The sequence below is a fragment of the Mesorhizobium sp. NFR06 genome, from assembly GCF_900115245.1.
Lineage (GTDB): Bacteria > Pseudomonadota > Alphaproteobacteria > Rhizobiales > Rhizobiaceae > Mesorhizobium.
Genome location: NZ_FOVT01000026.1, coordinates 1 through 47,025 on the forward strand (window position 1 = coordinate 1; position 47,025 = coordinate 47,025).

Sequence of the window (47,025 nt, forward strand, 5' to 3'; positions counted from 1 at the left end):
ATGTCGACAGCCAGAGCTACCAGGTCGGCGTCAGCGGCACCAGCGGCGGCAACTTCGAGGCGCTCGACACCACCGACAAGGCGACGGTGACGGTGCACGACACCATCGACACCACGGCGATCACGCTGGACGACGTCAGCGTCAACGAAGGCGCCGGCACGGCGACGATCACCGCCCATGTCGCCAATGCCGTCACCGGCACGCCTCTGGTGATCAACCTCGACAACGGCGCCAGCGTCACCATCGCGGTCGGCGCCACCAGCGGCGTCTCGACCGCCTTCGCGGTCGCCGACAACAATGTCTATGGCGACAGCACCAACTATCAGGTCGGCATCACCGGCACGAGCGGCGGCAATTACGAGACACTCAACACCGGCGACACCGCAAAGGTGACGGTCAACGACAACGACTCGCCGCCGAGCTTCTCCATCAACGACGTCACGGTCAGCGAGACGGCCGGCACCATCACCTTCACGGTCACCAAGGCGGGCGCGACGGTGCTGCCGGCCACGGTGAACTACCAGGTGGCGGCTGGTACGGCGTCGGCCGGAAGCGACTACACCGCCGGACCCGACCCGTTGAACGGCATGCTCAGCTTCGCGGCCGGCGAAACGAGCAAGACCATCACCCTGACGATCGTCGACAACGCGGTGTTCGAGCAGACGGAGCAGTTCACCGTCAACCTCAGCAGCCCGACCAACGCGACGATTTCCGACAACCAGGGGGTGGGCACGATCACCGACAACGACCTCAGCGATCTCGGCGGGCCGACAGGCATCGATTTCGTGCCGACGCAGACCGGCAACAATGCGCTTCTGGGCCATTTCATCGAGCTGGGCGATCCGGATGCCACGGACAGCTTCACGTTCAGCTACTCAGCGACTTCCAACAACGCTCTTCCGGCGTCGAACGTCTCGGTCGACTCAACCGGCAATCTGACGGCGTCTCAATCGAATACCAGCATCGGCGACTATACTTTGCATGTCACCGTGACTGATCAGGCGAACAACTCGACCAGCGCTGATTTCCATCTGCTCGTCGGACAAAATGGAAGCAGCGCCGACACGTTGAACGGTGGAACAGGCAGCGACATTGCCGCCGGTTTCAACGGCGGCGACACGCTGACCGGCGGCGCCGGACGCGACTATCTGCTCGGGGGTCAACAAGACGACATTATGAGAGGTGACGGCGGCAACGACGCGCTGCTGGGCGGCGGCGGAAATGATCAATTCCGGATGATCGCTCCGAGCCTGAACGGCACCGACACCATTCTGGACTTCGCTGTCGCGGGCCACACGATTGGCCTGCAGCAGGGGGCGAGCAGCTGGAACGCGGCCAACACCACCGCCACTGCCGCGGGCGCTGCGCTCAGCGCCTCCGACTATCAGGACCGCAACGCCATCACCAACATCGCGCTTGGCGACAACAACAAGGTGGTGGAAATCCAGACGGCCCAGACCAACACCCAAATCGTCAACGGCACCGCGGGCGCGGCCAATGCCTATGTCGCCGTTTTCAACAGCGATACCGGTAAGGGCGAACTCTGGTACGACGCCAATTGGAGCGATACGGCAGGCCGCGTCCATGTGGCCACGCTGGACGACGTGACGAACCTGACGCAGTTGCTTGGGCTGGACAACACCAAGTTCGTCGAGTGGACCTGAACGGAAACGCGCGGAGCCAGCGATGGACAACGCCCTGCGTCTTGCCCTCTCTCGCTGCCGCGGCGGCTTCGCCGCGGTGGTCGGGTTCAGCTTCGTCATCAACCTGCTCGTGCTCTCGACCTCGGTCTACATGCTGCAGGTCTATGATCGCGTGCTGCCCGGCCGCAGCGTCGAGACGCTCGTCTATTTGACGCTGATTGCGGCGGCGGCGCTCGCCGCGATGGGCGCGCTCGAATTCTTCCGCTCGCGGTTGCTGGTACAACTCGGCACCTGGATCGACCGCGTGCTGTCGACGCAGGTGCTGGGCCGCGGGCTCGAAAACGCGTTGCGCGGCTCCTCTTACCGCACCGAGGCGTTGCGCGACCTCGCCACACTGCGCGGCTATCTCGGCGGCGGCGGCATCATGGCGCTTTTCGACGCGCCGTGGATGCCGCTCTACCTCGCCTTCATCTTCCTGCTGCATCCCCTGCTCGGGCTTCTGGCGCTAGGAGGCGCCGCCGTGCTGTTCGGCCTCGCCCTTGCCAACAACGCGCTGACGGCGGGCACGCTCAAGCAGGCCAATGCGGCTTCCGCGCGCGCCTACCAGGCGGCGGATGCCGGCTTCCGCAATGCCGAAGTCATCGACGGGATGGGCATGGGCGGCGTGCTCGCGCGGCGCTGGGACGCGGCCAACGCCTCCGTGCTCGAGCTGCAGACGACTGCCAGCGACCGGGCCGGCCTGATCAACGCCTTCACCAAGCCGTTCCGCATGTTCCTGCAGGTCGCCGTGCTGGGGCTCGGCGCCTGGCTGTCGCTGCGCCACGAGGTCTCGCCCGGCGCCATGATCGCGTCCTCGATCATCATGTCGCGCGCGCTCGCCCCGGTCGAGCAGGCCATCGCCACCTGGAAGCAGACCACCGGCGCGCGCGAGGCCTGGGGGCGGCTGAACCGGCTGTTCGAGACGCCATCGCTGCGCCCGCCGGGCATGGAATTACCGCAGCCGCAGGGACGGCTCGCGGTCGAGGCAGTCACCTTCACGCCGGCCAATGCCAAGGAGCCGGTGCTGAGGAACCTTTCCTTTGCCGTGTCGCCTGGCCAGGCGCTTGCGGTGATCGGGCCGTCGGCGGCCGGCAAGTCGACGCTTGCGCGCCTGATCGTCGGCATGGCTTCGCCGCAGCAGGGCCAGGTGCGCCTCGACGACGTCGACGTATTTGCCTGGAACCGTGACGATTTCGGTGCCCATGTGGGCTACCTGCCCCAGGACGTCGAGCTTTTTCCAGGCAGCGTGCGTGAAAACATTGCCCGCATGGAAGATGGCGACCCGGCGGAGGTCGTGGCCGCCGCCCGGATGGCCGGCGTGCACGAGATGATTCTGAGGCTGCCGGACGGCTATGACACCGAGATCGGCGAACAGGGTTCGGTGCTCTCCGGTGGGCAGCGCCAGCGCATCGGCCTTGCCAGGGCGCTCTATCGCCGTCCGGCGCTGGTGGTGCTGGACGAGCCGAACTCGAACCTCGATGCCGTCGGCGAGGAAGCGCTGAACCAGGCGATTGCCGCGATGAAGAAGGCGGGCTCGACGGTGGTGATCGTCGCCCACCGGCCGTCGCTGATGGTGAACGTCGATTGCGTCCTGGTGCTCGCCGAGGGCCAGGCGCAGAAATTCGGCCCGCGCGACGCCGTGCTGGCGCAACTTCGCCGTCCCGAGCCGTCGTCCTCCGTGCCGCCGGTCCGGGTCGTGAGTGCCGAAAGGGTGGCGTCATGATGGAAGCTGCCCTGCAATTGCGCATGCCGGCGCCGCCGCCCGCCGCGCCAGCGATCAGCGGCCATATCCTCGGCGGTCTGACGGTCATCGCCCTGCTGTTCGGATGTTTTGGCTTCTGGGCGGCGACGGCGCCGCTGACAAGCGCCGCGCTCGCGCCGGGCGTGGTGAAGGTCGACAGCAACCGCAAGACCGTGCAGCACCTGGAGGGCGGCATCATCCGTGAAATCCTGGTTCGCGAGGGCGACGTGGTCAAGCAGGGCCAGACACTGGTCCGCCTCGACGGCGTCGACGCCGAGTCCGACCGCGATGCCGTGCGCGGCGAGCTCGACTCCGCGCTCGCCAGCGAAGCTCGCCTGACGGCGCAGCGCGATGGCCTGAGCACAATTCCCTTCCCGGCGGACTTATCGTCCAGGCGAAGCGAGCCGGCCGTCGCCGAGGCCATGGCCGGACAGGAGCGCATCTTCCGCGACCAGGCCAAGGTGCAGGCCTCGGATGTCGAGGTCTGGCAGCAGCGGATCGCCCAATTCCAGGCCCAGATGTCGGCCCTCGCCGCGAGAGTTGCGGCCTTCGAGATCCAGTTGCCGTCTCTGCGGGAAGAGCTGGCGGACGCCAGCACACTTCTCAAGAAGGGCTATGGCGTGAAGTCCCGCGTGCTCCAGCTCGAGCGGCAGATCATCGCCACCCAGGGCGAGGCCGACTCGAACCGAGCGAGTATAGAAAGCTTGCGACAGCAGGTCGCCGAGGCCAATGCGCAGATCGACAATGGCCGGCTTTCCTACATCAAGAAGGCGGCCGAGGACCTTCGTGACGTTCAGACCAAACGCTCCGAGCTCGAAAAGGCGCTTCAGAAGACCGACGCGCGCGCGGCTCGCCGGGATGTCGTCGCGCCCGAGGATGGGGTGGTGATGAACCTTCGCTACTTCACGCCGGGCGGAGTTGTGCCCCCGGGAGGCGTCATCCTCGATCTCGTTCCCGACCAGGACAAGATGGTGCTGGACGTCAAGTTTCAACCGCTGGATATCGATGTCGTTCGCCCCGGTCTGCCGGCCACGGTGCGGCTCGTCGCCTATAAGCAGAGAACCACGCCCACGGTGGAGGGCGCCCTGACGCGGGTTTCGGCCGACGCCGAGATCGACGAGCGCAGCGGCGCGACGTTCTTTCGGGGGACGGTCGAGGTGGGTGCCGACGAACTCAAGAAGCTTCCGCAAGTGAAGCTATATCCGGGAATGCCTGTGGACGTCTCCGTTGTCACGGGCAAGCGAACCCTGCTCGAGTATCTCTTCCAGCCGGTCGCCGACAGTTTTGCTCACGCCTTCAGAGAGGATTGAGAAGGCCGCCAGCCGTCGCAGTCCGCGCCCTGAGCGGTCGGAAATCGTCCCTGTGGATTACCGCATTGCACAAATCCGGTTCGCCTGCACAATAGGCGCATGTCCGCCGGTTCGTTGACCATCCTTGTTATCGATGAGAACCGCATCCGTGCCTCGATCATCGAGGCCGGATTGCGGGATGCCGGCCATCGGCATGTCACGGTGGTCCATGACGTGGCAGGCATTGCCCGGCGCATCGCCGAGATCGAGCCGGATGTCATCGTCATCGATCTCGAAAATCCGAACCGCGACATGCTGGAGAACATGTTCCAGCTCTCGCGCGCGGTGAAGCGGCCGATCGCCATGTTCGTCGACCGATCCGACCAGGCTTCGATCGAAGCGGCCGTCGATGCCGGCGTTTCCGCCTATGTGGTGGACGGGCTGAAGAAGGAGCGCATCAAGCCGATCCTCGACATGGCGATCAGCCGCTTCAACGCCTTCTCGCGCATGGCGCGCGAGTTGGAAGAGGCGCGAAGCGAGCTCGAGAACCGCAAGGTCATCGACCGGGCCAAGGGCATATTGATGAAGTCGCGCGGCTTGAGCGAGGAGGCCGCCTACGCGCTCCTGCGCAAGACCGCCATGAACCAGAACCGCAAGATCGCCGAGATCGCCCAGAGCCTGGTGACGGCGGCGGGACTGCTGGGGCCGCTGGAGGGCGAATGAGCATGACGGTCGCGCACGAGATCACCGCCGGCTTCATGCCGCTTTTCGACAGCGCCGTTCTGGTGGTGGCCGGCGAGATGGGCTTTGCCGCCCGCGAGGGCATCGAGCTCAAGCTGCATCGCGAAACCTCCTGGGCCAACATCCGCGACCGCATCGCCATCGGCCATTTCGATGTCGCCCATATGCTGGGGCCGATGCCGATCGCCTGCAGCCTTGGGCTGACGCCGCTTGCCTCCGAAACCATCGTGCCTTTTTCGCTCGGGCTTGGCGGCAATTGCGTCACGGTCTCCAACGCGGTGTGGCAAGGCATGGCGGCGGATGGCGCCGTGCCCGACCTCGATCCGGCGCGTGCCGGGAAGGCGCTCGGCTTGCTGGTGAGGGAACGGGCGGCCGCTGGCCGCGAGCCGTTGCGCTTCGCCGTGGTGCACCCGCATTCGGGGCACAATTACGAGTTGCGCTACTGGCTTGCCGCCTGCGGCATCGATCCCGACCGCGACATCGAGATCGTCATCGTGCCGCCGCCCTTCATGGCCGATGCGCTCTCCGTCGGCCGCATCGACGGCTATTGCGTCGGTGAGCCCTGGAACAGCGCCGCGGTCGCCGCCGGCACCGGCCATATCGTTACCGTCAAGGCACTGCTGTGGCGCAACAGCCCGGAAAAGGTGCTCGGCGTGCGCAAGGTATGGGCGGAAGAGCACCCGGACGCGCTGGCGGCGCTGTTGAGGGCGCTGCATCATTCCGCCCGCTGGTGCCAGGATCCGGCACATCGCGGCGAATTGGCCGCGCTGATGGCGAGGCCCGCTTTCCTCGGCGAGCCGGAAGCGATCCAGACGCCGATCCTGACCGGACTGCTTCAACTTGGCGGCGCCGCGGAACGGCGCGTCGAGGATTTCTTCCTGCCCTTCGACAAGGCGGCGAATTTTCCCTGGAAGAGCCATGCGCTCTGGTTCTACACGCAGATGGTGCGCTGGGGGCAGTTGCCGCACACGCCGCAAAACCTCGCTGTCGCTCGCGACTGCTACCGCCCCGACCTCTACCGGTCGGCGCTGAAACCGCTCGGCGTGGCGTTGCCCGGCGCCAATGCCAAGGTCGAGGGGGCACTGAAGGTCGCGACCCCGGTCGGTTCGGCGGGGGCGAGTCTCGTGCTTGGTCCCGATGGATTCTTCGACGGGCAGATCTTCGATCCGGACCGGATCGACGCCTACATTGCGGGCCAGGGGCGCGCCTGATCATTTGCACGCCATTCTTGTGCATTGCACAAAATTTATGCGCCTTGCCCGTGTCGCTGATCAATGTTTGATCGCGCCGCCAATCGGCCCGACCAACGCTCAATGTAACTATCGCATTGATTTTCCTTGAAATTCTCTTTCGCTGCAAAACTGGCACGCTTCGTGCTTTGAAATAATCGAGCCCCTCGCGGGCAATAGAATAGGCGTCCAATGGCGGGCGCCCCAAGGCAAAGCTGCCGCTCAGGTCAATGCGCGATCCCGGATGTACGGACGCGCGAGCCCTGGACGGCAGCTTTTTTGTTTTTTGGACCGGAGACGACGATGACGAAACGGATCGGACCTTCGCTCAAGGATTTCACCCGCCGCGACTTCCTGGCGAGCAGCGCTCTGACGGCGGCGCTGTTCATCGCCGCGCTACTCTTGTTTCCCGCCAGCCACGAAACAGAGGGCAAGGGTCCGCAAGTGACCGCGCAAGTCCCGACGCGCTGACCGATGCCGCGCCCCTGATCAACACAACACGCGGCGCCTCCCACGCCGCAAACCCGGAGCCGACCATGACCGCAAACCTCCCAGCCGCGCCCAGCCAGGACAGTGCTCCCCGGCAGGCGCTCGTGATGTCCACCATCGCCTTCACCGTCTGCTTCGCGGTGTGGACAATCTTTTCCATCATCGGCGTGCGCATCAAGCAGGAGCTCGGCCTGAACGAAACCGAGTTCGGCCTGCTTGTCGGCACGCCGATCCTGACGGGCTCGCTTGTGCGCATGGTGCTCGGCGTCTGGACCGACCGCTATGGCGGCCGCCTGGTCTACACCATGACCATGCTCGCGGCCGCGGTCGCGACGTTCCTGCTCGCCTTCGCGCATACCTATGGGCAGATGCTGGTTGCCGCGCTCGGCGTCGGGCTTGCGGGCGGCTCCTTCGCCGTCGGCGTCGCCTATGTCTCGCGCTTCTTCCCGGCTGGAAAACAAGGCACCGCGCTCGGCATCTTCGGCGTCGGCAATGTCGGCGCCGCGGTCACCAAGTTCCTGGCGCCGTTCGTGCTGCTTTCCTGGGGCTGGCAGTCGGTCGCGCTGATCTGGGCGGGGGCGCTGGTCGTCATGGCCATCGTGTTCTGGTTCACCACCGGCGACGATCCGGTCATCCGCGAGCGCCGCACCGGCATGGCGGTGCCGGTGAGAAGCTTCTGGCAGGAATTCGCGCCGCTGAAGAACCTGCAGGTCTGGCGCTTCGCCTTCTACTACTTCTTCTCCTTCGGCGCGTTCGTGGCGCTGTCGCTCTGGCTGCCGCGCTACCTGATCGGCGTCTACGGCTTCGGCATCGCCACCGCCGGCATGATCGGCGCGGCCTATTCAATTCCCGCCAGCATCTTCCGCGCCTATGGCGGCGTGCTTTCCGACCGCGTCGGCGCCCGCACCGTGCTCTATTGGACCTTTACCGTCTGTGCCGTCGCGACTCTCGTTCTGTCCCTCCCCTCGGCAGACTATGTCGTGCGCGGCATCAGCGGGCCGATCCCCTTCCACTTCGAGATCGGCCCGCTCGCCTTCATCGGCGTTGCCTGCGTGCTCGGCTTCTTCATGAGTCTCGGCAAGGCCGCCGTCTACAAGCACATCCCGGTCTATTATCCGCAAAGCGTCGGCGCCGTCGGCGGCGTCGTCGGCATGATCGGCGGCCTCGGCGGCTTCATCCTGCCGATCGCCTTCGGCGCGCTGAACGACCTCACCGGCGTCTGGTCGAGCTGTTTCATGCTGCTGTTCGTGCTCGTCGTCTCCTGCCTGGTCTGGATGCACCTCACCGTCCGCCGGATGGAGCGGGCGGCGACCTTGAAAACTGCGCCTCTTTCCTACGCCGCCGAATAGATCGGAGACCGACATGAGCGAGAAACTCGTCATCATCGGTAACGGCATGGCGCCAGGCAGGATGCTCGAGCATTTGCTGGAAGCCGCGCCTGACCGCTACAGCGTCACCATCTTCAACGCCGAGCCGCGCGTGAACTACGACCGCATCATGCTCTCGCCGGTGCTTTCGGGCGAGAAGGCGTTCGAAGAAATCGTCATCCATGGCGACGGCTGGTACATCAAGCACGGCATCACCCTCTACAAGGGTCATCGGATCGTCACCATCGACAGGGAGGCGAAGACCGTCACCTCCGACCAAGGCGTGACCGAGAGCTACGACCGTCTCGTCATCGCCACCGGCTCGGTGCCTTTCATCATTCCGGTGCCCGGCAGGGATCTGCCTGGCGTGCTCAGCTATCGCGACCTCGACGACGTCAACGCCATGCTGCTTGCCGCTCAGTCTCGCGCCAAGGCCGTCGTCATCGGCGGCGGCCTGCTCGGCCTCGAAGCCGCTGCCGGACTGAAGGAGCGCGGCATGGACGTCACGGTCCTGCACGTCATGCCGACGCTGATGGAGCGCCAGCTGGATCCGGCTGCCGGCTACCTGTTGCAGAAGGCCGTCGAGACGCGTGGCATCAAGGTGATGACCAAGGCCAACACCAAGGCGATTGTCGGCAACGGCAAGGTCGAGGGCGTCGAGCTCATGGACGGCACGATCATCCCGGCAACGCTCGTGGTGATGGCGGTCGGCATCCGACCGAGCACCGCCCTGGCCAAGGAAGCCGGGCTGGAGGTCAATCGCGGCATCGTCGTCGACGACCGCATGCGGACCTCCGATCCTGCGATCATCGCGCTCGGCGAATGCGCCGAGGTCGGCGGCCATGTCTATGGGCTTGTCGCCCCTCTTTACGAGATGGCAAGGGTTGCGGCAGCCGGTCTCGCGGACGGAGAGGACAAGTGCTTCGTCCACTCCGACACGCCGACCAAACTCAAAGTCACCGGCATCGATCTCTATTCGCTGGGCGACTTCGCCGACGGCGACGATCGCGAGGAGATCATCCTGCGCGACGCATCCGCGGGCATCTACAAGCGCGTCGTGCTGCAGGACAACCGCATCATCGGCACCGTGCTTTTCGGCGAGACGGCCGACGGCGCCTGGTTCAACGACCTCAAGAAGAAGGCAACCGACATCTCGGAGATGCGCGATACGCTGATCTTCGGCCAGGCGTTCCAGGGGGGCGCTTCCTCGGACCCTTTGGCGGCCGTTGCGGCACTGGCGGATGATGCGGAAATCTGCGGCTGCAACGGCGTCTGCAAGGGCAAGATCACCGGCGCGATCACGGGCAAAGGGCTGACCGGGCTCGATGACGTGCGCGCCCACACCAAGGCCTCGGCCTCCTGCGGTTCGTGCACGGGCCTCGTCGAGCAACTGCTGAAACTCACGCTCGGCGAGGCCTATAATCCGGCGGCGGTGCAACCGATGTGCGGCTGCACGAGCCTCGGCCATGACGACGTTCGGCGCCTGATCAAGGCGAAAGGGCTGAAGACGATCCCCGCCGTCATGCAGGAGCTCGAATGGAAGACGTCCTGCGGCTGCGCCAAGTGCCGGCCGGCGCTCAACTACTATCTCGTCTGCGACTGGCCGGACCAGTATGCCGACGACTATCAGTCGCGTTTCATCAACGAGCGCGTGCACGCCAACATCCAGAAGGACGGCACCTATTCGGTAGTACCGCGCATGTGGGGCGGGGTCACCAGCGCCGGCGAATTGCGCGCCATCGCCGACGTCGTCGACAAGTTCGAGATCCCGATGGTCAAGGTGACCGGCGGCCAGCGCATCGACATGCTGGGCATTCGCAAGGAGGATCTGCCGGCGGTGTGGGCCGATCTCGGCAAGGCCGGCTTCGTCTCCGGCCATGCCTATGCCAAGGGTCTGCGCACGGTGAAGACCTGCGTCGGGTCGGACTGGTGCCGTTTCGGTACCCAGGATTCGACCGGGCTCGGCATCCGTATCGAGAAGTTCATGTGGGGCTCCTGGACGCCGGCCAAAGTGAAGATGGCGGTGTCGGGATGTCCGCGCAACTGCGCGGAAGCGACCTGCAAGGATGTCGGCGTGGTCTGCGTCGACTCAGGCTACGAGATCCATTTCGCCGGCGCCGCCGGCCTCGACATCAAGGGCACCGAAGTGCTCGGCATGGTGAAGACCGAGGATGAGGCGCTGGAGGTGATCGTGGCGCTCGTCCAGATGTATCGCGAGCAGGCCCGCTACCTGGAGCGCATCTACAAATGGGCCAAGCGCGTCGGCACCGCCGAGATCAAAAAGCAGATCCTGGACGATGCCGAGCGCCGCGGAACCCTCTTCGACCGGTTCGTCTTCTCGCAGAAATTCGCGCAGGTCGATCCGTGGTCGGAACGCGTCTCCGGCAAGGACAAGCACGAGTTCCGGCCGATGGCGTCGGTGGGGTTCGCCGAGGCGGCGGAATGAGCCGACAGGAAAGAGACAAAATGAACTGGATTGCCGTCGGCTCCATCAACGATATTCCGCTGCGTGGCGCGCGCTGCGTCGACACACCGCAAGGCAAGATAGCGGTCTTCCGCACCGCGCAGGACCAGGTGTTCGCCATTGACGACCACTGCCCGCACAAGGGCGGGCCGCTCAGCCAGGGTATCGTCCATGGCGCGGCGGTGACCTGTCCGCTGCACAATTGGGTCATCTCGCTGGAGACCGGCAAGGCGCTCGGCGCGGATGAAGGCTCGGTGAGGACGGTTCCCGTCAAGGTCGAGGGTGAACGGCTCTTCATCGCGCTCGAAGCGCTGGCCTCGAAAGCGGCCTGAGGCATGAAGGAAGCACGCGAGGTGAGGACCACCTGCCCCTATTGCGGGGTGGGATGCGGCGTGCTGGCCGAGATCGCCGCGGACGGCAAGACAACCGTCCGCGGCGATCCCGAGCATCCGGCCAATTTCGGTCGGCTTTGCTCGAAAGGTGCCGCCCTCGGCGAGACGCTCGGTCTCGAAGGCCGTCTGCTTCGCCCGGAAATCAATGGCAGGCAGGCGGATTGGGACGAAGCGCTCGACCTCGTGGCCGCGAAATTTTCGCGGGCGATTGCCGAACATGGGCCGGACTCGGTCGCCTTCTACGTCTCCGGGCAGTTGCTCACCGAGGATTATTACGTCGCCAACAAGCTGATGAAGGGCTTCATCGGCTCGGCCAACATCGACACCAATTCGCGGCTCTGCATGGCCTCCTCTGTCGCCGGACACCGCCGCGCCTTCGGCGAGGACATCGTTCCCGGCGTCTATGAGGATTTCGAGCGCGCCGATCTCATCGTGCTCACCGGCTCCAACACCGCATGGTGCCATCCGGTGCTCTACCAGCGCATGCTCTCGGCGCGCAGGGAACGCGGGACCAGGATCGTCGTCATCGACCCTCGCCGCACCGCCACGGCCGACGAGTGCGACCTGCATCTGGCGCTCGATCCCGGCACGGACGTGCTGCTGTTCAACGGGCTGCTCGCGCATCTCGTCCAGGCCGGGAAGATCGATACCGGCTTCATCCGCGACCAGACGTCGGGCTTCGACGCCGCGGCCTCGCTCGCCGGCGCCGATGCGCCGTCGATCGCGCGCGTCGCGAAGGGGTGCGGGCTGACGGTCGCAGATGTCCAGTCCTTCTACGATCTCTTCGCCGGCACGGAGCGGACAGTCACCGTCTATAGCCAGGGTGTGAACCAGTCGGCGCATGGAACAGACAAGGTCAACGCCATCATCAATTGCCACCTCGCCACCGGCCGCATCGGCAAGCCCGGCACGGGACCGTTCTCGGTCACCGGGCAGCCGAACGCCATGGGCGGCCGCGAGGTCGGCGGTCTCGCCAACCAGCTTGCCGCGCATATGGACTTCGCGGATCCATCCGGCATCAACCGCGTCTCCCGCTTCTGGAAGGCGCCCAACATCGCGCGGCGGGGCGGCCTGAAGGCCGTGGACATGTTCCAGGCGGTCGCTGACGGCCGCATCAAGGCGCTGTGGGTCATGGGCACCAATCCCGCGGTCTCGATGCCGGATGCGTCGCGCGTGCGCGCCGCTTTGTCCAAATGCGATTTCGTCGCTGTCTCGGATGTGACCCGTACCGACACCACGCGCCATGCCGACGTGCTGCTGCCGGCCGCCGCCTGGGGCGAAAAGGACGGCACGGTCACCAATTCAGAACGGCGTGTCTCGCGCCAAAGGCCCTTCCTGCCGCCGCCGGGCGAAGCGAGAGCCGACTGGCGCATCATCTGCGAGGTGGCAGCCCGCATGGGCTTCGGCGATGCTTTCGCCTACCGGACGCCGGCGGAGATTTTCCGCGAACATGCCGCGCTTTCCACCTTCGAGAACCATGGCGAGCGCCTGTTCGATCTCGGCGGCTTGGCTGACCTCAGCGACGCTGGCTACGCCGCCTTCGCGCCGCGCCATTGGCCTGCGACAGAGGAGAACGAGCAGCAGGCAAGGCTGTTTGCCGACCGCCGTTTTCCGACACCCGACGGCCGCGCGCGCTTCGTCCCGGTACGGCAAGAGGCGACGGCCTTCGCGGTCGATGCCGACTATCCGCTCGCCTTGAACACCGGCCGGCTGCGCGACCAGTGGCACACCATGACCCGCACCGGAAACGTGCCGCGCCTGATGGCCAACGCGCCTGAACCCGTGGTCGACCTCAATCCGGCGGATGCGGCTTCGCATTATCTCGAGGATGGCGACCTCGCCCATCTTTCGACATGCTTCGGTTTCGTCCGGGCCAAGGTGCGCGTGTCGGACGCGCAGCGGCGCGGCCAGGCCTTCATGGCCATGCATTGGAGCGGCCATTTCGCAGCCAAGGCCGCCGCAGGTGTGCTGTCCTCGCCGGTCACCGATCCGCATTCCGGCCAGCCGGAGCTCAAACATGTCCCGGCGAGAATCGTGCGCGAGAATCTCGGCTGGGCCGGCGTGCTCATCACCCGGCGCGATCTGCGGCCGACGGGCTTCGTCCACTGGAGCCGGCATGCGGTCGAGGGCGGCTGGGTCTACGAGCTCACCGGAACCGAGCCGCCGGACCAGGGCATTCTCCTGGCGCGCAAACTGCTGGGCGTACAGCGACAGGATCAGCTGTTGGAATACACCGACCGCCGCGGCCTTGCTTATCGGGCGGCAGCCATCGACGAGGCCGGCTCCATGGCCGAAGCCTTGCTGGTCGCCGCTCCCGATCAGTTGCCGGTGCGGGACTGGCTGGTGTCGCTGCTGGCCACGCGCCAGCCGCTGTCGACGGCCGATCGCCATGCGCTTCTGTCCGGCCGCTCACCCGTGCCCATGCCCGCCATCGGTCGCGTCGTGTGCGCGTGCTTCCATGTCGGCGCCAACCAGCTTGCTTCGGCCGTCGCCGCCGGATGCGACAGTCTCGAGGCGATCGGCGCGACGCTGCGAGCCGGCACCAATTGCGGGTCGTGCCGTTCGGAGATCAGGGCGATCATCGAGGCCCGCCACGTGCAGGCGGCGGAGTGAGCCGCGCCTGTCGCTGCCGCGTTTCGCCTGGTTCTACCGGTCCTCGATAATCCGCAAATATGCCGCCGTGACGAACAGGACGATGAAGCCAAACAAGATGCGGCGGCCACCTTCGGGCATCTGCAGGATCGTGAGCAGCGTCGTCAGCACGGTGAGGATGAGCGCGCCGATGATGGTGCCCATGTAGCCGCCGCGGCCGCCGAAGATCGAGGTGCCGCCGATCACCGCGGCAGCCACCGAAGGCAGCACCAGCGGCTCGGCGAGCGACAGCGACGGCGCCTTGATCAGACCGATGTAAAGCAGGCCGGTGATGCCGGCGAGCAGGCTGGAGAGAATGTAGAGCGCGGTGATCACCTGCCAGTAGCGCACGCCGGAGAGCCTTGCGGCGCGCTCGTTGTCGCCGACGGCGTAGAGCAGGCGTCCGAAGCCGGTGCGGTTCAGCATGAAGACGATCAGCACCGCCACCGGCATGAACAGCAACAGCGCGTTGGGAAAACCATAGGTGACGCCAGTGCCCAGCCAGTTGAGGAAATCCGGAATCCTGGCACCGGACGCGATCACCGTGCGCTGGTAGACCTGCAGGAAGCCGGTGCCGATCAGGCTGGTGCCGAGCGTCATGATCAGCGGATGCACCCGGAACACGCCAACCCCGATGCCGTTGACGAGGCCGATCAGCACCGCGGGCAGCATGGCCAGCAGGAAGGCCACCGCCGGATCCTGGTTGACGATCTGGGTCGCCATAATGAAGGCGCTCATCGTCGCCACGGTACCGACCGAAAGGTCGATGCCGCCGGTCAGCATGGTCATGGTCTGGCAGCCGGCAAGGATTGCCAGCGGGATGGCGAACTTCGCGGTGTTGGCGATCCAGCGCTCGTTGACGATGCCCGGGCGCAGCATCTGCAGGATCACCACCAGGATGACGAGCAGGATGATCAGCGGGATGAGCGGCCGGTCCGCCATGAAGCGCTTCAGGCGACGGCCGATCGACACAGGCTGGGGCATGGTCGCGCTGTCCGTCATGGCATTGCTCCTGCAGGGCGACCGCGGATGGTTATGAAAGCGCCGAACATCACGACCGCGACCATGATCGCGCCCTCGATGATGGCGGTGACGTTCGGATCGATGGCGAGCAGCGTCAGATCGGTGCGCACTAGCCTCAGTACGAAGACGGCGATGATCGGCCCGAGCAGCCCGCCCTTGCCGCCGCCGAGCGCGACGCCGCCAAGCACCACGGCAGCGACGCTGGCAAGCAAATAAGGCCCGGGGATCGGTGCGCCGATGCCGGTGCTGATGGTAAGCGACAATCCGCCCATCGCGCCGAACAGGCCGGAGAGCGCGTAAGCGATGATCCTGGTGCGCGCCACCGGCACGCCGCTGCGAAAGGCGGCGAGCTCATTGCTGCCGATGGCGTAGATGGAGAGGCCGAGGCGTGAACGCCTGAGCGGAATCCAGATGATGCAGAGGCAGACGACGAGCAGCAGCAGTGCCTTCGGAACCCAGGCGTCGGCCCAATCCGGCAGGCCGGAGATCGGCACGGTGCCGATGACGCTTGCCTTCAGCCATTCGGCGGCGGCGCCGCCGGGAGCGCCAAGCACAAGCAGCGCCGCTCCCTGCAGCACGAACAGCGTCGCAAGCGTGACCACGATATCCGGCACGCGGGTGACGACGATGAGGACGCCGTTGAGCGCGCCGAGCACGAGGCCCATGGCGAGCACGAAGGGGACGACGAACAGCGCGTATTCCTCGCTGGCGCCGTTCATCATCGAGGCGGCCGTCACGCTGGTCAGCGCCATCATGGCGGCGACCGAAAGGTCGATGCCGCCGGCGATGACCACGATGGTCTGGGCGGCGACGGCAAAGGCGTAAGGCAAAACCGCCCGCGCCAGCGAGCCGAAGTCGCCGCTGCCGTAGCCCGGCTGGATCAGCTTGGTGATGATGAAGAGAAAGACCAGCAGGGCGAACAGGCCGGCGACCCAACCCTGATTGCGCAAGAAGCGGCTCATGACGCGGCCTCCGCATTGGAACCGGGCTTCACCTCGGCAAGGATGCCGACATCCGCCCTGGCGCCGCGCGGCAGACCGTAGGCGGCTCGCATCAGTGAGGCCTCGTCGGCCTGCTCGACCGGGAACGTATCGACGACGCGGCCGCCGAAGATGACGATGACGCGATCGCAGACACGCTGCACCTCTTCAATTTCGGATGTGTAGAACAGCACCGATTTGTCCTGGCCGGCGAGCTCGCGCAGCAGCTTGTAGATCTCTTGCTTGGTGCCGACGTCGATGCCGCGGGTCGGATCGAAGCAAAGGATGGTGCGGGCGTTGGCCGCGATCCAGCGGGCAATGGTCACCTTCTGCTGGTTGCCGCCGGAAAGGCGCTGCACTTCGCCCTGCGCGCGGGTGTCGATCTGCAATCTGGCGACGGCGCTGGAAACCACCACCTGCTCCCGCCGCATCCGGATCGGCCCCCATTTGCGAAGCGCTGCGCTGAAAGGCAGCGCGATGTTCTCGCGCACCGAGCGCTGCATGGCCAAAGCCTCGGTACGGTCGCCCGGCACATAGGCGATGCCGGCCTGGATAGCGTCGCTCGGATGCGAGAATTTCACCGGCGCGCCATCGACGCCGATGCTGCCGCCCGTCGGGCGGATCGAGCCGGCGAGGGCGGCGAAGAGCTCGTCCTGGCCCTGTCCCTCGAGCGCAAAGACGCCGGCGACCTCGCCATTGGCGAGCTCGAAGGAGACGTCGTTTAGCTTGGTGCCGAGCTGGAGGTTGCGCACCGACAGCCGCGGGCGGCTGCCGGCGGCAGTCGTCACATCGTTTGCCGCGCGCGCGCTGACGCGGGTCTTTTCGATGCGGGTGCCGAGCATCATCTCGACGATCCTTTCCTCGATGCCCGGCTCGATGTCGACGACGCCGACCGTGGAGCCGTCGCGCAGAACTGTGGCGCGGTCGCAGAGCGCGGAGATCTCGACGAAACGGTGCGAGATGAAGATCACGGAGCGGCCGGCGTCGCCCTGGCGGCGCACGACCTCGAGCACTTTCTCGGCGAGGTTTGCCGGCAACGCCGCGGTCATCTCGTCGAGCACAAGCACATCGGGTTCGACGGCAAGCGCGCGCGCCAGGTCGAGCACGCGCAGGATGGCCAAAGGGATATGGCGCGCCGTCTCGCGGATATCGAGGTCGGGGATGCCAAGCTCGCGCACCCAGGCGCGGAAGGGCTCGACCGGCGTGCCGGTCAGCCGCAGATTGGACAGGACGTCGAGATCGGGGATCAGCGCCGGTTCCTGGTAGACCGGCAGCAGGCCGGCGCGGCGGGCGGCGGCTGGCGAACGGATATCGAGTTGCTCGCCGCGAATCAGGATGCGGCCGGCATCGGCGCGGATGGCTCCGGTGAGGATTTTCACCAGTGTCGACTTGCCCGCGCCGTTGGCGCCCATCAGCGCGTGCACTTCGCCCGGCAGAACGGACAGCGAGGCGTTGCGCAGCGCGGCAACCGCGCCATAGTTCTTCGCCACGCCGGTGGCGTCGAGGAGAGGGCTGGTGGTCAAGGCGTTCTCGATCTAGAGCGTTTCTCCGTTTCATGGAAACGGTGAAACGCTCTATCCTTTTGTTTTTGCGCAATTCCGGACGGAAAACCGCTCACACTTTTCCTGGAATTGCTCGAAGGCTCAAATTATGCGTGCCAAATCAAATGGCAAGGACGCCAGACCTTGGTCCAGCGTCCTCGCGCTTGCGTTCAGATCAGGCGCTTATTCGCCCGGGCCCTTGCAGGCGACGATCTGCTCCTTGCTATAGGTCGTCCAATCGGGGATCGAGATCGACACCGGCCATTCCGGGCTGAGCGAGGAATCGACGACGCTCTTCAGCTTGGCCTTGCCTTCGTCGGTGGCGTTTTCCCAGAGCTGCGGCTCGACCAGCACGGTCTGCTGCGCCGGCTTCTTGCCGTCGAGGATCTGCAGGGCCAGCGTGACGCCGGCGCCGCCGATCGAGCCGGGATTGGTGACGGCCGCGCCGACCAGGTCCTTGACCGAGCTGAGCTGGCCGACGAAGCCGGCATTGTCAGCGCCGACAACAGGCACCATGGGGGCCTGCTGCTCGACCAGCGCGTCGACGATGACGTTGTCGATGCCCGAGGTCCAGATGCCGTTGATCGGCGTTCCGGTGGCGAGGAAGGACAGTATCTGCTGCTTGGCCTGATCCTGCTGCCAGCCGGTGAACACTTCCTGCGCGACCTTCACGTCGGGGAATTCGGCCAGCGCCTTCTTGAAGCCCTTGTCGCGGTCAGAGTCGGCCGAAGCGCCGGCGGCGCCGCGCATGTAGAAGACCTCGCCCTTGCCGCCCATCTTCTGGAACAGCCACTTGGCGCCGAGATAGGCATATTGTTCCTGGTTGTTGGAGATGATGTAGGCGGACGGCTCGGTCACCGCCTGGTCGACGGCGACGACGACGATGCCGGCCTTCGTGGCTTCCTCGAGGCCGGCCTTGATGCCGGCCGGATCGGCTGGATTGACGACGATGGCGTCGACCTTGGCGCTGATCAGGTTGCGGATGTCCTCGAGCTGGCCGGCGGCGTCGGTGTTGCGGTGGGCGATGTTGAGCTTCGCCACTTCGCCGGAAGCGAGCGCCTGCGCCTTCATGGCGCAGATCATTTCCTCGCGCCAACCATTGCCCTGCACGGTGTTGGAAATGCCGATCGTGTACTTGCCGGCGGCCACCGAAACGGCCACCGAGGCGAGCAGAGCCGCACCGGCAAGCAGTGGAATAATCGGCAGCGCGGCCGCGGTCAGATGTCTTTTCATTTCAGTACTCCTCCACATTGATCTTTTCAGTCCAGTTCCAGGGCGCCGATGCGATCGGAGCCAAGCTCTCCGTCATTTGATGAAGGGGCGCAGCACGTCGCGGGCCAGCAGGAAGCCGCGCTTCACCTTTTCATCCGTCCCCTCGAAGCGCCGGTCCTCATGCTCGATGATGACCGGCCCGTCATATCCGGCCCGGTAAAGGCCCGAAAAAATCCTGCTCCAATCGATGTCCCCGAGCCCCGGCATGCGGGGCACCTGCCAGCCTATGCCAGCCGAAAGGATTCCGCGCTCGTACAGACCATCATGATCAATCATCAGGTCCTTGGCATGCACATGCAGCATGTTGTTGCCGAACTCGCGGATGAAGCGCTCCTTGTCGATCATCTGCCAGACGAGATGCGAAGGGTCGAAGTTCATGCCGACATCGCCGCCCCAGGCTTCCAGGATGCGGCGCCAGACATAGGGCGAGTAGGCGATGTTGTGCCCGCCCGGCCATTCGTCATAGCTGAAGATCATCGGGCAGTTCTCGAAAGCGAGCTTCACGCCATGCTCGCGCGCGTGCGCGATGATCGCCGGCCATACTTTCTGCGCCTCTTCCCAATTGGCGTCGACGGTCTTCGAGGCATCGCCGCCGCAGAAGGTGTTGACGAGCGGCACACCCATGCGGCTTGCAAGCACGATCACCTTCTTCAGATGATCGATTACCGCTTCGCGGTGCGCCTGGTCGGGATGCAGCGGATTGGGGTAGAAGCCGAGGCCGGAGATGGTCAGGCCCTTGCCGGCGAGTTCGTCGGCGATGTCCTTGGCCTGCGCGGCCGAGGTGCCCGCGGCATCGATATGGCTGGTGCCGGCATAGCGACGACTTGCTCCGGAGGCCTTCGGCCAGCAGGCGATTTCCAGCGCCTCGAAACCGGCCGAGCGCGCCCAGTCGGCGACTTCGTCGAGCGGCGCATCCGGAAACGGCGCGGTGAGCAGTCCAAGCTTCATAGTCCCTCCCAATTGCTAACTATGCAGATCGCGCCGGTTGCTTCAACCGCGCATCCGTTGGCTCAGCGCAGACTTGTGCGACGAAGCCCATCGGATCGCCCGAAAGCAGACCCTCGAGTCCGGCGACGACATGCGCGCGCAGTGTCGCGTTGGCGGCAAGTTGCGGATCGAAGATGGCGTCGATGGCGAGGATGGCATCGGCGAGTGCCTTGCTGTCAGCCCCTACGCGGTCGGCGATCGCTGCGATCCTGGCGGCAAAGGGGTCCGATGCGGGCCAGGCGCGGCCGAAGCGCGCGGAAGCCTTGATCAGATAGGCCATCCAGCCGGCGACCGGCACCGACAGCAGCGCGATGCTTTCGCCCTTCGCCAGGCGTTCGCGGATCGGGTTGAGCAGCCGCTGCACGATCTTCTGCGAGCCGTCGGTGGCAATCTGGTGGTTGCGGTGGCGGATCGCGGTGTTGGTAAGGCGCGACAGGCTCTGCTCGACATAGGCCGTCGGCGAGATACCGGGCACCGCATGAAGCGTCGGCAGCGTTTCTTCCGTCAGCATGCGGCGAACGAAGGCTGCCAGCAGCGGATCGGCGATGGCGTCCGACGTGTGCTCGAAGCCGCCGAGTACGCCGAGATAGCTGAGTGTGGTCTGGGCGCCGTTCAGCACCCGTATCTTGAGATGCTCGAAAGGCGTGACGTCGTCGACAAAACTCGCGCCGACGCGATCCCAGCGCGGCACACGCCCGGCGAAACAGTTCTCGATCACCCATTGGCGGAAGCACTCGCCGACCGCGACCGCGCCGTCGCGGTAACCGAAGCGCTTTTCGACGGTGTCGATATCGGCCGCGGTCGTCGCCGGCGCGATGCGATCGACCATGGCGGAGGGGAAGGCGACATTGGCGGCAATCCAGTCCGGCAGCTTCCCGCCGCGCTGTTCGGCGAAGGTCCGCACGACGTTGCCGAGGATGATGCCGTTGCTCGCAATGTTGTCGCAGGACAGCAGCGTCACCGGCCGGCCATGCGAGCCCATGCGCAATTCCAGCGCCCTTGCCAGGATGCCGGGCACGCTGCGCGGCGTCTCGGGATTGGCGAGATCGTGCGCGATGTCGGGATGGTCGAGGTCGAGCGCCCCGCTTGACGGAATGTGGCAATAACCTTTCTCGGTCACCGTCATGGTGACCATTTCGATGTCGGACGAGGCGAGCACGTCCAGCGCCGGCGCGGCGCTGTCCTGGCTATCGACGACGCGGACGATGCTGCCGATGATGCGCGCCTCGACTTCGTCGTTCTGGCGGATGAGCCGCGTGTAGAGACCGTCCTGCCGGCCGAGCGACTGGCTAAGCAAAGGCGGCCTGATGTTGATGCCGATCAGGCCCCAGCGATCGAAACGGCTCGCCAGGAGATCGTCCGTATATTCGGCCTGATGGCAGCGATGGAAGGCGCCGACGCCGATATGGGCGATTCCCGGCTTCAGCGCAGCGCGATCGTAAGCCGGCTTGCCGACCTCGGGCGGCAAGCGGCCGAGCAGGGCAGGGCCGAGGCTGTCCGGCTCGCTCACCGGTTGGCTCCGATCACCCATTGCTCCTGGTCGATCAGCGCGCCGGTCATCGGGCCGGCCGCGTCGGAAAGCAGGAAAACGGCAAGGTTGGCGATGTCGGTGACGGAGAACAGCCGGCCGAAGGGTTGTGTCGCATTGGCCGCCTCGAGCCAGCCCGGACCGTGGCCGAGCGTCTCGGCCTGCATGACGCGTTCTGCAGGCGTGTCGGTCCAGCCGACATTGATGCCATTGACGCGGATGCGGTCGAAGCGATGGGCGTTGGCGGCGTTCCTGGTCAGCGTCGCCAGCGCGCCCTTGGTGGCGGAGTAGACGGCAAGCTCCGGCGAGCCGCAATGCGCGTTGATCGACAGGATGTTGACGATCGAGCCGCCCTGTCCGCGTTTCCTCATGTCGGTGATGGCCGCCTGCATCAGGAAGAAGGGCGCGCGGGCATTGACGGCGAACAACGATGTCCAATCGTCGAGACTGGCATCGACGAAGGAGGCGCGATCCGTCAGGCCGGCGGCGTTAACCAGGCCGTCGATCCGGCCGAAGTGGGAAATACAAAATTCCACCAGCCGCGCCGGTGCGGCGGGGTCGGCGAGATCGGCCGGAACAATGACTGTCGGGGTGCCCATCCGCGAAATAGCCGCCGCAGCCTCTGCGCCGCGAAGCTTGTCACGACCGGTAATGAGGAGACCTTCCGCGCCGGAGCGCGCGGCGATCTCGGCGATCGCGCGGCCGATGCCTTGTGTCGCACCGGTGACCAGCACCACTTTGCCGTCGAGACGAACCTCCATTCCTCCTCCCGGAACAAAGTTTCCATTTTTCCAAATATGGAACGATGGTTCTCTTTAGTCAATCGCTCCGGTCAGCCTGTCCGCTGCGCAACGACGCCGTGGACCAAGGCCATGCCCACGGCAAGCGAGGCGGCAAGCGATCGGAAGCCACCGAAGTCCTGCTCGACCACTTCCAGCCAGGTGTCGGAAAGCTTCACCAGCGGCGAGAAGGTGCTGTCGGTGATGGTGACGATGCGCGCCCCGCGCTCATGCGCGACGGCGACGAGGTCCGGCGTGATCGAATTGTAGGGGCTGAAGGAGACGGCGAGCACCGCGTCGCGCTGGCCTATACAGCCGACCTGGTCGAGCGCGGTCGAGCCGACATTGTCGACCAGCACGTTGCGCACGCCCTGCTGCGAAAGCGTGAGCGACAGATAGGTGGTGACGGGAAAGGCGCGCTTGCTGCCGATGACATAAATCAGATCCGCCGCCGCCAGATGGTCGATCATCGTCTCGAAGCCGCCAAGGTCGAAGGAATTGCCGATGCGGCCGAGCGAGGCTTGGCAGGCACCGACCATGCCGTTGAGGAAATGCAGGTTCGCATTCGGCTCCGAGGCTTTTTCCTGGCTGCCTTGCGTATCCGGCCAGGAGCCTTTCATGCGGTCCTTGAACAAGGCCTGGAAGTCGGAAAAGCCGGAATAGCCGAAGATCTGAGCGAAGCGCACCAGGGTCGAGGGCTGCACGCCCGCCTGGTCCGCCACCTGGGCGATCGTGCCAAGCGCCACTTCGCTCGGATGCTGCCAGAGGAAAATCGCGACCTGGCGAAGCCGCTTCGGGAAATGCACGGTGCCCGACGAAAGCACCGCCCGCAATTCCTCATAGGTTTGCGGCTTGGTGTAACCAAGTGCCGCCAGCGAACGGCTTCGCTTTCTTGCCGCCGTCTCCAGCCTGTGTGCAGACGGCTCGTCGACCGTTCCGCGACGGCCGCTCATAGCATATGCCTCATCGTGCCCCCAACCATCGGATGCATCATCCGATACCTGCCCTCCGGATGCGGCCCATCCCTGGGCCTGGGTGAAAGCTAACGCGGCACAATCGTTTTACAAAACAAAAAATAGAAATATCATTCGAAAACAATGACAGCCGGTTATGTCGAACAACAGCACCGGCCGGCACATCGAACCTTGGGAGAATAATCGCAATCATGGTCTATGCAACCGCTGATGGTGCGTCGCGTCAACGTCTCCGGGTCGGCATGGTCGGAGGCGGCCGCAATGCCTTCATCGGCGCCGTGCACCGGCTGGCCATGCGGCTCGACGACCAGATCGCGCTGCTCGCGGGAGCATTGTCCTCGGATCCGGACAACGCAGCGGCTTCCGCCGCCGAGATCGGCATCGCGCCGGAACGCAGCTATGCCGACTACCGCGCCATGGCGAAAGCAGAAGCGGCACGGGCGGACGGCATCGAGGCGGTGGTCATCGTCACGCCCAACCATCTGCACGCGCCGATCGCGACCGCCTTTCTCGAGGCGGGCATCGACGTGATCTGCGACAAGCCGCTGTCGACGACGCTTGCCGAGGCCGAAGCGCTGGTGGCGCTGACGAAAGCGAAGAAACGACGTTTCGTCGTCACGCTCAACAACACCGGCTACGCCATGGTCCGCCAGGCGCGCGAGATGGTGGCGGCGGGCGAGCTCGGCCGCATCGTGTCGGTGCACGGCGCCTATATCCAGGACTGGCTGACCAAGCCGATCGACGCCGAGGGCCAGAAGCAGGCGGAATGGCGCACCGATCCGGCGCGCGCGGGGCAGTCGGCGGTGCTCGCCGACATCGGCGTGCATGCCTTCAACCTGGCGAGCTTCGTCTCCGGCTTCGAGGCCGAAGCGGTTTCCGCCGATCTCTTCACGGCCGTGCCGGGGCGGCGGCTCGACGACAACGCGCATGTGCTGCTGCGCTGGACGGGCGGGGCGCGTGGCACGATCCTCGCCAGCCAGACCTCGCCCGGCCACTACAACGACCTCTCGGTGCGCATCTATGGCGAGAAGGCCGGCCTCGAATGGTCGGGCTTACGGCCGGAGGAACTGCGCTTCTCGCCCTATGGCGAGGAAACGCGCACGCTGGTGCGCGGCGGCCATGGCTCGACAGCGGAAGCCCGGCGCGTCTCGCGCATGCCGGCCGCCCACCCGGAAGGCTACATCGAGGCCTTCGCCAATTTCTACCGCGACGCCGCCGACATTATCCGCGCGCATCGCTCGGGCGGAACTGTCGATGCGGAGCGCGTGGCGCAGGTGCCCGATGTCGTCGACGGCGCGCGCGGCGTGAAGTTCGTGGCGGCGGCGGTGGACTCGAACGCGGCGGGTGGTGCCTGGATGCCGGCGCGGTTTCGCTGAGGCGCGCGCCAGGCCTTCTGCGATAGAGCGCATGCCGGGATTTCGAACAAAGGCTAGCTTGCGATGCGCAACCGACGAGATCGAACAAAGCTTCTCAGCCGGTCGGCATCCATTGCGTGCCCGAATGCGTAGCCTTGCAATATGTCGCAGCCAAGCCCTTTGAGCACACGTGCGTGCTTCATCGTCTCAACGCCTTCGGCAATGATCTCGATACCTAGGGATTTGCCAATTTCGATGATCGACGAGACGACCTGCCGTCGCTGGGGGGAGCTCACGATAGGATCTATCAACTGGCGATCGATCTTCAGGCGGCGAGGCTGCAATTTGAGCAGGCTGACAATGGAGGCATAGCCGGTGCCGAAATCGTCGATTTCGATGTCGATGCCGAGTTGCTTGATCTGCTCGACGTTCCAACTTACCAGATCATCGTTGTTGTCGAGGAAGATCGACTCGACAAGTTCAAATGAAAAAGTGCCCTTCTTGATGTTGAGCTCCCGCAAACTCTTCAGAAGTTCCTCGTCTCGAAGGCGCCGCGCCGAAACGTTGACTGATACACGCGGAATGCCGATCTTTTCGGCGGACCACGCTTCAAAATCCAAAAGCGATTGCTGGAGGATTTTGTGGTCTATCACCGACACGACGTTCAGCTCTTCAGCGGTCTTCAGGAAAACGTCAGGCGCCAGTATCCCTTTCTCTGGATGTCTCCACCGCGCCAGAGCTTCAACTCCCACAATCTCGAGGGTCTTTGCATTAAATTGAGGCTGATAGAATACGATGAATTCGTCTCGCTCGAGACCGGCTAGAATCTCGTCGGCAATTCTCTTCGTGTTGACGATTTCGCTTTGCAGCTCTGCACTGAAGAATTCATAGCGGTTGCGGCCCCGCCTCTTTGCCCGGTAGAGGGCAATATCGGCGTTCACCAGCAACTGCTTGCTATCGACGTCTCTGCCATTGTCGATCGCAATTCCGATGCTGACGCCAAACCGACATTGATGGCCGTGGTAATAAACAGGTCTGCGCATCTGCTCGACAATGTTATCGGCGAGCGCCGCTGGCTGGCTGACATCGTCATACACCGTGCAGAGTATGACGAATTCGTCGCCTCCAATCCGAGCGACGAAACCGCGGTCACCGACATTGGACTTGAGAACAGATGACGCATGCACCAGCATTGCGTCACCCGCCGCGTGGCCGAGCGTATCGTTGATGTGCTTGAAACGGTCCAGATCGACGTGAAGCAGCGCCGCGTAGCCGCCGCCGAGCTTGGCCTGTGCCGCATAATCCTCCAGCACTTGGTCCAGGTAGCGCCGGTTGGGCAAATCCGTCAGCGAATCGTGTAAGGCGATGTGTTCTATGCGCGCCTTGGCAGACTCGAGTTCCGTGTTTTTCGACTCGGTCAGCTGTTTAGCGCGAACCAGATCGGTGTTCAGCAAAACATCCGCCGTCACATCCCACTCCGCGCCGACCATTCGAGGCGCATTGTTCGCGGTCTGGTAGAAGATCGCCCTTGACCGGACGTGACGAATTTCGCCGTCCGGACGAACCACCCGGTATTCCGATGAATATGTGCCCCGCCCGGCAACGGCTTTGTCGAAGTCGGCAAGCGCGCCAGGCAGATCGGCGGGATGAATGGCCCCGGCCCAGTCCGAATATCCGGGCGGCCCGCTGTCGGCATCTCTCCCGTATATTTCGTTGACGCGATCGTCCCACGCAAGATGGTTGGTTTCGAGGTCGTGCTCCCACACTCCGATGGCCGACGCCTCCAAAGCAAGCTCCAGCCGTCGCGACAGCCGGTGCAACTCCCAGTAGTTTCGCTGCCTTTCGCCAATCAGGCGACTCGCCGTCAGGAAGGGGAGTAAGATCAGCGCCGCCGCCACCACCATGATCGCCCGGAGCAGCCAGGCGTTGGCGGGAGTGGTGGGCCAACCACCCCTGGGAATCGCAGCGATCCGCCAGGAGCCGGAGGGGACCAGAACGTCGGCCGTCACCGGATTGCTTTCGACAACCTGTTCGTCACCGAAAAACTGGGCTCCGTTCGCGCCGAGTGCGTCCTTGCCGATGAGGGCGACGTCAATCCCGAGATCCTTGTCGAGAAGACCGCTCGCCTGGTAAAGGCGCTGCACGTCGACGACCGCGGAAACGATGCCCCAGAACCGGTCGGTGTTGCCTGCGCTTTTCACGAACACTGGAAATCGGCCAACGAAGGCCCGTCCGCCTTGCTGCAGATCGACCGGGCCGGCGAGAATTGGCTTGCGCTCGTCGCGCGCGCGCAACGCAGCCGCACGCTGCTGGTCGCTCTTGCGGTAATCGAGGCCGATGGCCTTCTCGTTGCCGGCCATCGGGTACATCAAGGAAATGACCAGGTCGGGTGCGCCGGCAATATTGCGAAGTTGAGACTCTTCGTTGAACAGGCGGCTGGCAAGCTCCGAAAAACGTTGCTCTCCCATGTAGGGCTCGGTCGTGACTGCCGCGACCAGACCTCGCGCCAGTTGAAGGTTGCCGTTGATGTTCCCTTCGAGCTTGGCGCGAATGACGTTGACCTTGGCCAGGACATCCGCGCGGGCGGCCTGATCCGAGACGACCTTGTTCTGATGGTCTGCGAATACTGCGCAAACGGCGACAACCACCACCGCGATCGCAGCCGGAATCCTCGCTGGTGAGAAGACCGCCGCCTTCAGGCGGGCGAATCTGTTGGCGAAAAAATCCAATAGGGCGAGTCCCCTTGTGCTTCTCAGTTGTCCGGACGAGCGTGCGCAAGGGAATATTAGTCCGCTATGGCTTAATTTTAGCCTTCACGATCTTTAAAAGTTTTGCAGTTTCCGGACGGTTCGGGCGCCGTTGCGTGGGATAATCGCGCCATAACTCCAAAATTACGAAGTTAGTGGCTATCGACCTTTTTCGGGATGATCCGGTACGTCCCGACACCTCGCTTGGTCGCCCCAATCGAATAGGCCATCGGAATTTTGGGGGCGTTTTCGGGCAGGCCGTACATATCCCTGCCGGCCCTGACCGCGAATGAAAAGTGCTTCCAGGAAACCGTGTCGTGCTCGTTGAGAAAATCGAGCGACAACCCCGCTCCGATCAGCGCGTTCACCACGTCGCTGATCGGATGGATCCACTCGTAATAACGAGGATGCTTCAAGGTTCGCTCATCGCCGGTATAAGTCAGTGCCTCGCTCCAGACGAGCGGCCGCGCTATCGGTGTTCGCCAGTCATGCTTCAACTCGAGCGCTGCGGCCTTGCGATTGCACTGGAACATCAAGGGATGGCCCTCGGCCATATAGAGGCGGCCGCCGGGCCGCAGAAGATCAGCGACCACCCGCGCCCAACGGAAGACATCATCAAGCCAGTTCACCGAGCCCCAGGTGACGTAGACGATGTCATAGGTCCGGTCGAGCGCTTCGACAGCTTCATACAGCGGCGCTTCCACGAAGCGAACGTCGCTGCTTGCCTTGGAGGCGAAATCCCGCGCCGCGGCGATTGCCCTCGGTGAAAAGTCCAGGCCGGTCACGCTGCCCGCGCCCAGATTTCTCAGGCTGATTGTGTCCAGCCCGATGTGGCATTGCAGATGGACGATGTCTTTGCCGAAAATGTCGCCGACTTCGCGCGTTTCCAACTCATAGAGGTTGGACCCGCCAGCCAGTACATTTTCGATGCGGTAGCTGCCCGTTCTGTCGGTCGCGTGCAGTTCGGCCCGATCATCCCAATTCAGGAGGTTCGTGTCCAAAAACGGTTCCAAACTGCCCCCGATCTTGGCCGTCGCAAGGTTAACGGCTGGTTAACAGACATTGCAGTGGAAGGGCACGCGCGTCAATCCCGGACGTCGGAAGCGGCGCGGTGCGCATGCTTGCTTGACGGGGAATTGCGGGCACTAGAATGCCGGGAAAACTACCCCTTGATCGCCGAACCGACGATCGAGTCGACGAAGAAGTGATAATCGACTGACCGAGAGCCGCGTTGGCGCCTCTCGGCGCCGATAAGGTCACAACGTGCTGTTCACAGCCGAATGCTTGGGCGGCGCGTCATTCTCATCGGGATTGGGGACCGGCTCCTCATCGGGCAGACGATCCGGATCCGGCTCGCGCACGGGCTTAGGTTCCGGAATGGGTGGCGGCGTGGGCTCCGGCGTGGGAACCGGATCCGGATTGGGGAGAATTGCCATCGTGTTCCTTCCGCTCGATATCTTGGCAAGCTCTGCTCGATCCCAACAAGCGGGATGTCCTGCCCGACCTGAAATGATGGAAGTGATCGCCGCATTCAGACGCTTCGTCGGGAGTGATTGCCGGCGCAAGCTGGCAGAACGGTCGCGCCCGCGGATGGTTCCAACGCGATTGCGGGGGCGCGATGGCGACAAGGAGCGATCAAATGATTCTGCGCGCCTGTTTCGGCTCTTGCCGGCGTTGGTCGGCGCGTTAGTTCCCATTGCGGGCGAGTGGTCATCTGCCGAAATAGGAGGCGGCCGTGAAGCATCAAACCGTTGATCAACTCAATGCCGTTGCCGACGTTCATGCCGAAGCAGCGGTTCTCTTTGCCAACCGGGGCCAACGCCTCGAACGCTGGGCGCAGCTTCTCGAACAAAATCCGAGCCGCCGCCTCATGGCGCTCGCGGGCACCGAATACGCCTCACCCGACATGCGTGAAAGAATGCGCTCCGACGGATCCGCGATCACCGTCGCTTTCGAGGACCCGATCTTTCGCGCGCAAGGCTTGCAGAACGACTCATATGGCGAAGCCAAGCGCTTCTTTGAGATGAGCGACTGGCAGCTGCATGAGGTCGTCTGCCATTGCCATGTCGGCGCCAACATGCCGGCACGCTGGGCGGCGTCGCGCGTGCGCGCGGCGATCTCTCCGGGTGCAGGCATTCTCGCCTGGCTGAGGGCGGTGTTCATGCATTGACGCGATCCCGTTCGCGGGATCGCGCCGGGGCAACGTTTTCATAGAAGAGGTGGAGAGGCGCCGGACTCTCCTCGCTCTTCAGCGATCGATCTCGCCGAAGACGATGTCGAGCGAGCCGATGATCGCTGCGACATCCGCCACCATGTGCCCGCGCGACAGAAAATCCATCGCCTGGAGATGGGCGAAGGACGGCGCGCGTATCTTGCAGCGATAGGGAACGTTGCTGCCGTCCGAAACCAGATAGACGCCGAACTCGCCTTTCGGCGCCTCCACCGCCGCATAGACCTCGCCACGGGGCACGCGGTGGCCTTCCGAGTAAAGCTTGAAATGCTGGATGGTCGCTTCCATCGAGCGCTTCATGGTGGCGCGCGGCGGCGGCGTGATCTTCCGGTTCGGCACGGCGACCGGACCCCGGCCATCGGGCGAGCGCAGCTTTTCAAGGCACTGCCGCATGATGCGCACGGACTGGCGCATCTCTTCCATGCGCACCAGATAGCGATCGTAGCAGTCGCCGTGCTTGCCGACCGGAATGTCGAAATCCATTTCGGAATAGCATTCATAGGGTTGCGCCTTGCGCAGGTCCCAGGCGGCGCCTGAGCCGCGCAGCATGGGGCCGGAGAAGCCCCAGCCCCAGGCATCATCGAGCGAGATCGTGCCGACGTCGACATTGCGCTGCTTGAAGATGCGGTTGTAGGTGAGCAGGCCGTCGAGATTGTCGCAGACCTTCAGGAACGGATCGCAGAAATCCCAGATGTCGTCCAAGAGCTGCTCCGGCAGGTCCTGGTGCACACCGCCGACGCGGAAATAGTTCGCGTGCATGCGGGCGCCGGATGCGCGCTCATAGAACACCATCAGCTTCTCGCGCTCGGCGAAACCCCAGAGCGGCGGCGTCAGCGCGCCGATATCCATGGCCTGCGTGGTGACGTTGAGAAGATGCGACAAGAGCCGGCCGATCTCGCAAAACAGCACCCGGATCAGTTGGCCGCGCCGGGGGACGGACAGTTGGAGAAGCTTTTCGGCGGCAAGGCAGAAGGCATGCTCCTGGTTCATCGGCGCGACATAGTCGAGGCGGTCGAAATAGGGCAGGGCCTGCAGGTAATTCTTGTATTCGATCAGCTTCTCGGTGCCGCGATGCAGCAAGCCGATATGCGGATCGGCGCGGTCGACGATCTCGCCGTCCAATTCCAGCACCAGCCGGAGCACGCCATGCGCGGACGGGTGCTGCGGCCCGAAATTCAGGGTGAAGTTGCGGACTGCGGCCTCGGTCATGGCGACCTCCGCAAAAGTGAGTATTCGAAGGCGAACCGCAGCCGCTCGGCCGCGCGCCGGCCGGTCATGCGGTCGTCTGGATGATCAGCGTCAGCGTGCCGTCGCCGTCGATATTGGCGGCAACGACCTGTGTCGAGTTGAGGCCGTTGGCGCGCAGAACCGACGTTGCTGCGGGTGAGGCATCGACCGAGCTCTGCAGCTTGGCCAACTCCTTGGCGGTCGTCCTGGTGACTATGGCTTCGGCCTGCGCCTTCACCTCCGAAGGCAGGTCCTCAATGGCCACCACGACAATATTGGTGACGTTCTGGCCGGCATTGTCCTGATTGGGCAGCGCCTGGTCGGGGGCGGGCTCCTGGGCCGATGGCGGGGCTTGCGGCTGCGGATCGGCGAGTTGAGCAGGAGCGGGCTGCGTCAGTGCCATTGCCGATAGCGTCAGCACCATCGTCAATATGCGCATGGTTTTTCCTTTCCATCTCGATCTGACGAAGAAAACCCCGCGGCCGGGCGATGGTTCCCGGACATGCGCCGGTACGGCAACCTACAGGGCGCGCATTGTCCGGAAGGTCACGGAGTAGCGGTGTCGTTCGACGGGCGGAATGCTGTGCTCCCATTCGTTTCGCGCCGGGCCCGACATGAGATAAACGGATCCGGGCTCGACCTCGATCGTTTCACGCTCCCAGGCAGCGCCGTTCTTGCGGCGAAGCCGGAAGCTGCAGGGCGCCAGCAGGGAAACGCCGGCGACAAGCTCGAAATGCGGCTTATCCCGGTGCCAGCCTATGCCGGTGCCCGGGCGATACTCGTTGATCAGCACTTGGGCGAACCCGGCGGCGGCGACATTGGCGAAATCGGCGACCTTGGCGCGAAGCGGCAACAGGAAGTCCGGTATGGGCGGCGCCTCCACGACCTGGCGGCGTTCGTAATCGTAGCGCAAGCCGAAGCCGACAATCTGCCTGTTGGCAAGATGGCCGTGAAAATCGAACGGTTCGAAAGGCAGGCGCTGGATGTGACGGATCAGTTCGTGCGCTTCGTCGCGCGCAATCAGGTCCGGCTGGTAGGAGAAGCCTTCCGGCAGGGTTGCAGGCGTATCGAAAAGATCGCCCTGGAGGGCAACGGCGGTTCGGGTTTTGGCTGGTGACATGCGGCTCACATAGGCAATGAGAGCGCTTCCGCAAGGCCGACCTCCGGCATAGGGAACCTCGCTGTGCGCGAAGGATTAGGGGTTGGAAAGCAGGATGCCGTACATGCCTTCCACCGCGATCAGGAACATGCGCTACGATCCGTCGAGGCGCGTCCTTTCGGTATGGTTCGTTCCAAGCGGCGACCGTTATGATTACGAGGATGTGGGACCCGAGACCTACGCAGCTTTCAAGGCAGCTTCCTCGAAAGGTCAATTCTTCAACGAATTCGTGCGCGATCGTTTCAGGTATCGGCTGGTTGAGCATGGACGTGCGCATTGAACGCCGAGGCCGGCGTAAAGCACGGACTGACCTCTTCAATGACACGCTTTGATGGCAGTCCCCGTCATGAGGCTTTTGAGGTTCAACAGCTAGCTCCCCAATATGACGCGTGCCAGTTGCGATGGATTTTCAACCGACGAGAAATGTCCGGTATCCTTGAGGGTAAACGTGCGCGCGTCAGGGAGCAGTGCCCGGCTCCGCTCGCGCTCGTTGCTGGCGTGCGCGGCGGAACGTTCCAGCCGCAGCTATCGCGACTGGCTGGTGGTGAAGCCGAGCAGGACCCCACCATCGCTCCCTATTGAAAAGCAGCGGGCCGTTCAGCGGAGTAGCGGTGAGCAGGACGGGCGAAAGCCGCCCAAACGATAACATCGCACACCGTCGGAAGGGAGATCGCGCGGCCGGATCGGCATAGTGTGAGGTGGCGACCGACATCAATTCTATCCCAGAATTCTTTTCATGGTGGCTCGCTGCATCGAACGCGGCGTCAGGCGATTTGAAAATGCAACGATGTTGTTCATGAACCCGGCAACCACCGACGCTTTCCCTTGTGACAGCGCTCGGAGACCGATTTCGGCGACAGGACGGGGCTTCATCGTCAGAAGGCGCAGCATGGGCGAGACGGGAGCGCCGGCTGCCGCATCGAAGCCCGTTTCGGTGTGTCCAGGGCAAAGACTGGTGACGACCACCCCTTGCGGACGAAGTTCGTCGTGCAGAGCTTCTCCAAAAGCCAGCACATAAGACTTCGTCGCTGCGTAAGCAGCAAAGGTGGGAACAGGCTGGAGCGCCAAGAGACTCGCAATGAGAAGGATCTGCCCGGATCCCCGGGCTGCCATGTCCCGCCCGAAAACATAGCTCAGTTCGGTGAGCGCCGTGATGTTGAGCTGAATCATATCGGTGGTGCGCTCAAGTGGCGTTTCTAGAAATTCGCCATGCAACCCGTATCCGGCATTGTTCACCAGAATGTCGATCTGTAATGCCCTCTCATCCAGGCTTTTCTTCAAACCGGCCGCGGCGCCAGGCGCGGCAAGATCGATTGGCTCCACAAGGATATCGACGCCGTATTTTCGGCGAAGGTCGACGGCGAGGTTTTCCATTGGCTCCTTTCGCCGGGCTGCGAGCACGAGATTGACCTTCTGCGCTGCCAGCAGTTCGGCAAACTCGAGCCCAAAGCCACTTGATGCACCTGTGATCAGGGCTCGTTTCCCCGGGGGGACATCCAATTCAACAAGGGAGATTTGTGTCCTCGCATCCGCTGTGTGTCGCATCTGTTTCCTTTCAATTAACCGGGTCGTATCCGCGCACCTGCCATCAACCTTTCTGCGCGATATGCTCGGGCGAGATCGCCTCGTGGGTCGAGCTTGGAAAGGGAACAAGCAGAAAAGGTCGGAACAGAGTGTCAGCCATGAGCGGCTCCATCCCACCGCCGAAACAGCGCGCTGGCATTCACTCCGCCGAAGCCGAACCCGTTGCAGATCGCGTAGTCCATCGCCATTGGCCGGGCTTGGTTTGCGACGAAATCGATGCCGTCACCGGCTGGATCGGGAGCGCTCAAATTGAGCGTAGGCGGGGCCACCTGGTCTCTGAGCGCCAGGATGGTGAAGATCGCGCCAAGCCCACCCGCGGCTCCGAGCAGGTGTCCGGTCGCTGACTTCGTGCCGCTGACGGCGATAGTGAAATCCGCGCCGAAGACGCTTTTGATCGCCGCCATCTCTCCGATATCGCCCACCGGCGTGGAAGTCGCATGCGCATTGAGATGACGAACCTCACGCGGCGAAATACCTGCCTGGGCGATTGCGATCTCCATGGCACGGCGCGCGCCATCGCCGTCCTCGGGGCCGGAAGTGACGTGATGTGCGTCCGCCGACGTGCCGTAGCCGACGAGCTCGGCGAGCGGCTCGGCGCCGCGCGCGAGCGCATGATCCAATTCCTCGATGACCAGGATACCGGCGCCTTCGCCCATGACGAAACCGTCGCGCGCCATGTCGAATGGGCGAGAGGCTTGGTCGGGACGGTGATTGAAGGAGGTGGAAAGAGAACGCGCCGCTGCAAAGCCGCCGAGGCTGACGACGTTCATGCATGCTTCGGTGCCGCCGCACACGGCGATATCGGCCTCATCGGCGCGGATAAGACGAGCCGCATCGCCGATCGCCTGGATGCCAGCCGCGCATGCCGTGACCGGCGCGCCGAGCGGACCTTTGAAGCCGTAACGGATGGAGACGTGGCCCGCCGCGAGGTTCACCAGGAATGAAGGCACCGTGAAGGGTGACAGACGCCGCGCGCCGCGCTGATCGACCGTTCGCACCGCCTCTGTTATGGCCGGGAACCCGCCCACGCCTGAAGCAATGACAGTCGCGGTGCGAACCCGATCATTTTGCAAGGCCGGCTTCCATTTCGCCTGAGCTATCGCCTCGTCCGCCGCCGCCAGCGCGAAGAGAATGAAGCGGTCCACTTTGCGCTGGTCCTTCGGAACCAGGAACGCATTCGGATCGAAGCCGGCTTGCGGGTCTTCTTCCAGGGAGGGAACCGTTCCACCAATCTTGGCGGGCAGGCTTTCCACCACCTCGTCTGGAAGCCGGCGGATGCCCGAGCGACCGGCCAGCAGGCGCGACCACGATGTTTCGACATCCGCGGCCAGGGGCGTGACCGCGCCCATGCCCGTAACAACAATCCGTCGCATCTATGCTCCTATCGCTTGGCCGTGTCGGTCAGGCTGCGCAGGCCGTTCAAGCCGCGACTGCTTCGCGTACTTGATCGGTCGCCGCATCCAGAAAGGCCTGCGCGAGGTCGGGGTCGTTGACGGCTCGCGAGAGGAGCACCGCGCCGACCATGGTCGAGAGAATGGCCTTGGCCTTGCCGCTGGGTTCCTCGTCGTCGGCCTCGCCAACCCAAGGGCCGAGCATCTCGAGGTATTCCCGGATTCCGGCTTCGAACGACGCCTTCACCTCGGCGCTCTGTCTGGCCGCGTCAGAGCCGAGCGCCACGACCGGGCAGCCGTCCATCTTTTCTTCGCGATGTCCCTCGCTGAGATAGAAGTCGAGCACCGCGCCGAGCGGATCCTCAGGTGTCGCCGCGACCGCGGCCGACCACCGGCCCGCGGCGCTTTCCAAGGCCCGCCTGGACGCCTTTGCCGCCAAGTCCTCCTTCGAGGCGAACTGTTTATAAAAGGCGCCTTGGGTGAGCCCGGCGCCCTTCATCAGATCCTTGAGGCCGATGCCGTCGAAGCCGTGCTCCCGAAAAAGCCGGCTGGCCACATCGATCACGGTTTGCCGGTTCTGCTCAGCCTGAATGCGACTTACACGCATCGTCGATCTCCATATTTAGATTGCGTACCAAATCTATATCTCAGTTAGAGACCGAACGCAATCTATCAAGAGAGATGCGGGACAGAGGCTTCGCCACGTGAAGCGGTGTGGCGGTCCGCCGCGGATAGAGCTTGTCATATTTTAGATTGCATACGAAATCTAAATGGTATAGAGTTCGATCACAATCTAAAATGGGGTTACGAGGATGGTCCGCAGAATCTCGGGCGACGCAGGACACAGCATAGAGAATGAACGCAATCTGTTTCGACGTGAGGCGATGGGCATGAAAAAGAGACCGGTTATTATGCTGGGTGCGATCCTGATCGCGGGGTCAGGAGCGATCGCGGTGTCAGGGGCGACGGCATTCGCCACATTTGCCAATTCCGCGCCGGAAGCTTCCGCCGCGAGCGACCCGAGGCAGGAGCCGCCCGTCGTCAGGCTGGCGATGGCAGCGCAGGTGAGCGGTTCCGAACGCAGCTTCACGGGCATCATAGGGGCGAGGGTGGAGAGCAATCTCGGCTTCCGCGTTCCCGGCAAGATTATCGAACGGCTCGTGAATGTCGGCCAGCAGGTAAAAGCCGGTCAGCCGTTGATGCGGATCGACGACACTGACCTTCGCCTCGCGCTCAGGGCAAAGCACAATGCCGTTGTCGCCGCGCGTGCGATCGTCGCTCAGACCGAGCCGGATGAACGGCGATACGCCAATCTGCTGAACGATGGATGGGTCCCCCGGCAGCGGTACGAGCAGGCGAAGGCCGCAATGGATACCGCCGCGGCCCAGCTCGCCGCCGCCGAAGCGGAAGCGAAGGTCGCGGAGAATGAGGCGACCTATGCGGTCCTGGCGGCGGATGCCGATGGAACTGTGGTCGACACGCTTGGCGAGCCGGGCCAGGTCGTCTCCGCCGGCCAGACAGTGGTTCGGGTCGCCCAGGCCGGCCCCCGCGAAGCGGTGGTGGCGCTTCCCGAAACGATCCGGCCGGCGATCGGCTCCGTTGCCGAGGCCAGCGTCTACGGGGGTGATGAGCAACGCCATGCGGCACGCTTGCGACAATTGTCCAACTCCGCCGATGCCCAGACCCGCACCTATGAGGCCCGCTATGTGCTTGACGGTGAGGCCGCGGCCGCGCCGCTTGGCGCGACGGTAACCATTCGCCTTGCAACCCAGGCAAGTCGGCCGGAAGTCCAAGTGCCGCTTGGGGCGGTACTCGACGACGGCAAGGAGACCGGCGTTTGGGTCTTGGACAACGCCACGTCGACCGTACACTTTCAACAGGTCAAGCTTGTTCGTGTGACCGGCGAATCCGCCGTGATCTCCGGATTGAGTTCCAGCGATCAGATTGTCTCGCTCGGCGCTCATCTCCTGCAGGAGGGCGCTCGCGTCAGGACTGTGTCCGAAAGCGGGAGTAACTGACGGTGAACCTCAATCTTTCAGCGATCGCCGTTCGCGAACGCGCCGTCACCCTGTTCTTCATCCTCCTGCTGGTGGCGGCCGGCGCTTACGCGTTCCTTATGCTCGGGCGGGCGGAGGATCCCAACTTCACCATTAAGACCCTGACGGTCACGACGGCATGGCCGGGCGCGACGGCCCGCGAGATGCAGGACCTTGTCGCCGAGCCGTTGGAGAAGCGGCTTCAGGAACTCACCTGGTACGATCGGGTCGAAACGACCACGCGGCCGGGATACGCCTATATGACGGTCACGCTCAAGGACAGCACGCCACCATCCGCCGTGCAGGAAGAATTTTACCAGGCCCGCAAGAAGCTGGGGGATGAAGCCCGCAACCTGCCGCCCGGCGTCTACGGCCCCTTCGTCAACGACGAATATTCGGATGTGAGCTTCGCCCTTTATGCGCTGAAGGCCAAAGGCATGCCGATGCGTGAGCTGGCCAGGCAGGCCGAGGCAATTCGACAGGACCTCCTGCACGTGCCCGGCGTCAAGAAAATCAACATCCTCGGCGAGCGTCCGGAACAGATATTCGTCGAGTTCTCCTATGCCAAGCTGGCAACGCTGGGCGTGTCGGCACAGGATATCATCGTCGCATTGCAGCGGCAGAACACCGTCACACCGGCGGGCTCGATAGATACTCAGGGGCCGCAGGTCTTCATCAGGCTCAACGGCGCTTATGACAGCGTCCAGGCTATCGCCGACACGCCGATCGTTGCCGGGGGGCGGACGCTGAAGCTTTCCGACGTTGCCGAGGTCCGCCGCGGCTACGAGGACCCTCCCACCTATCTCATCCGACGCCAGGGCGAGTCCACCATCATGCTCGCGGCCGTCATGCAGGAGGGTTGGGATGGTCGCGCGCTCGGCAAGGCGCTGGAGGACCGGACCGCGGCCATCGCACGGACATTGCCGCTCGGGATAACGCTCGACAAGGTGTCCGACCAGGCCGTCAACATCACCTCGGCGGTCGATGAGTTCATGTTGAAGTTCGCGATGGCGCTCGGTGTCGTGCTGCTGATCAGCCTGCTCAGCATGGGCTGGCGCGTCGGCATCGTCGTGGCGGCTGCCGTCCCCCTGACGCTCGCCGCCGTGTTCCTCATCATGCTGGAGACCGGCCGGTTCTTCGATCGCATCACGCTCGGCGCCCTCATCCTGGCGCTCGGTCTTCTCGTGGACGACGCCATCATCGCCATCGAGGTGATGGTGGTGAAGATGGAAGAGGGCATGGACCGCATCAAGGCGGCGGCCTATGCCTGGAGCCACACTGCGGCGCCGATGCTGTCGGGAACGCTTGTGACGATCGCCGGGTTCCTGCCCGTGGGCTTCGCACGCTCGACGGCCGGCGAATACGCCGGCAACATCTTCTGGGTCGTGGGGTTCGCCCTCATCGTCTCCTGGATCGTCGCCGTGGTCTTCACGCCCTACCTTGGCGTCAAGATGCTGCCCGCGATCAAACCGATCGAGGGCGGCCACCACGCGATCTACAACACACCGAACTATCGGCGCCTTCGCCGGCTCATCACCTTTGCGGTGCGCCACAAGTTCGTAACCTCCGGTATCGTCGGCATTGCCTTCGCGCTTTCCGTTGTCGGCATGGGTGCCGTCAAGCAGCAGTTCTTTCCGACATCCGACCGCCCTGAGGTGCTGGTGGAGGTTCGCCTGCCGGAAGGCACCAGTATCGAGACGACGACCGCCACAGTTGAGAAGCTTGAGCACTGGCTTGCCGACCAGCCCGAGGCCAAGATCGTAACGAGCTATGTCGGTCAGGGCGCTCCGCGCTTTTTCTTCGCGATGGCGCCGGAACTGCCTGATCCCGCCTTCGCCAAGATCGTCGTGCTGACACCTGACGCCGAGGCGCGCGAGGTGTTGAAGCACCGGCTCCGGGAGGCGGTATCAAATGGACTTGCGCCCGAGGCCAATGTGCGTGTGACCCAGCTCGTGTTTGGCCCCTACACGCCGTTCCCGGTCGAGTTCCGGGTGATGGGGCCTGATCCCGCGCAACTATATGCCATCTCGGAAAAGGCCCTCGACGTCATGCGAGGCATCCCGGACGTGCGGCAGGCCAATCGCGACTGGGGCAATCGCACGCCCGTGCTGCGCTTCATTCCGGATCAGGATCGACTGAACCTCATCGGGCTCTCGCCGGCGGAGGTGGGGCAGCAGCTCCAGTTCCTCCTCACCGGCATCCCCGTCACGCAGGTCCGAGAGGACATCCGCAATGTCCCCATCGTGGCCCGCAGCGCCGGCGGCGAACGGCTGGATCCGTCGCGTCTGGCCGATTTCTCGTTGATGAGCCGGGACGGCCGGCAGATTCCGCTCGACCAAATCGGCCATTCGGAGATCCGTCTTGAAGAGCCGATCCTGAAGCGTCGCGACCGGACGCCCGTCGTCACGATCCGCTCCGACATCAACGAAGCGACTCAGCCTCCGGAGGTCTCAAAGCAGATCATGAAAGCCCTTCAGCCGCTGATCGCGTCCCTTCCGGCCGGCTATAGCATCGAAATGGGCGGATCGATCGAGGAGGCTGAGAAGGCCAACACAGCTTTGGGCAAGATCTTTCCGGCCATGATCGCCGCCATGCTGATCGTCATCATGCTGCAGGTACGATCCTTCTCGACGATGGCCATGGTCATGCTGACGGCGCCGCTTGGGCTCGTCGGCGTCGTGCCGATGTTGCTCACCTTCAACCAGCCCTTCGGGTTCAACGCCATTCTGGGCCTGATAGGGCTGGCCGGCATCCTGATGCGCAACACCCTGATCCTGACCGAACAAATCAAGGAGAACCGTGCTGCCGGGCTTGACGACTATCACGCCGTCATCGAGGCCACGGTGCAACGCACGAGGCCGGTGATCCTGACCGCGCTTGCCGCCGTGCTGGCGTTCATCCCCCTTACGCACTCCGTGTTCTGGGGATCGATGGCCTATACGCTGATCGGCGGCACGGCGGCCGGCACGGTGCTGATCCTGCTCTTCCTTCCTGCTCTCTATGCCGCGTGGTTCCGGATCAAGCCGACCGAAGATGTGGCCCATGAGGCTTCGACCGAAGAACCCGAATTGCAAGCAGCGATGGCTGCCGAATAGGCACTGTGTCGGGGTGTCCACGAATCGTCTGGTCGGAACGCGAACCGACCGGACGAGAAGCGCAGGCGCATTTTGGAGTGGCGGAGGAGCGCATTCGCAGCGCTGGCGGGCCGCTAGACTGTTCACCGTTTCACGGAGACGGCGGAGAGCTCTATCTCTTTGTTTTGGCGCAATTCCTGGCGGAAAGCCGTGTCACGCTTTTCCAAGAAATGCTCTCAGGATCGTGCAGGCCCTTCATCAGTTGTTATGTGTCATTGACGCTAACGTAGGAAACGCGTCTCAAAAGGTTGCAGCAGAACTCAAGAACGCTGACTTCGCTGACGCACTGGAAGCGTCGGACTACCTAGTGACCCACTGCGGATGAACCTGTAGCGACAGCCCCAGCTTGCCTCCGCGACTTGTTGCTGGCGCGGGATGCCAGCAATCCGAAAAGGGCGCCCTCTATGCGTATTGAATTGACCGCCGTCTCTTGCCTATCTTTATTTGAATTTGGGGGTTCCGCTGTGGCCGAGAAAAGTGATGAAGGCAGGCTAGATATCTCATTCGAGTTGACTGACAGAGGTGTCACCGGCTCCACCAACCTTCGAACGGTTTCGGTTTTTGATCGCTTAATCGGAGCCCTTTTCGGTCGCTGGACACCTGGCCTCGAACGAAAGCCTGTGCTTACCGAAGCGGTGACAGAAGGTCAGCGCCGGCTGATCGAAGCGGCGGTTAACGCTGGTGTTAAAGACATTGAAGAGAGGGGCATGTCCGCGAGCGACGCGGCTCGCGTTTTGGCGCAACTCGATCCGAAGGCGCGGAATATTGCGCACGTTGCACTTGAGGCTTTCGAGGAACTGACCTCGCGACCTTCTGCCACCGAGGATTATGGGGGTTCAACTATTGAACATAACGCCAACGTAGATGACGATTGGCTGAACTTTTTCGAGGGCTACGCCGAGAAGGCCAGCAGCGAGAATATGCGCAAGCTTTGGGGGCGCATTCTTGCGGGGGAAATTAGAAAGCCTGGGGCGTTCTCGCTACGAACTCTACAGATAGCTTCGGAACTCGATCGTGAAACTGCCTCTCTGTTCCAAGAGTTCGCCGTACGCCGATTGGGGAAGACGATATTGAGCACCGAAGTCGCGGAAGATAAGAATATTTTGAAACTGGTCAAACCGATGCCTAGAATTGATGAACTAGACGCTGCAGGACTAGTCGACGCGGCGAGCGGGATGGGTGTTTCCAGGAAGCTTGAGCGGCCCGACGACAATACGCCCTCAGGTATGGCAGTCGGAACAAAATTGGTAGGATTCCATATCAAGCCAGGTCGCGATATTCAGCTAAGTGGATACAACCTGACCAGGGCTGGGATTGAGCTTGCGTCATTTCTACCCGTAGACGAGCAGGCCACTATCAACAACTTGGTTAAACAAGGGAAAAATGATTGCGACCTCATCACCTTGCATGAAATTGTGACCTTGAATGACGGCAGTCAAAGCGTTTCCGAAACATGTATTGCCACGCTTTATGACGCTTCAAAGACGGAAGACTAGCTTACGCTTTCCCTAGAGTGGAACTTTCCTCGTCTAACGAGTACGGCACTGGCAGATACGCGGCACGGCGAAGTAGCACTTGCAAATCCGCCCGCGATGCCTCGGCGATATGGTCTGCGGCGCTTTCCAGTTCCTGCACGAATTGATGGCGGGACATCGCAGTCACTGAAACTTGGAAGCCGCGCTCTCAAGGGCGGGCCGTAGGTTCTCGAACGCCCTTTTGAATGCGGAGTTGACGTCATCGTGGGTGTCTCCCCAGGCCCACAAGTAAAGGCAAAGGGTGCTTCCAAGCACATCGTCACTAGTGCGGCCTTTGGCCTCCATCGGGTCTTGGACAACGCCACGTCGACCGTACACTTTCAACAGGTCAAGCTTGTTCGTGTGACCGGCGAATCCGCCGTGATCTCCGGATTGGGTTCCAGCGATCAGATTGTCTCGCTCGGCGCTCATCTCCTGCAGGAGGGCGCTCGCGTCAGGAGCTTGCTACATTGCCCAACGCAGAACGCTTGTCTGCCGTCGGTCGACCGCATTTTGTCAAAGGTGAAGCTAGCCTAGACTAGGCGAATGTCATGTCCATCTGACATCAGGCCGGAAACACCGAGCTGGCAAACACCGGCCGGCAAGATTGTGCGTCCCACAAAGGCGTCGTCGATGCGAACAGCCGAAGCAGCAGCCGGATTAGCAGTAAGAGCGCTGCATTGACCGGGCGAGGCCCCCAAACGGATGGATTTATCGAAACCGCGCGCGCATAGTACGAGACTAAGGTGCGCTGTGATTGAAAATGCCCGCGCCGCGCTATGTTACTTGCAGGCTGCGCTGGCTATTTTCTCGATCGTTGCGGCGCCGGCAACTCGGCTGGGAAAGGTTGCAAGAAGGGGCCGACCAAAAGCGGTGTCCCTTGTGTCATTGGTCTAGGTGCTTTTTGAGACCGGCGGCGGCTCACTGTTATCCGCTGCCGAGCAGGGAGGAAAGACAATGGACGGAGGATCGCATTCCCAATCAAGGCGAGGCTTTCTGAAGACGGGCGGACTTGTCGCCGGGCTGACTGCGACGGCGCTTACCGCTCCCTGGGTTCGAAAAGCTGGAGCCGCTGACACGGTTACTTGGAAGATCCAGACCTCCTGGCCGGCGGGTGTCGGGCTCGAAACTTTCCAGAAGTGGTGCGGCACGATCAAGGAGAAAACCGGGGGCCAACTCGAGTTCCAGCCGTTCAAGGCAAAAGACATCGTTGGCGATTTCGAGCTGCTCGACGGAGTGAAGAACGGCGTCCTGGAAGCGATGAATTCGTTTTCACTCTACTGGGCCGGCAAGCTTCCGGCTGCTGCCTTCCTTTCGTCCTACACCATGGGGTTACGCTATCCGCATGAATGGGACATCTTCTTCTATTCGAAGGGCGGTCTCCAGGCGGCGCGCGATCTTTATGCGAAACAAGGCCTGTACTACGTCAACCGCATTCACCATGGCCCGAATATCATCCACTCCAAGACGCCGATCCGCTCGTTCGAGGATTTTAAAGACCTGAAGCTGCGAGTTCCGGGCGGCATGATCGCCGAAACGTTCGCCAAGGCCGGAGCCAAGACGACGCTGCTTCCAGGCGGCGAGGTTTTCTCCGCTCTGGAGAAAGGCACGATCGATGCCGCCGACTACACGGGGCCGGCGGTCAACTGGGCGCTCGGATTCCAACAGGTGACCAAATACATCTCCATGGGCCCGCCAGGACTGATGTCGGTGTACCAACCGGTCGACCTGATGGATTTCGCCGTCAACATGAATGTCTGGAACCAGCTCCCGGACAATCTCAAGAAGTTCGTAGAAGACGAGATCCAGGTCTATTCGAACACCCATTTCGGCGCGATCCAGAAAGCCGACATGGAGGCCTGGAAGAAATTCACCGATGCAGGCATCGAAATAAATCGTCTTGGCCCAGAAGATCTCCAGAAGTTCCAGGAAATTGCGCTGCCGATCTGGTTCGAGTGGGCTAACAAGGACAAGGACGCGGCGCGCATCTTCAAGCTGCAGCTCGAGGTGATGGAGAACCCGACGGTCGGTTACGTCACCCCGGACATGTATCAGGGACTGACCATCAACCTCTAAGCCCTTGGCGCCCATCCTGACCGGATGGGCGCTCTTCTCCTGCAGCAGGCGTTCACCGATGCCTTCCCTCACATTTGTGCTGCCGCACTGGCTCTACTGGTCAAGCCTCGCGGTCTTTCCGCTGGTTGCCGCCTATTTTGTTTATCGCGAGCGGGCACAGCGCGACGCCGGCCGCCCAAACCTGTTTCTTACCTATCTGTTCCTGGCCACCGCCGGCTTCCTCGGCATGCATCGTTTCTATCTGAAGAGCAGATGGGGATTCGTTTTTATCCCCTTCTTCATCGCGGTGCTTTGGACAAGCACCCAGGTGCGCGACGGACGCGAGGCAGTTTCACTCGCGCGATCCCAGAGTGAGCATGCCGAGAGGCTGTTGCCGCGTGCCAAGGCAGATGCGGCAGCCAGCAAAAACGGTTCAGCCGAGCACCTCGCGAAAGTTGAGGCGGACGCCGCGGCCGCGCGCGACAATCTGGCCGCGGCTGTTCACGAGCTCGAGCGCGCCAGCAGCATCAGCCGGATTGCCGGACTCCTGCTCGGTCTCGTTGTCGTCGGCGACGCCTTTCTCATACCCCGTCTTGTGCGGCGCGCCCGCGCGAGTGAGACCGGGCGCGCCGCGACCGACCATGAGATCATCGTCGATGTGCCCGCCACACCCGTCAAGCAGCCTCTTGCGCCATTCAGGCCGGTCGACTGGCTTGTCAGGGTGACAGGCGAGTTCGTCGCTTATTGGTCGGTGCTCGCGGTCATGGCGTACTACTACGAAGTGGTCGCCCGATTTGTTTTCAACTCCCCGACCAACTGGGTGCATGAGAGCATGTTTCTCATGTTCGGCATGCAATATATGCTGGCTGGGGCCTATGCCTATCGCGATGAGACGCATGTCAGGGTCGATATCGTATACAGCCATCTCTCGGAACGTGGTCGCGCGATTTGCGATATCATCACCTCGGCGTTCTTTTTCCTGTTCGTGGGTACAATGCTCATTGCCGGCTGGCGCTTTGCCAGTGATGCGATGGCGGTGGGCGAGAGCTCTTTCACCGAGTGGGGTATTCAATACTGGCCGGTGAAGCTCGCGATTCCCGTCGGGGCTGCGTTGCTGCTGCTTCAAGGTCTGTCTCGCTTGATGCGCGACATCGCGACCGCAACAGGAAGGCTCCGCTAAGCCATGGGTCTCGAGCTCCCGATCCTGTGGCTGAGCATACTGATGTTCGGCGGCCTCGGCGTGCTTTTGTTGCTCGGACTGCCGATGGCCTTCTGCACCGGCAGCCTCGCCGTTCTCTTCCTCTTTTTGTTCGGCAATGCGGCCATGCTGAACATGCTGCCGTCGCGGATTTTTCCTTTCATGACGGATTATCAGCTCTCGGCGGTGCCGCTTTTTATCTTCATGGCGGCGATTCTCGAAAAGGCGGGGATCATCGAGGAACTGTTCGACGTCGTCTATAGATGGCTGGGCGGGCTGAAAGGCGGACTTGCCTCCGCCACGGTGATCTCCTGCACCTTGCTGGCCGCAATGGTTGGGGTCGTGGGCGCGACGGAAGTGACGATGGGCATGATCGCGCTGCCGGCGATGCTGCGCCGCAACTACGACGCCAAGCTCGCCTGCGGCTCGCTGCTTGCCGGAGGAACGCTCGGCATCCTCATTCCCCCTTCGGTGATGGCGATCGTCTATGCCGTCGTCGCGCAACAGTCCTTGGGCGAACTGCTGGTCGGGTCGGTCTTCCCCGGCCTGCTGCTGTCTGGGATGTATGTCGTCTACGTCACGGCGCGCTGCTACATCAACCCCAAGCTCGGCCCGGCGTTACCACCGAACGAGCGCATCGGTTTTGGGGAAAAGCTGAGGCTTCTGCGCCGCACGTTCATGCCCATTCTGCTCATCCTGCTTGTGCTCGGGGTTATCTTCCTTGGCATTGCCACGCCTGTTGAGGCCGCCGGCATCGGCACGTTCGGTGCTTTCGTCGTCTGCGCCGCCCATCGTCGCCTGACCTGGGACACGATCCGGGAAGCCGGCGTGGCGACCCTCAAGGCGACTGCGATGGTCATGTGGATATTCTTCGGAGCCACCATGTTCGTGGGCTTCTTCATCCTGAAGGGCGGGCAGAACTTCGTCGCCGAATCCATCCTTGGCACTGGCCTGGCGCCTTATGGTGTTCTTGTGCTGATGATGATCATCCTGTTCGTCCTCGGCATGTTTCTCGATTGGGTCGGAATCCTGCTGCTGACTGTGCCGATTTTCCTGCCCATTCTGAAATCGCTTCAGTTCGATGGCGCGTTGGGATTCGCCGGCGTGGCTCCCGAGGATGTGCCGCTCTGGTATGGCGTCATCTTCATGGTCAACATGCAGATGGCTTTCCTCAGCCCGCCCTTCGGTTACTCGCTTTTCTACCTCAAGAGCGTCGCACCACCGGAAATCTCGATGGCCATGATCTTCCGGTCAGCAGTGCCTTTCCTGTGTCTGCAGGCGATCGGAGTGGGCCTATGCATCGTGTTTCCCTCGATTGTCGTGTGGCTGCCGAGGGTCATGTATGGAGGCAATTGACCGTATCGGCGGCTTTGATCTTTCGACACTCCGCGGCGGCGAAATGTTTGGAGCCGGGCGCGGCGATGATCCACCTTCACGTGCGCGACCGGCGCGGCCGGCACATTCTTGATCCTGACGCATATCGCACCGCCACTCTTGCCAGATACCAGGTACCATCCCGCTTATGTGGCCTCGGTGCCGCCGATCGTCGCATAAGGTCTTGCTAATGTTACACAGTTTGTTACACAGAAATTGATGTATTTCGACCTGCGGGGATCAAGGGCCACAACGAAGATTATGAAAATAAAGGGTTTTTGCGGAAGCAAGCTGGCGGAGAGAGCGGGATTCGAACCCGCGTTACGGTTTCCCGTAAACACACTTTCCAGGCGTGCGCCTTCAACCACTCGGCCACCTCTCCGTCCTTGCATCTCGCGCAGGCTGGTTTCGCCGCGCGGGTTGGGGAGATGCTCCCACGGGAAGTCCTCAACGGATTATCTGGTGTGCCTCCAACCGGCAGGCAACCCTTCCCTGCACCGCTAGCCGTCCAGGCAAACAGGCGCGGGGCTCATCTAGTCGATCCGAAAGCGAATGCCAAGCCATATCGGCATTCCGTGTCGTAAGCAGATGAGTTGTCCGGATTAGGTAGCACGTGAGTTGTCCGGTTTTATTGCCAGCCCATGGAGGCTGGGTTGAGACGGACAGCATGGCTACAGGGCCGGAGAATGCAGAAGTTTCGGGACGTACTTAGCCGCTGGAATGGCGGCGATCTTTCGATGATGGAGGCAGGCGAGTTGCTGGGCATGTCGGAGCGGCAATTTCGCCGCTACCGTGACCGTTACGAAGAGGCTGGGGAAGCAGGGTTGCTCGACCGGCGTTTGGGCAAGATTTCGACGCGTCGGGTGCCTGCGGAAGCGATCGAGGAGATGCTTGAGCTTTATCGTCATCGCT

Annotated in this window: 36 protein-coding genes, 1 tRNA gene and 2 pseudogenes; 22 read left to right on the top strand and 17 right to left on the bottom strand. The window is 63.1% G+C overall.

All coding sequences use genetic code 11. From position 1 onward, the window contains the following. From F3H96_RS28695 to F3H96_RS28740, 10 genes are all read left to right on the top strand, one after another. A partial coding sequence (locus F3H96_RS28695) for a Calx-beta domain-containing protein (RefSeq protein WP_280177798.1) occupies positions 1 to 1,664 on the top strand: 1,664 nt, incomplete at its 5' end. A gap of 22 nt (positions 1,665 to 1,686) precedes the next feature. After that, complete coding sequence (locus F3H96_RS28700; protein ID WP_149805015.1) at positions 1,687 to 3,405, top strand: type I secretion system permease/ATPase; 1,719 nt, start codon at positions 1,687 to 1,689, stop codon at positions 3,403 to 3,405. After that, positions 3,402 to 4,733: an HlyD family type I secretion periplasmic adaptor subunit gene (locus F3H96_RS28705; RefSeq protein ID WP_149805016.1), complete on the top strand. Its 1,332-nt coding sequence runs from the start codon at positions 3,402 to 3,404 to the stop codon at positions 4,731 to 4,733. The genes F3H96_RS28700 and F3H96_RS28705 overlap by 4 nt, the downstream gene beginning before the upstream one ends. Positions 4,734 to 4,832: 99 nt before the next feature. Continuing rightward, on the top strand, positions 4,833 to 5,435 hold the full coding sequence (locus F3H96_RS28710) for an ANTAR domain-containing response regulator (protein WP_149805017.1): 603 nt from the start codon (positions 4,833 to 4,835) through the stop codon (positions 5,433 to 5,435). A gap of 2 nt (positions 5,436 to 5,437) precedes the next feature. Continuing rightward, positions 5,438 to 6,664 carry a CmpA/NrtA family ABC transporter substrate-binding protein gene (locus F3H96_RS28715; RefSeq protein WP_188131583.1) on the top strand — a complete coding sequence of 409 codons (1,227 nt, stop codon included), beginning with the start codon at positions 5,438 to 5,440 and terminating at the stop codon, positions 6,662 to 6,664. 321 nt (positions 6,665 to 6,985) lie between these two features. Next, positions 6,986 to 7,153, top strand: a complete 168-nt coding sequence (locus F3H96_RS28720) for a twin-arginine translocation signal domain-containing protein (protein WP_149805019.1) — start codon at positions 6,986 to 6,988, stop codon at positions 7,151 to 7,153. A 65-nt stretch (positions 7,154 to 7,218) separates the two neighbouring features. Continuing rightward, entirely contained in the window at positions 7,219 to 8,520 is a 1,302-nt protein-coding gene (locus tag F3H96_RS28725; protein ID WP_149805020.1) for a nitrate/nitrite transporter, read from the top strand. Between the two features lie 13 nt (positions 8,521 to 8,533). Next, positions 8,534 to 10,984 (top strand): nitrite reductase large subunit NirB, encoded by a 2,451-nt coding sequence (gene nirB, locus F3H96_RS28730; RefSeq protein ID WP_149805021.1) that lies wholly within the window; start codon positions 8,534 to 8,536, stop codon positions 10,982 to 10,984. Positions 10,985 to 11,004: 20 nt separating this feature from the next. Further along, positions 11,005 to 11,334, top strand: coding sequence for a nitrite reductase small subunit NirD (gene nirD / locus F3H96_RS28735; protein WP_149805022.1), 330 nt, complete (start codon positions 11,005 to 11,007; stop codon positions 11,332 to 11,334). Between the two features lie 3 nt (positions 11,335 to 11,337). Next, the gene (locus F3H96_RS28740; protein ID WP_149805023.1) at positions 11,338 to 14,007 is read left to right on the top strand and encodes a nitrate reductase; all 2,670 of its coding nucleotides are present in this window, start codon (positions 11,338 to 11,340) and stop codon (positions 14,005 to 14,007) included. 33 nt (positions 14,008 to 14,040) lie between these two features. Here F3H96_RS28740 and F3H96_RS28745 read toward each other — a convergent pair whose 3' ends face one another. The 8 genes from F3H96_RS28745 to F3H96_RS28780 form a co-directional block, all read right to left on the bottom strand. Further along, positions 14,041 to 15,027, bottom strand: coding sequence for an ABC transporter permease (locus F3H96_RS28745; protein WP_149805024.1), 987 nt, complete (start codon positions 15,025 to 15,027; stop codon positions 14,041 to 14,043). Then, the gene (locus F3H96_RS28750) at positions 15,024 to 16,010 is read right to left on the bottom strand and encodes an ABC transporter permease (protein WP_149805025.1); all 987 of its coding nucleotides are present in this window, start codon (positions 16,008 to 16,010) and stop codon (positions 15,024 to 15,026) included. Before F3H96_RS28750 ends, F3H96_RS28745 begins: the two co-directional genes overlap by 4 nt. Further along, a complete protein-coding gene (locus F3H96_RS28755; protein ID WP_149805026.1) occupies positions 16,007 to 17,551 on the bottom strand; it encodes a sugar ABC transporter ATP-binding protein in 1,545 nt (514 codons plus the stop codon). Before F3H96_RS28755 ends, F3H96_RS28750 begins: the two co-directional genes overlap by 4 nt. 201 nt (positions 17,552 to 17,752) lie before the next feature. After that, entirely contained in the window at positions 17,753 to 18,802 is a 1,050-nt protein-coding gene (locus F3H96_RS28760; protein ID WP_149805027.1) for an ABC transporter substrate-binding protein, read from the bottom strand. Positions 18,803 to 18,874: 72 nt separating this feature from the next. Further along, a complete protein-coding gene (locus F3H96_RS28765; protein ID WP_149805028.1) occupies positions 18,875 to 19,789 on the bottom strand; it encodes a sugar phosphate isomerase/epimerase in 915 nt (304 codons plus the stop codon). 19 nt (positions 19,790 to 19,808) lie between these two features. Beyond that, positions 19,809 to 21,338 carry a mannitol dehydrogenase family protein gene (locus tag F3H96_RS28770; RefSeq protein ID WP_244620200.1) on the bottom strand — a complete coding sequence of 510 codons (1,530 nt, stop codon included), beginning with the start codon at positions 21,336 to 21,338 and terminating at the stop codon, positions 19,809 to 19,811. Next, complete coding sequence (locus tag F3H96_RS28775; RefSeq protein WP_149805030.1) at positions 21,335 to 22,117, bottom strand: SDR family oxidoreductase; 783 nt, start codon at positions 22,115 to 22,117, stop codon at positions 21,335 to 21,337. Before F3H96_RS28775 ends, F3H96_RS28770 begins: the two co-directional genes overlap by 4 nt. 71 nt (positions 22,118 to 22,188) lie before the next feature. Next, positions 22,189 to 23,088 carry a MurR/RpiR family transcriptional regulator gene (locus F3H96_RS28780; protein ID WP_149805031.1) on the bottom strand — a complete coding sequence of 300 codons (900 nt, stop codon included), beginning with the start codon at positions 23,086 to 23,088 and terminating at the stop codon, positions 22,189 to 22,191. Positions 23,089 to 23,300: 212 nt separating this feature from the next. Between F3H96_RS28780 and F3H96_RS28785 the strand changes: the two genes are divergently transcribed. Further along, positions 23,301 to 24,485: a Gfo/Idh/MocA family oxidoreductase gene (locus tag F3H96_RS28785; protein WP_149805032.1), complete on the top strand. Its 1,185-nt coding sequence runs from the start codon at positions 23,301 to 23,303 to the stop codon at positions 24,483 to 24,485. A gap of 53 nt (positions 24,486 to 24,538) precedes the next feature. On the opposite strand, the gene F3H96_RS28790 is transcribed toward F3H96_RS28785, so the two are convergent. Continuing rightward, entirely contained in the window at positions 24,539 to 27,121 is a 2,583-nt protein-coding gene (locus F3H96_RS28790) for an EAL domain-containing protein (protein WP_149805050.1), read from the bottom strand. Between the two features lie 242 nt (positions 27,122 to 27,363). Continuing rightward, a complete protein-coding gene (locus tag F3H96_RS28795; RefSeq protein WP_244620201.1) occupies positions 27,364 to 28,212 on the bottom strand; it encodes a class I SAM-dependent methyltransferase in 849 nt (282 codons plus the stop codon). 734 nt (positions 28,213 to 28,946) lie between these two features. Here F3H96_RS28795 and F3H96_RS28805 point away from each other — a divergent pair. Next, a complete protein-coding gene (locus F3H96_RS28805) occupies positions 28,947 to 29,381 on the top strand; it encodes a hypothetical protein (RefSeq protein ID WP_149805035.1) in 435 nt (144 codons plus the stop codon). Positions 29,382 to 29,459: 78 nt separating this feature from the next. Here F3H96_RS28805 and F3H96_RS28810 read toward each other — a convergent pair whose 3' ends face one another. The 3 genes from F3H96_RS28810 to F3H96_RS28820 form a co-directional block, all read right to left on the bottom strand. Continuing rightward, positions 29,460 to 30,650: an NADH-quinone oxidoreductase subunit D gene (locus F3H96_RS28810; protein ID WP_149805036.1), complete on the bottom strand. Its 1,191-nt coding sequence runs from the start codon at positions 30,648 to 30,650 to the stop codon at positions 29,460 to 29,462. A gap of 64 nt (positions 30,651 to 30,714) precedes the next feature. Beyond that, on the bottom strand, positions 30,715 to 31,107 hold the full coding sequence (locus F3H96_RS28815; protein WP_149805037.1) for a hypothetical protein: 393 nt from the start codon (positions 31,105 to 31,107) through the stop codon (positions 30,715 to 30,717). Between the two features lie 81 nt (positions 31,108 to 31,188). Then, entirely contained in the window at positions 31,189 to 31,788 is a 600-nt protein-coding gene (locus tag F3H96_RS28820) for an alpha-ketoglutarate-dependent dioxygenase AlkB (RefSeq protein ID WP_149805038.1), read from the bottom strand. Between the two features lie 103 nt (positions 31,789 to 31,891). On the opposite strand from F3H96_RS28820, the gene F3H96_RS28825 reads away from it, so the two are divergent. Together F3H96_RS28825 and F3H96_RS30790 are read left to right on the top strand one after the other, a co-directional pair. Beyond that, positions 31,892 to 32,107 carry a KTSC domain-containing protein gene (locus tag F3H96_RS28825; protein ID WP_149805039.1) on the top strand — a complete coding sequence of 72 codons (216 nt, stop codon included), beginning with the start codon at positions 31,892 to 31,894 and terminating at the stop codon, positions 32,105 to 32,107. Then, positions 32,104 to 32,409 carry a hypothetical protein gene (locus tag F3H96_RS30790; protein WP_188131581.1) on the top strand — a complete coding sequence of 102 codons (306 nt, stop codon included), beginning with the start codon at positions 32,104 to 32,106 and terminating at the stop codon, positions 32,407 to 32,409. The genes F3H96_RS28825 and F3H96_RS30790 overlap by 4 nt, the downstream gene beginning before the upstream one ends. A 135-nt stretch (positions 32,410 to 32,544) precedes the next feature. Here the strand turns inward: F3H96_RS30790 and F3H96_RS28835 are convergent, their stop codons facing one another. The 3 genes from F3H96_RS28835 to F3H96_RS28845 form a co-directional block, all read right to left on the bottom strand. Next, the gene (locus F3H96_RS28835; protein WP_149805040.1) at positions 32,545 to 33,372 is read right to left on the bottom strand and encodes an SDR family oxidoreductase; all 828 of its coding nucleotides are present in this window, start codon (positions 33,370 to 33,372) and stop codon (positions 32,545 to 32,547) included. Positions 33,373 to 33,503: 131 nt separating this feature from the next. Next, entirely contained in the window at positions 33,504 to 34,784 is a 1,281-nt protein-coding gene (gene fabF, locus F3H96_RS28840; protein ID WP_149805041.1) for a beta-ketoacyl-ACP synthase II, read from the bottom strand. 46 nt (positions 34,785 to 34,830) lie between these two features. Continuing rightward, positions 34,831 to 35,409 (bottom strand): TetR/AcrR family transcriptional regulator, encoded by a 579-nt coding sequence (locus F3H96_RS28845; protein ID WP_149805042.1) that lies wholly within the window; start codon positions 35,407 to 35,409, stop codon positions 34,831 to 34,833. A gap of 283 nt (positions 35,410 to 35,692) precedes the next feature. Between F3H96_RS28845 and F3H96_RS28850 the strand changes: the two genes are divergently transcribed. The 8 genes and pseudogenes from F3H96_RS28850 to F3H96_RS28885 all read left to right on the top strand — a co-directional run. Then, on the top strand, positions 35,693 to 36,820 hold the full coding sequence (locus F3H96_RS28850; RefSeq protein WP_149805043.1) for an efflux RND transporter periplasmic adaptor subunit: 1,128 nt from the start codon (positions 35,693 to 35,695) through the stop codon (positions 36,818 to 36,820). 2 nt (positions 36,821 to 36,822) lie between these two features. After that, positions 36,823 to 39,933: an efflux RND transporter permease subunit gene (locus tag F3H96_RS28855; protein ID WP_149805044.1), complete on the top strand. Its 3,111-nt coding sequence runs from the start codon at positions 36,823 to 36,825 to the stop codon at positions 39,931 to 39,933. A 443-nt stretch (positions 39,934 to 40,376) separates the two neighbouring features. Continuing rightward, positions 40,377 to 41,468 (top strand): DUF2806 domain-containing protein, encoded by a 1,092-nt coding sequence (locus tag F3H96_RS28860; protein WP_210248185.1) that lies wholly within the window; start codon positions 40,377 to 40,379, stop codon positions 41,466 to 41,468. Positions 41,469 to 41,795: 327 nt separating this feature from the next. Next, positions 41,796 to 42,023, top strand: a pseudogene (locus F3H96_RS31420) (hypothetical protein); the annotation flags it as partial. A 420-nt stretch (positions 42,024 to 42,443) separates the two neighbouring features. Beyond that, positions 42,444 to 43,562 carry a TRAP transporter substrate-binding protein DctP gene (dctP, locus tag F3H96_RS28870; protein ID WP_149805045.1) on the top strand — a complete coding sequence of 373 codons (1,119 nt, stop codon included), beginning with the start codon at positions 42,444 to 42,446 and terminating at the stop codon, positions 43,560 to 43,562. A 58-nt stretch (positions 43,563 to 43,620) separates the two neighbouring features. Then, a complete protein-coding gene (locus tag F3H96_RS28875) occupies positions 43,621 to 44,721 on the top strand; it encodes a TRAP transporter small permease subunit (protein ID WP_149805046.1) in 1,101 nt (366 codons plus the stop codon). A gap of 42 nt (positions 44,722 to 44,763) precedes the next feature. Continuing rightward, on the top strand, positions 44,764 to 46,095 hold the full coding sequence (locus tag F3H96_RS28880; protein ID WP_244620202.1) for a TRAP transporter large permease subunit: 1,332 nt from the start codon (positions 44,764 to 44,766) through the stop codon (positions 46,093 to 46,095). Beyond that, positions 46,035 to 46,229 (top strand): annotated as a pseudogene (locus tag F3H96_RS28885) (3-keto-5-aminohexanoate cleavage protein); the annotation flags it as partial. The gene F3H96_RS28880 and the pseudogene F3H96_RS28885, both read left to right, overlap by 61 nt. Positions 46,230 to 46,405: 176 nt before the next feature. On the opposite strand, the gene F3H96_RS28890 reads toward F3H96_RS28885, so the two are convergent. Then, a tRNA-Ser gene (locus F3H96_RS28890) sits at positions 46,406 to 46,495 on the bottom strand. Positions 46,496 to 47,025: the final 530 nt, after the last annotated feature.

Excerpts from the sequence above, each read along its gene's own strand:
- F3H96_RS28815 (WP_149805037.1), bottom strand. The coding sequence starts at position 31,107 with ATGCGCATATTGACGATGGTGCTGACGCTATCGGCAATGGCACTGACG.
- F3H96_RS28780 (WP_149805031.1), bottom strand. The coding sequence starts at position 23,088 with ATGAGCGGCCGTCGCGGAACGGTCGACGAGCCGTCTGCACACAGGCTG.
- F3H96_RS28745 (WP_149805024.1), bottom strand. The coding sequence starts at position 15,027 with ATGACGGACAGCGCGACCATGCCCCAGCCTGTGTCGATCGGCCGTCGC.
- nirD (WP_149805022.1), top strand. The coding sequence starts at position 11,005 with ATGAACTGGATTGCCGTCGGCTCCATCAACGATATTCCGCTGCGTGGC.
- dctP (WP_149805045.1), top strand. The coding sequence starts at position 42,444 with ATGGACGGAGGATCGCATTCCCAATCAAGGCGAGGCTTTCTGAAGACG.
- F3H96_RS28820 (WP_149805038.1), bottom strand. The coding sequence starts at position 31,788 with ATGTCACCAGCCAAAACCCGAACCGCCGTTGCCCTCCAGGGCGATCTT.
- F3H96_RS28710 (WP_149805017.1), top strand. The coding sequence starts at position 4,833 with ATGTCCGCCGGTTCGTTGACCATCCTTGTTATCGATGAGAACCGCATC.
- F3H96_RS28760 (WP_149805027.1), bottom strand. The coding sequence starts at position 18,802 with ATGAAAAGACATCTGACCGCGGCCGCGCTGCCGATTATTCCACTGCTT.
- F3H96_RS28875 (WP_149805046.1), top strand. The coding sequence starts at position 43,621 with ATGCCTTCCCTCACATTTGTGCTGCCGCACTGGCTCTACTGGTCAAGC.
- F3H96_RS28725 (WP_149805020.1), top strand. The coding sequence starts at position 7,219 with ATGACCGCAAACCTCCCAGCCGCGCCCAGCCAGGACAGTGCTCCCCGG.
- F3H96_RS28850 (WP_149805043.1), top strand. The coding sequence starts at position 35,693 with ATGAAAAAGAGACCGGTTATTATGCTGGGTGCGATCCTGATCGCGGGG.
- nirB (WP_149805021.1), top strand. The coding sequence starts at position 8,534 with ATGAGCGAGAAACTCGTCATCATCGGTAACGGCATGGCGCCAGGCAGG.
- F3H96_RS28860 (WP_210248185.1), top strand. The coding sequence starts at position 40,377 with ATGCGTATTGAATTGACCGCCGTCTCTTGCCTATCTTTATTTGAATTT.
- F3H96_RS28765 (WP_149805028.1), bottom strand. The coding sequence starts at position 19,789 with ATGAAGCTTGGACTGCTCACCGCGCCGTTTCCGGATGCGCCGCTCGAC.
- F3H96_RS28785 (WP_149805032.1), top strand. The coding sequence starts at position 23,301 with ATGGTCTATGCAACCGCTGATGGTGCGTCGCGTCAACGTCTCCGGGTC.
- F3H96_RS28810 (WP_149805036.1), bottom strand. The coding sequence starts at position 30,650 with ATGACCGAGGCCGCAGTCCGCAACTTCACCCTGAATTTCGGGCCGCAG.
- F3H96_RS28720 (WP_149805019.1), top strand. The coding sequence starts at position 6,986 with ATGACGAAACGGATCGGACCTTCGCTCAAGGATTTCACCCGCCGCGAC.
- F3H96_RS28835 (WP_149805040.1), bottom strand. The coding sequence starts at position 33,372 with ATGCGACACACAGCGGATGCGAGGACACAAATCTCCCTTGTTGAATTG.
- F3H96_RS28775 (WP_149805030.1), bottom strand. The coding sequence starts at position 22,117 with ATGGAGGTTCGTCTCGACGGCAAAGTGGTGCTGGTCACCGGTGCGACA.
- F3H96_RS28750 (WP_149805025.1), bottom strand. The coding sequence starts at position 16,010 with ATGAGCCGCTTCTTGCGCAATCAGGGTTGGGTCGCCGGCCTGTTCGCC.
- F3H96_RS28825 (WP_149805039.1), top strand. The coding sequence starts at position 31,892 with ATGCCTTCCACCGCGATCAGGAACATGCGCTACGATCCGTCGAGGCGC.
- F3H96_RS28740 (WP_149805023.1), top strand. The coding sequence starts at position 11,338 with ATGAAGGAAGCACGCGAGGTGAGGACCACCTGCCCCTATTGCGGGGTG.
- F3H96_RS28705 (WP_149805016.1), top strand. The coding sequence starts at position 3,402 with ATGATGGAAGCTGCCCTGCAATTGCGCATGCCGGCGCCGCCGCCCGCC.
- F3H96_RS28715 (WP_188131583.1), top strand. The coding sequence starts at position 5,438 with ATGACGGTCGCGCACGAGATCACCGCCGGCTTCATGCCGCTTTTCGAC.
- F3H96_RS28700 (WP_149805015.1), top strand. The coding sequence starts at position 1,687 with ATGGACAACGCCCTGCGTCTTGCCCTCTCTCGCTGCCGCGGCGGCTTC.
- fabF (WP_149805041.1), bottom strand. The coding sequence starts at position 34,784 with ATGCGACGGATTGTTGTTACGGGCATGGGCGCGGTCACGCCCCTGGCC.
- F3H96_RS28880 (WP_244620202.1), top strand. The coding sequence starts at position 44,764 with ATGTTCGGCGGCCTCGGCGTGCTTTTGTTGCTCGGACTGCCGATGGCC.
- F3H96_RS28845 (WP_149805042.1), bottom strand. The coding sequence starts at position 35,409 with ATGCGTGTAAGTCGCATTCAGGCTGAGCAGAACCGGCAAACCGTGATC.